Here is a 50,288-nt window from a genome sequence, read left to right as displayed (position 1 = left end):
TGGCGCCTTCGGGGTCGCCGTGATTTCTGATATCTGGGACTCAAAATATATAAAAAAACATTCATCTGAATATACGCAGAACTTTGGAGGCAACTCGCTATGACACAGTCAAATGGTAACGGTAATGGCAACAGACACGGCGCCACCGATGAAAAGGTCGAAATTTCTACCGACCCGATTTCCCCCAACTCTAAAAAAGTTTATGTCGGTGGAACCCTGCACCCGGATATAAAAGTCCCTTTCAGGGAAATTTCACTGTCCAGCTCCAACACGGTCAGCGGTAACGGAAATGGTAATGGCAACGGTCACCACAAACACAATGACGAAAGTTCCATCCTCGTCTACGATACTTCCGGACCTTACACCGACCCGAACGCCAGAATTGATATCCGTGAAGGACTGCCGCAGATCCGCCAGGAATGGATCATGGGCCGGGGAGATGTTGAGTATTACGACGCGCGAACCATTCTGCCGAAAGACGATGGCTACCGCGAAGGCGAAAACCCCAATACAGAACGGTTCCCCAAAACCCGCAAGCAGGTTCTGCGTGCCAAGCCGGGACAAAACGTCTCGCAAATGCATTACGCGAAAAAGGGCATCATCACTCCGGAGATGGAGTTCATCGCCATTCGCGAAAATCAAAAGCGTAAGCAGTGGATCGAAGACGCGGAACGTGAACAACGATTAAAAGGCAACTCCTTCGGCGCAAATCTGCAGGAAGAAATCACTCCAGAATTCGTGCGTGACGAAGTCGCACGGGGCAGGGCCATCATCCCGGCAAACATCAATCATCCGGAAGCCGAGCCGATGATCATCGGACGAAACTTTCTCGTCAAGATCAACGCCAACATCGGCAACTCGGCGGTCACCTCCTCCATCGAAGAGGAAGTTGAAAAGATGGTCTGGGCCGCGCGTTGCGGGGCCGACAATGTGATGGACCTCTCGACTGGAAAAAACATCCACACCACGCGTGAATGGATCTTGCGCAACTCTCCGGTTCCCATCGGCACCGTGCCCATCTACCAGGCACTGGAAAAAGTCGACGGCAAGATCGAAGACCTGAACTGGGAAATTTATAAAGACACCCTGATCGAACAATGTGAACAGGGCGTTTCTTATTTCACCATTCACGCGGGAGTGCTTCTGCGCTATGTGCCGATGACAGCCAAACGCGTGACCGGCATCGTCTCACGCGGCGGCGCGATCATGGCAAAATGGTGTCTCACTTATCATAAAGAAAATTTCCTCTACACACACTTTGAGGAAATCTGCGAAATCATGAAAGCCTACGACGTTTCCTTTTCACTGGGCGATGGATTGCGTCCCGGTTCCACCGCCGACGCCAACGACGAAGCCCAGTACGCGGAGCTGGAAACCCTCGGTGAACTGACCAAGATCGCCTGGAAGCACGAAGTGCAAACCATGATCGAAGGTCCCGGTCACGTGCCCATGCACATGATCAAAGAGAATATGGAAAAACAGTTGAAAGAGTGTGGCGAAGCTCCGTTCTACACCTTAGGTCCATTGACCACAGACATCGCACCGGGATACGACCACATCACCAGCGGCATCGGCGCGGCAATGATCGGCTGGTATGGCACCGCCATGCTCTGCTACGTCACTCCGAAAGAGCATTTGGGACTGCCCAACAGGCAGGATGTTAAAGAAGGCGTTATCACCTACAAGATCGCGGCGCACGCGGCAGACCTGGCAAAAGGCCACCCCGGCGCACGGGTTCGGGATGACGCGCTCAGTAAAGCCCGGTTCGAGTTTAGGTGGGAAGACCAGTTCAACCTCTCGCTCGATCCGGAAAAAGCCCTGGAGTTTCACGACGAAACCCTGCCGAAAGATTCGGCCAAGGTGGCGCATTTCTGTTCCATGTGCGGTCCGCATTTCTGCTCGATGAAAATCACGCAGGATGTTCGGGACTACGCCGAACAAAAAGGCGTGGAGGAAAACCAGGCACTGGAAGAAGGCATGAAAGAAATGTCTGAAAGCTTCGTTGAAAAGGGAAGCGAAATCTACACCAAAGCCGACTGACAAGCGTAACACTTCTAATAGTATTCTTACCGGTTTCCTCTCCTTCAAAAGGGGAGGAAACTTTAGTCCTTACCGCGCCACAAATTCATCAGATCACCTAGGTCATTCCTGAAAAGGTTACCGTTAAAATAGAGAACGCATTTTTCCTCTAAATAAAATAGAACCTGGCGGGCAAACTTTGCTTAAAATCAGCGCCCATCCCCAGCCTGATGGTTGGGGCAGGTTCTGTTCTTATTCAAAATTTTTCAGGGAGAAATAAAATGAAAAAATTTCTGTTCGTTGCAGTGATGGCTTTTCTGATCCAAAACGTGGCTTACGCAGAAGATATGGGAAACAGTGACAAGGTTGAAGAAAGGAAAGGACAAATCATAGAACACATCAACAAAAAACGCGGACTGCTCAACGAGTTTGAAAGCTGTGTCAAATCTGCCGGGTCGCGCGCGGACCTGAAAAACTGCCGGAAACAATATAAAGAAAAAATGGATTCCATGCGTTCCGAAAGAAAAGCAAGAAAAGGTAGATAACTTCCACTCGGCGTGGGGCCAGTGAATAACCTTTTGCTTCCTCTCCCCTGGAGAGACCTTTGCGTAAGGGGTCATTTTAGTTAAATATGTTTGAAATGCAGAACACCAGACTATTTGCCAGGTAAATTGCTTTAACCTTTTCGGTTTTTATTGCTGTTTGCTTTGCGACTCACTACGTTTTTCAAGCTTTTTCCTTGTTATGCACATGCTCTCTTAAGTTTTTGCCAGAACCAGAGTTCGTTTTATATTCATCGCCATACAGGCCAAAGTGACCTGAACTGCCGTCCGTGCCAATCCAATATATCGCGTTCGCCGCAACCGGTAATGGAGTTTGAGTATCCCGAATACATGCTCCACGGGTGCACGTGGTTTAACCAGCTTTTTATTGAACAACATCTGTTCTTGCGTGAGGGGATGGTGTTTGTTGGGTCGGTGCATGATCCCGGGAAATATGCCTCTCTCCTTGAGTCCCCGGCGTCTTGCATGCGTGTCATACGCCTTATCCGCATAAACCGCTTGCTCATCGCCCATGACTAATGCGTCCGCTACATCCGTTTCGTTTACATTTGCCGGAGTCACGACCACACGACGAACCAGGCCCGTTCCTTGATCAACGGACGCATGCATCTTGTAACCCAAACGCGAATCCGCCTTGCGCTTCCACACGGGTCCGGTTTCAGGATCTACCGTTTTCTTCTTCGTTGACGATCCGACAAACGACGCATCGATCAACGTCCCCTGTTTCACTATTCGTCCATCGGACTCGAACTGACTGTTCAGTCTTGACAATAACTCCTCGTAACGATCGCCCAATCTGGAACGAAACCGGCTGATGGTTGAATGATCCGGAACCGGGTCTGACAAACTCAAACCAACGAAACGCCGAAAACTGATACGATCCGACAGGGCTTCTTCTAAACCCGGATCGGAAAGGCTATACCATTGCTGCAACAAAAGGGCTTTGAACAACACCAGAAGAGGGTAAGAAGGACGACCCGTTGGAGAATTGTAAATGCCATCCAGTTCCATGGCGATTCCATCCCAATCTAAAACGTCCTCCACTTCACGTAAAAAGTTCGCCGCACCTCCCGCCAAATCATCCGCAAAACTCAACTGACCCAGTTTCTTCTGCATCACATACCCTCCAACGGTTCTTGAAAAATAACAACCCAGAAATTATAACTCATCCCTAAATGCTAGACTTATACAAAGGTCTCTTGAAGGGAGAGGAATCATTTAGATCAAGGGGTCTACCTGTCCTACCCCTGCGGGGCATGAAGACAATGGTTGGATATATCACAGGGGCACGAAGGATTAGGAAAAATATCACGTCTACCTAGAGGGGCGAGGATTCATTGGTTTGTTAAGGGGTAGGGCGGGGTAAAAAGTTTCATGTCTTCGGCGGTTCGCCCCTTGGCAGGGGAGGCAGATAGCTACGACTCGTTAAGCCGAGATGAATTGTTGTTTGCCTGAGAAAGTGATTGCCATTGGCCCCATTGCTCCCAGTGGCTACACTGGTGGCCTGCCCTCCTTGGCTTCTTGCCAATACTTTTCCAGTTCTTCCAGGGGAGTGTCTTTCAGTTCTTTGCCGCTTTTCGCGACTTGTTCCTCGATGTACTGAAAGCGCTGGATGAATTTGTTGTTGGTGGTGCGAAGGGCTTCTTCCGCGTCGATCTTTTTGAACTTGGCGATATTGACCAGCACGAACAAAATATCCCCCAGTTCTCCTTCAATGTCGGCATATTTTCCTGATAGCACAGCTTCTTTGAACTCGGCGACTTCTTCATCGAGTTTGTCGAAGACTGCGGTGATTTCGTCCCAATCGAACCCATGCTTGGCGGCTTTTTTTTGTAGTTTTTGCGCACGGAGGAGTCCGGGCAGGTGTTTTGGGATTCCATCCAGCACCGATTTGCGGTGGGAATTGTTTTTTTCCTGTTTTTTGATTTCTTCCCATTGATGAACGACCTGATCGGGAGTGTCCAGATTTCCATCTTTAAAAACGTGCGGGTGGCGCCGCACCATTTTTTCACTGATGGACTGCACCACATCGTTGATGTTGAACTCGCCACGGTTTTCAGAAATTTTTGCGTGGAACAGGATTTGATAGAGAAGGTCTCCCAGTTCGTCCTTGATTTCTTCTGGATTGTTTTTATCCAGAGCTTCCAGGGTTTCGTAGACTTCTTCCACTAAATAGGGTTTCAGGCTTTCCCTTGTCTGGACTTTGTCCCAGGGGCAACCGTTTTCGCTCATAAGCGTGTCGACTATTTCAGTCAGTTTTTTGAAATCGGTCATTGCGTCAGGCCAGGAATTTTAAGATGACCGAATCAGCGAGGAAGAGTCCTTTGCGCGACAGGGCCATGTGGTTTTGGTTGATGGTGATCAACCCTTCGTTGAGGAGAGGATCGATCACTTTGCCGTATACTTTATTAAATGATATCTGGAAACGGTTTTCAAAATCTTCAATGGCGATGCCTTTCAGGCGGCGAAGTCCCAGCATAATGGTTTCACCCATGGAGTGCAACGGGGTGAGCGTTTCTGTAGATTCTACTGCAGCACCGTCTTCACGAACTGAACGTATGTAACGCGAAGGCAAAGCGGTGTTTTTAAAACGTTCTCCATTTAAATAAGAAGAAGCGCCGGCACCGAGACCGAGGTATTCTCCATTATCCCAATAATTCAGGTTATGCCGGCATTCGAACCCGGTTCTCGCGTAATTTGAAATTTCATATTGCTGGTAACCTGCCGACTGCAACGTTTCAATCGTTGACTGAAACATTTCCAGTTGAGTTTCTTCAGAAGGCAGGGTGAGAAGTCCACGTTCATGCAATTTGAAGAAAGAGGTAGCCGGCTCAATGGTCAAACCGTAGGCGGAAATATGGTCAGGATTTTTTTCCAGAGCGTTGTGTAGATTTGACATCCACTTTTCCGGCAACTGATCGGGCAGGCCAAACATTAAATCGAGAGAGAGGTTGTTGAATCCAGCCCGTCGTGCCCGGTCTATCGTGGTGTGGATTTCATCGACATTGTGCACACGTTCCAGAAGTTTTAATTCGTCAGTGTCGAAAGACTGCACCCCGATGCTGATCCGGTTGAACCCTGAAGAACGGATCTCGGCCAGATTTTCCTGCTTTATCGTTGCCGGGTTGGCTTCTATGGTGATTTCACAATCCTGACTGAGGTTGAAATGAGTCTTAATGCTGCCGAGAATTTTATCAAGATGTTCCGGGGGAAGAAGGGTGGGGGTGCCGCCTCCGACAAAAACTGTGGAGATGGTTTTCCCTTCGAGTTGCTGAGCGTAATGGTCGATTTCTGACATCAGTGCTGAAACGTAAACTTCTTCCTCTTCCCTGTTTTCAGGGTGGGAATTGAAATCGCAGTAGCCGCATTTATGCAGGCAATAAGGAATGTGGAGGTAGATTCCTGGATTGGACATGGTATTATTAAATAAGTTTGAAACCCTATTGAACCGATTTTAGCTTACAGCGTGGAACTTTTGCGAACTTTATTGATATACATTCCTTCCCTGACCGACCGATAACCATGGCAGATTCTTTCAAGTCGGGATACGCCAGCATTGTCGGCAGGCCTAATGTGGGTAAGTCTACACTTTTGAACCGCTTGATGTCTCAAAAGGTAGCGGTGACTTCTAACCGCCCCCAGACGACCCGGAACAAGATCACTGGAGTTTTGCATCTTTCGGGTGCCCAGATCATCTTAGTAGATACACCGGGGATCCATCAATCCGACCGGACTTTGAATGAAATGATGGTGCGGGCCAGTGTCAGCACTTATTCGGATGTGGATTTGATTCTGGTTATGCTCTCCGCGGATTCCGGGTTTTGTGTCGAAGATGAGTTTGTTCTCAACACAATGCGGGAGGTGCAGACTAAAAAGATTCTGGTGATTAATAAAATTGATCTGGTGAACAAACCCAGGCTTCTATCGTTAATCGATGAGATGAGTCGAAAGAAGCTCTTTGAGGAGATCATACCCGTATCGGCACTTAAGGAAGACGGGCTGGATCAGTTAAAAAGCCTGATAGTAAACTATTTGCCTGAAGGGCCGGAATACTTTCCGAAAGGTATGGTGACCGATTGTCCCGAGACCTTCCTTTTTGGTGAGATCATTCGTGAGAAAATTTTAAAGCTCACCCGGTTTGAGGTGCCGCATTCGGTAGCGGTTGTGGTCGAAGACATGTATGAACAGGAAAATGGCGTGATCCAGATTGACGCAACGATTTATGCGGAGAAGGATTCCCAGAAAAAAATCCTAATAGGAGAGAAGGGAAACATGTTAAAAAGCATTGGACGCCAGGCACGTCAGGAAATCGAAAAGCGTCTGGGTGCGAAGGTTTTTTTAAATCTATTTATAAAAGTCAAGACAAACTGGAGAGACCAGAAGCGGACTATCAAGGAGTTTGGTTATACTCATGATTCATTTTAAAACAGATGAAGAAATAAATACCATGAAGGAAACCTGCCAGCTTGCAGCAGAAGTCCTCCTGATGATAGAGCCTTATGTAAAACCCGGAGTGACCACCGAAAGGCTGGATCAAATCTGTCACGACTATATTGTGTCTCACGGGGCGGTTCCTTCACCCCTTAACTATCGAGGATTTCCTAAAAGTATTTGTTCATCCGTCAATGAAGAGATTTGTCACGGCATTCCCTCAAGTCGAAAATTAAGAAATGGAGATATTATCAACCTGGATATCACCACTTACTTTAAGGGATTTCATGGAGATACCAGCCGTACTTTTTTTGTCGGTTCACCCCGCAAACAAGCGGCAAAGCTGGTGGAAGTCTGCAAGGAGTCGCTTCAGAAAGGCATTGAGTGCGTCAAGCCCGGTGGACGCCTGGGAGACATTGGTGCGACGATCCAGCAATTTGCCGAAGGCCACGGCTATTCAGTGGTGAGAGAATTTTGTGGGCACGGTATTGGAAATAATTTTCATGAAGAACCGCAGATTTTGCATTATGGAAATTTTGGCGAAGGTCTGGAGATTAAAAAAGGGATGGTGTTCACCATTGAACCCATGATTAATATGGGTAAGCCGGAGTTGAAGATTCTTTCTGACAAATGGACTGCTGTAACTCAGGATGGCAACCTCTCCGCGCAGTTCGAACACACCATTTGTGTGACCGATACCGGAGCGGAAGTCATGACTCGCCTCGATGGCCGGACTGCGTTTTAGGAAACAGCTTTTTTCGCATTTTTTCCAAAAAAATTCTTCCCTTTTTTTGATAGCCTTTATCAATTTATCAAGAGTCAGTAATAGATGTTTATGCTGATGGACCTGTGTTGACGGGTAAAACCCTTTACTCGTGATTATTTTTTTTCAAGAGAAAAAAACTAATTGATATGGATTTTCATTTTTAATTTATCCTGTAACTCATTGCAAATAAAAGAGTTGACTTGTTTTTTTAGTTTGGTATTTTTGAATAAGTAGGAGCGATTTTTAACGATGGTTAATTCGGAGAAAAACAATGAAAGGTGATAAGGCGGTAATCAATGCTTTAAATGATGTGCTGATGGCGGAACTGACAGCGATCAATATTTATTATATCCATTACAAAATGCAGGAAGACTGGGGTTATGAAAAAGTTGCGCAACACTCCAGAGAAGAATCTATGGGAGAAATGAAACACGCGGACCAGATGATCGAACGGATTCTTTTTTTGGATGGTGTGCCAAATATGCAGAAGTACGAAAAGGTTCTTGTTGGAAATAGTGTTGAGGAACAATTGAAGAACCAATATAAAATTGAGCTTGCCCATGTAACCCGCCTTCGCAAGCATATCAAAACCTGTTTTGATAAATCTGATTTTGGTTCGAAAGAAATTCTAGACCGTATTCTCGAAGAAACTGAAGAAAGTGTCGACTGGTTGGAAACCCAGTTCAACCGCATCAAGGATATTGGGATTAAAAATTATATGATGGAAAACATGAGCAAGGATAATAATTAAAGATAGATTAAAACCCTTTGTTGTAAGGCAAAAAATTCCTGATTCAACCTGTAAGGGCTGAGTCAGGATTTTTTTATGGAGAAATAAGTTATTTATTTCTGCAATCTTTGCAAACACCAAATAAATCCATTTTGTGACTCATTAATATAAAATTATAACGCTCGCAAATTTCCATTTGATACCTTTCAATAAGAGGGTGTTCGAACTCTATGGTTGTTTCGCATTGAGTGCAAATCAGATGGTCATGATGACCAACATTTAATATTAGCTCGTAGGTTTTTTTTCCGCTCTTGAAAGAATGACTTTCTACCAACCCACAGTCGACCAAAAGTTTTAAAGTCCGGTATAAGGTTGATATTCCTATAGATGGGTAGCGTTCTTGGATTTTTTCATGCAGGAGTTCGATAGATATATGCTTTTCACAAGATAATAAAACCTCTAATATTTTCTTTCTTTGCGGAGTCCAGTTAAGCTGTTGTTGATGAAGGAAGTCCTTAAAAATATCTAATTCGTTAAACATTACCTAAACTTTGATAAAGATTATCATTTTCAATTTATGGTGAAAAATTTATGATAAAATAAAAAAAAAAGCAAGTATTATGATTAAATATATAATAAATTATTGATAATAAACGACTTATATTTTTTCCAGAAATACCCTTTAGTTGTTGACAGTTTTGTCGTTATGAAGTATATTGATAACAGTTATCAATTAGCGGTGTCATTCGATGCGTAAAATAGATTTAGAAATATGTAATGGTCCATGTTGTGAAGCATGGTCATCTGATCGTATTGCTTTAGAGTTGCGTGAGATAAGCGATGCTTTTAACATTTGTCGCGTTCCTTGTATGAACGAATGTGGCGGGGGTGTTTCTATTCGTTCTGTTTCAAAATCGAGACCCGTGAATGTAAAAAATGTTGATGAGGCTTTATTTGTATTGGATATTAAAGAAAAAGAGGCTTTTTTTTACTAGGCTGAAGAAAAAAAATTTGCCTTTTTTTAAATTGAGAATGGTTATCAATAATTAAATAACAGCTTTTATTTTCAAGCTTTAATTAGGAGGCTTTCTAATGAGCGTGGCGATTGTTGGTGGATTAGATCGGTTACGTAGATCTTATGAAAAAGGGTGCCGGGATATGGGATATCGAGGAAAAGTTTTCAGTAAAAGAATTCCCAAACTGGCCAACAGAATGTCGGGGGTTAGTGGAATTGTTATTTTTACCGGAACAGTTGCCCACCCCATGGTTGAAGAAGCCACCCGCGTTGCCCGGGAGTTTGGAATTCCTCTTGAGCGCAGTCATTCAAGCAGTGTTTCAGCTTTGAAGCGTTGCCTGGAAGGCTTTTCCGGAAGTGAGGTGGGCGCATGAATATTTCTTCTATGAAAGTTTTAATGTTCCACGCGGATAAAGAAGAGAGAGAAAAACTGGCTATCATGCTGACTCGTTTCGATCATTGCGTCGCTTTTTCTGATGGAACCGATTTGAAAGATATAAATTTCGAAGATTATGATTTGTTTATTGTTGATGAATATCTGTCGGATGGTTCTGGGTTGGTTCTCCTGCAGCATCTTCCTGAAAAAGTACGAACGAAAACAATTTTTCTGGCTAGTGGTAAAGAAAAAGTAACGGAACTTTGCCAGGAATCTTCAGGCATCTATGATTGCATGAAAAAACCCGTCAAGCCTATGGAGCTGGCAGTAGTGGCTTGCGACTTTTTTGTCACGGAATACTTAAATGAAAAAACTCTTTCCCCATTAAGTTGTTGAGGATGTTTATCTGTTCCAGTTAAAACTGGAACCCGGGCAGGTGAAATGGGGGTTGCGTCCCGTTTCGCCTGCCCAATGATTTCACCCTCCTGAATAAAAGCATCTCCTTTCCCTGTAACCGGGTTATACTTACCTGTGTTATTTCTTTTCAATTAATCTTGAGCTATGAGAAAACTTATTTTCCTTATTGCTTTGCTGGCTTCTGCATGCGCTTCTTCTCCTTTCAGCGATTCAAACCCTTTTCAACATACCGAGCTTCTTCTCGATGCAGAGCAAACACTTGACGGAGTGATCGGTGAAGCGGGTATTCCGCAAGTTCTATTAGAAAACACCAAGGCAATCGTTGTGTTTCCAAACCTGGTGAAGGCGGCTGCAATTGCCGGTGCACGTGTTGGAAGAGGGGTGGTGGTAGTTCGTTCGCCTAAAACCGGGAAATGGAATCCACCGGCTTTTATCAAATCGCGGCAGGCAAGTTGGGGAATCCAGGCGGGAATCCAGAAAGCAGAGTTGGTGCTTTTAGTTGTGACGAACAAGGGGCTCAGGCAGTTGTTCAAAAGGAAATACAGTTTGACAGAGGGACCACAAATTGCTGTTGGTCCGGTGGGCAAAACTTTAGACCTGGATCTGGACAAGCTGCTCAGCGAAAATGATATGTTGGCGTATTCTCGTATCAAGGGATTGTTTGCAGGCCTTTCCTTTGAAGGGACAGAAATTTTTTCGGACAAACACGCCAATTACGAATATTACCAGCAAGCGGTATCAAACCGCAGCCTGCTTAGCGGGCAAGAAGGAATCAAGGTTCCTGAGTCTGGGCAGGCTTTTTTAAAAAGGATGAACCGGCTGGCAGGACCAAAAGATAATAGGAAATAAGTCTCAAACTATTTTCAGGTATTAAGCGAAGAATGGTGGGTTTTTATTGCCTGCCACTTTATAAAAGGAGTTCAATTGCTTCGACGACCCTTTGCAGTCCTTTCCCATCGATAGAGTTTTTACCCGCCCGGCTCATTTTTTCCAGAACCCCAGCGTTCAATTGCAATATTTCCGGCAGTTGATTTTCGTCCCATGAGTCGGCCATGCCGAGGTTGATGGCAGCACCCTGTTTTTCTGCACGGTCTGCCTTTGCTGACTGATGTGTTACCTGGTTGATGATAAAGGCAGGAGTGCCGACCGCCATCGCTTCATGCAGAGTGACCCCTCCAGCACAGAATACCGCGTCATGATTAAAAAGGGTTTGGGCCATTTCTGATGTGGACTCATGCAGTTGTATTTTTTCATCATTATTTGCCAAATTTTTAAGGCTGGCGATGTTTTTGTTCCCGGGGCCTGCGATGACTGTTATCGAAAGGCTGGGCCTGATCGATACCAGTTTTCTGATAATTATTTGAGTTAGAGAATGTGGGTCGGTCCCTCCGAAGGTTATCAAAACCGATTCCATCGGATTGTTAAACTCACGCGTTTTAGAATGGTAAGTCTCAAACTCTTCTGCCATAACGGAATAGTTGTGGCCAAAAAGTGCGTTTAGTCCTTCTGTCTTTTCATATTCAATATTGCAGTCGATAAGGAGATCAACGTGGTTACGCCCTTCACCCAGATCTTCAAAGCTGACCACAATTTTATTTTGTTTCCTGATCGTTTTTATAAAGTCTGATGTAGTGTCCTGGGTATCCAGGATTATGAGGTCGGAGCTTATTTTTTCTGTATCGTTTGCCTTTATATGGGTGAGACCGCGATCATCAAGCCAATCTTCAGCGGGTGGGTAGTCGGGTATAAAGAAGGTGACTTCGTTTCCTCGTCCACGCAATTTTTTTGCGATATGAGATTGGCGGACCAAATGGCCCATGCCCTTGGTGTATGAAACTTTGCAGATGATTGCGATTTTTGCCATAAGAAACTGTTGATAGCTGGTGCAACGCTTGCAAGTATATACATTATGAAAGTGGCCCCTGGACTCAAGCCAATCTTTAGTTTGCCGGGCAGGGTTATTGTATATTGTTTCCAGCCATAGGTTGATTGATCTTTTCTAAAATTTCACGGTCGCTGAAAACCACATCCACTTTTTCCCTTTGCCTCGCCTTGAGGATTATGGGCAGCCTTTTGAGTGCCATATAAAAGGCAATCCAGAACCTGCTCTTAAGGCGAAAAAGGTCACGGATCAAAAAAACAGGGATATAAAACAGGAATTGATTCGTCATGGAGCGATCAAGAATATTCTTCCAGACAAAAAGATAATTGTTGCGCGCTGAGATCAACCCAATCTGTCTTTTCTTTTCCTGTCTTGTGATGGTTGATTGCACTTTATGGTAGGCGATGGATTTGGGTTCATATAAAACCTTCCATCCCCTTTTCAGGGCACGGTATGAAAGGTCAATCTCTTCATAATATAGAGGGTGGTAAACAGGGTCGAATCCGCCAAGCTTTAAATAGCCTTCCCGGTCTACCATGAAGGCTCCTCCACAGGCAAACAGGGTTTGACTGTTATCATCCGGTTCCTTTTCGTAAAGATAAAAATGTCCATTACTAAAATAACCCCCACGGTTGCCATATAGAAATGTGGTTCCGTCAAAAGCGTAAAATTTTCCGCTGACAGAAAATGTGTCTTTGCCATCCTCAAAATGTTCTGCAAGATGGTACAAAGCATCTTCATCCAGCTTTATGTCATTATTCATAGGCATGATGAGGCGCGAACGGGACAAACTGGCACCAAAATTGTTGGCTCCATGGAACCCGTAATTGACGGGTGTTTTTTCTGCTCTTACGGCTGGGAATTCCCGGGCCAGAACCTCCAGGCTATCGTCGGAACTGCAATCATCCACCACCATGACTTCATAAGACCGTTTTTTGTCATAGGCAACGGCTTTGAGTACACTGGGCAGGCACTCCCGTAACAGTTCTCTACCGTTCCAGTTGGTGATGATAAGGGTGATATCGGGAATAGTCATGAAAGCATCTTATGCAAAGTTTCCAATATTTCTATTTCCCCGTTCAAGGGGACTTTATCCTTAACGGTCAAGCTGAGGGCTGTCTTGATGCTTCTGTCCCAGTTAGCTCGATAAAAATCTTCATCTTCTATAATAACCCCTGTTTGGGTTTTTGATAAATATTCACGAATTGCCATAAACTCATAAAAATCGTGACGTTCACAGGTGATAACCGGTTTATGGCTGGTAAAAGCTGAGCCGATTGTTGAATAGCCTCCTTTGGTGCACACCACATCTACACTGGCAATAAGGTCAGGAAAAGTGAACCGGTCATCCAGCCTATACAGGTTTGATGGCGGATTCTTAATTGGATCACGAGTCAGAAACAGGCATTCCTTATTTTGCGCAAGTTTTTCCCACTTTACGGAATCGGTGCCCAATAAACCCAGGTAAATGAAGACCAGGGTTTTATCTTCAAATGAAATCTCTAGATGTTGTTCAAGTTCTTTGCGTCTGCTCTGACCATTCTGTGCCAGGAATCCCACTTCTTTACTTTCTCTGTTTGCCGGTGGTGGTAAATGGCATTGAGGAAGGATCTGCAAATCAGCGCAATTATAATCTTCTGCCAGAGTTTCTAGTAACTCTTTATGCTTGTCCGCTCCGGGCAGGTGGCAGTAAATATCATGCCAGGTGAAGTTTCCTATCAGGATTGAGGGGATGCCAAGTTTGTGGGCAGCTTTCAATGGCATGCTGGCTACGTCAGAGAGAACTATATCTACCTGATTTTCCTGGAGCCATTTTTTTTCTGCGTCGACCCATGAGTGGTTTTGAAAATCTACTAAGCATTTGAATGTTTCCTCGGCATCTACTTCAAGGGAGTCTGAATGACAGCACCCTGTATCCACGGGCTGTGACAAGTAGCGAAAGGGTTTTTTAAATCCCAGGGAGAATAAAGACTCTGGAACTTTCGATTTTATATGGATGTCAAAGTCGTTGGATAACTGGTTGAGCACAGGTATGGACCGGGCGTAATGTCCGTAACCATGACTGCTGATATAGTAGGCTAGTTTCTTGATGGGGCCACTCCAGTGGCCGGGCCAGGCCCGGTAATGATAGACGTTGAAGTCTGCTGGCGAGCAACGTGTTGTGATAGCTCAAAAAACCGTTGCTTCCCCTGTTGTGGGAGCTATTTCTCTTTTGCCGGTTTGTAATCGAATTGGCAAATAGTACCTAATTGAGCAAAGAGGTTGCTCAATTTCAAATCAACATAGTCCTGCCGGGCTTCCCATGGGATTTTGTCAAACCCGCAGGCTGTCTCGATATAGTCTGTTCTTCCGAATCGAATGAAAAAAGCGGCAAACCAGCATTTCTTCATTTTAAAAACCCAGTTTTTTTCATCGGCTTTTTTATGTTCCAGCAGAAAATGTTTCCAGACATGAGTTTCATCAATTTCAGGCTGGTGATTCTCGATAAAAGTTTTAAAAGGGTTGTCAGACGCTTTCTCTTTCTCAATCATTTTATCGCGCTGGGGTTTTTTCCATGCGGCTAAAGCAGAGACGATTGCCTCCCGTGCTTTATCCATTCTAATATTCGCATCATCCAGTACGTTGTGCGCGTTATAGATAAAGGCGGCTACAGTGGTGAGGTATTGCTCTTCCTCGTCCAGTTCATCACCCTTTTCATATTCCCATATATCTATAAACCTTTTGCGGATGAGATCTTTATCAACTTCTGCACCTTCTACTTCCAGGTGCTCGAGAATGGGGTCAATACGTTGTCCTGTTTTTTCCGGGTTACTGCTTGTTTCTGTTTTTTCATTCATAATGATTTTTAGGGAAATACCCGTCGGGTTTGAGTTCTGGATAATTAATTAAATTTGCCAATTAGTTTTCTAAACTATCATAATCGGGTTTGAAGTGGCAAGTGACTTGATGTTATAAGGCGGGATTGGTTAATTCCAGAATTCAGGTGAAAAGGACCGGTTTTATGGGTAAAGAAAACTTTGATGTGGTGGTCATTGGTTCGGGGGTTATCGGCCATAGTATTGCCTTTCGAATCAAGCAGGACGCTCCAGAGCTGAAAATTGCTGTTTTGGGGGACCCGGTCAACTCACTTCAGGCATCTCGTGCTGCAGCGGGAATGCTGGCCCCATTTTGTGAGTGTGACAAGGCGGATCGGTTTTTCGGGTTTTGCCGGGATTCCCTGGATATGTTTCCAGAGTTTCTTTCAGAGCTTGTTTCAGTCAGTGAAGTTCCTGTCCTTTTTTCGTCAGCGGGTTCCTTGATGCCCTCATCCAATTACATCGAAACCTGGGAAGAGCGAAAAGGGTTTTTTGACCGCGAAAACATTCCGCATGAAATATGGGATGTGGAAAAAGTTCGTCAGGAAGCGCCTTTTTTATCGGAAGAATGTGGTGAAGTGATGTGGGTGGGCGAAGGGCAGGTTAATAACAGGCAGATGCACGACTCACTCATGCAGGCCTCCAGAAAACTGGGGACCCATGTTCTTGAGGCAAATGTTTCTGGTTTTATTCGAAACGGTTCGACCATTTCATCAGTGGCGACAGATTCCGGTAATATTAAGGGTGATAGGTTTGTTCTGGCATCAGGGAGCTGGTCTTCCCAGCTAGCCAGGGTGCTGGAGGTGTCGATTCCTTTGAAACCGATCAAAGGTCAAATGTGCAGGGTGCAGTTGGACGATAACTTTATGAATTATACAATACACGGAATGATGACTTATATCGCACCCTGGAGGGAGGGTAATGGGCTGGTGATTGGCTCGACCATGGAAGATAGAGGGTTTGACCCCTCGATAGAAGATGAAGTGATCGACCGATTGATAGAAAATGCCTCTAGAATCCTTCCTGATCTCAAGACGGCACCCTTGATCGAATCTTGGACAGGCTTGCGTCCCGCTGCTGAAGACCTGATGCCTATAATGGGAAGAAGCTCGAAGTATGAGAACCTGTTTTATTCTTCCGGTCATTATCGCAACGGAATATTATTGACTCCAAATCAGGCGAAATATATGTCTGGAGTAATCAGAGAAACCATAGATGATGAAATCCCTGAGTTTTCTCCCACCCGATACAATCTGTGAAGAGGCTGTTTTATGAACGATGCAATTAATTCAGACCTTGTTCGCGACTTTCATCGGGTATGGCACCCATGCACTCAGCATAAGGACTATGAAACCACTCCGCCCATACTGGTTGACAGGGCAGAGGGCATCTATCTTTATGACAAGGAAGGAAAGAGGTATTTGGATGTTATCTCTTCTTGGTGGGTGAACCTGTTCGGCCATAATAACCCCAGGCTCAATACTGCTTTAACCCGACAGTTGGAAAAAATGGCACATGTGATGTTTGCGGGTATAACCCATCAGCCCGCCATTGATCTTGCAGATTCTCTTGTGAATCTTTCTCCCACCGGACTTGAGAAGGTATTCTTCTCCGATAACGGTTCCACGGCGGTAGAGGTGGCTTTAAAAATGAGTCTGCAATATTGGCAGGAGAAAGGGGAGCCGCAAAAGGTCAGGTTCGCTTACCTCAAAGGCGGATATCATGGTGAAACCCTGGGTGCTCTATCTGTATGCGGGCTGGATATTTTCAGGACAAAGTTTGAAAAGGTTCTTGCAGGACAGTTGCCAGTAAAGGGCCCGGACTGCTTTCGCTGTCCTTATGGGTTGCAAAGGCAAAGTTGTAATGCTGAATGTTTTGAGCCGATGGAAAAAGCTTTGAATGAAAACTTTAATACTCTTGCCGGGGTAATCATAGAGCCTTTGGTGCAGGGTGCTGCGGGTATGATGATGTATCCACCGGTTTATCTGAAAAAACTGCAAACGCTCTGTGAGACATTGGGAATCCATTTGATCTTTGATGAAATCGCTGTTGCTTTCGGGCGTACAGGTTCTCTTTTTGTTTGCGGGGAACACGATCTTAATCCGACTTTTTTATGTCTGTCTAAAGGAATCACTTCTGGCTATCTTCCTTTATCGGCGACGCTGACCACTGAAGAAATTTATTCGGCATTTTACGGTGAGCATCGAGATTTAAAACTATTCATCCACAGTCATAGTTATTCGGCGAACCCTCTTGCCTGCGCTGTGGCCAATGAAACATTGAATATGCTTACGGAAAACAATTTTCTTGCTACGCTTAAACCCAAAATCTCAGCCATTAAAGAATGTGGAAAACAGTTTGAGGGAATAGCGGGAGAATTCAGGCAGACTGGAATGATCGCTGCTGTGGAACTGGTCAATAAGAATAATGAAAGATTTCCCTTTGAAGAACGTGTGGGTTACAAGGTGTATCTGGAAGGATTAAAGCGAGGACTCTTCTTACGTCCATTAGGAGATGTGGTCTACTTCATCCCGCCTTTGATCATCAACGAGGAAGAGATAGAGTATATGTTGAACACGGCTCATGAATGCATTCATGCGGTTGTTGGATAGATGCTTGTTAAATTTGATTGGAGTAAAACATGTATGAGGTTACTGTTAAAACAGGTTTTTCCGCTGCTCATCAACTCAGGCTTTATGATGGCAAATACGAAAACCTGCACGGTCATAACTGGTCGGCCCAGGTTACAGTTGAAGCTGACGAACTGGATACAATGGGAGTCGGTATCGATTTTGTGAAATTAAAACAGATGGTAGAAGAGATACTGGGCAAACTGGACTATCAAAACATCAATGAAATACCCCCCTTTGATGAACTTAATCCCTCTGCTGAAAATATTGCCCACTGGTTGTTCCATGAACTCAAGGAACAGGTCAATTCTCAAACCACGCGTGTGAAACGGGTTGAGATCTGTGAAATGGAAGGGTGTGGAGCCAGCTACTTTGAATCCTAAAATAGCCCTGCCAGGCAATTTCCCTCTCTTGCGGCCGTAAGATTCAGCCCCTTTAGGCTCCTTCTTTTGTCGTCGTTCTCCCCGCCTAATAATAAGTCATTTAAAATCAATATCTTGGTGGTTCTGTTGACAGGGTTTTCCCCTTCATTCCGGACTATGTAAACTATTGTAAAATAAGGTTTAGTTATTTTTAGAGACAATGTTGGAATAAAATTTTTTAGAAAAAAGTTGACAAAAGCTATTGATTTATTTATAGTTATTTCATTCTTTTTAAATTCTTTGGAGTTTTCGGTCGCATTTGCGGGGGTTTGATTTTTTTTAACCAACTCAAAATCCTCTCAGAGAGTTATTCGTGTCTGACCAGACTGAAGATTCCGTTCATATTGCCGATGGGTTAGTGGAGAAAGTTTCCTTTTGGAAATTGTTTTTACGCAACCATTTTTTTAGGGGGATCGGATCATGAAAGACCCGGTAGCCGACTTTTGGGGAAATATTGAAAACGCTTTGGATCAGGGAGGATTTCAGTACATTCTCGAGGATCTGGTACAAAAGGTTCGGAAGGGATTGGATGATTCTTCCATTACAGCCCAGTCTATCGACAGACAAGATTCCTATTCGGATATAGCTGCTATAGCACAAAAAGACGGGTTGGAAGACTTTGCCCTGGCCCTTCGTTTTGCTAACGAATAAAAATTAAGCACCATACACCAATTCGGGATACGTCCAGAGTCCCGTTTGTTTGACCTCAGGTTCATTTGAAAGCCCCTGTTCCAGTCAGGAGGAATGGGGGTTTTCTATTGTTTGATAACTCTTCTTTCCTTAAATAGAATCAGTATAATACCTGCAGGGCTTTTGTCTGAATTGATCAGTTACTGTTTTCGGCGGCTAGCGGGATGAATATATGGTTCATTTAATAGAAGATTTAGCCGTATTATTGCTGGTTTCCCTTCCGATCAACCTGTTTTTCCACAAAATCAAACTGCCCTCTGTCATGGGCTACCTCATTGCAGGGATCTTGATAGGCCCTTATGGTTTGAAGCTGATCTCCGATGTCGCATCTGTAAAAGAACTGGCTGAAATTGGGGTCATCCTTCTTCTTTTTGTAATAGGGTTGGAATTTTCTCTTGGACGTCTGCTGAAAAACCTGACTTCGGTTCTAGGTGTTGGGGGTCTGCAACTGGGATTGACAACTGTTTTTGTCTGGTTTGTTTTTATGGAAATGGGATTCCAGCAAAACCAGAGCATAGCTTTTGGCTTGATAGTTGCGTTGAGCAGTACTGCGATTGTCCTGAAAATGATCACTGATCGTGCAGAGATCGATACTTTGCATGGAAAGATATGTATCGGTACCCTTCTATTTCAGGATTTATGCGTGGTCCCCATCATGTTGCTTTTTCCCCTTCTTGCACAGTCAGAAGTCAATTCTGGTGCGGACTTTACAATAGCCATGGTTAAGTCATTGGCCGCTGTGGTTGCAATATTTTTTCTTTCCCGGCTGATTGTTCCCAAGGCGTTGATTTGGATAGCACGGGTCGGCAATAAGGAACATCTTACACTGTCAGTATTATTTATCATTCTGGCTACAGGCTGGGTTTCACAGAAAATGGGCTTGACCCTGGCGATGGGTGCTTTGATAGCTGGCATGATTATCTCCGAGTCCGAGTACAACCACCAGATCATTCTAGATGTTCTTCCTCTAAGGGATTACTTCAGTAGTATCTTCTTTATTTCAGTCGGTATGCTTCTTCAAACGCAGGTTCTGATGGATTCAATCTGGCTCTGCCTGGAATTTTTTGTTCTGCTGGTACTTGCTAAAGGAGGGCTGGCTTTTCTGTCCTGTTTACTGGTCAGGGTGCCTGTGCGGATTTCTTTTGTGGTTGGGATGAGGTTGGCGCAGGTGGGGGAGTTCTCTTTAATCCTTTCAGCTATGGCGATGGATCAGGGGTTGTTTGATCCTCATCATTATCAGTTACTGCTCCTTGTTTCGATTCTTTCAATGCTTTTTGCTCCTTTGTTGATACAGGCATCTTCGGTGTTTTCCATGAAATTGTTTTCCCAATGGAAATCTGCAGAAAACGATTCGAGTCCAAAACCTGTGTCTGAACTTAAAGATCATGTCATCATAGTGGGATATGGACTCGGAGGCAGGACACTTGCCCAGGTGCTTCTTGAAACGCAGACTCCTTTTATGGTTTTGGATCTGAACGGGGAGCAGGTTAAACGGGCTTTAACAGAGGGTATCACCACCCATTATGGTGATTGTACTCATGAGGAAACTTTGAACCGGGCTGGGTTGCAGGACGCAAGGATGATCGTTTTTTCAATCCCGGATTATACGGTAACAGAAAGATCCGTGCGCCTTGCCAGAAAGATTAATCCTGAAGTCAAGATAATGGTTCGAACCCGATTAACGGAACAGGTTGAGGAACTTAAAACTGCCGGAGCGGATGAAGTGATTCCGGAAGAATTTGAAACTTCCATAGAAATTTTTTCGCGGGTCCTCAAGGACTACCGCATTCCAAATAATATTATTGAACAACAGGTGGAATTGATCAGGTTGGAAGGTTATAGCATGTTCAGAGGCTTGTCATTAAATTCCGAGAGCCTGAAAAAATTTTCCACATACCTTACAGCTACCCTTACAGAGTCCTATTTAGTTTTGCAGGAAAGCTGGGCACGTGAGAGAATGCTGGGTGATATAAATATTACCGATCGAACGGGAGCTGTGGTCATTGCGGTAGTTAGAAATAACAAGGCTCACCCTAATCCCGATTCTGAGTTTACCGTGATGTCTGGAGACACTCTTATCCTTTTTGGAAGCCACTTGCAACTGGACCGGGCTATTGCTTATTTGAAGTCTGGTCAGGATTCCGGTTAAAAATTCTTCAGCCCATACAATCATTTTGATGAATCAAGTTATCACCAAGGCAGTTATCTTAGCAGCGGGAATGGGTTTGCGGCTGAAAGAAATCGGCGAGCATATGCCAAAGGGATTTATCCGGCTTGGAGAAACTCCTATTATTGAGCATTCCTTGAGAGCTTTGATTGCCAATGGAATTCAGGAAATATTGATCGTTACGGGTCATAAAGCTGAGTATTATGAAAATCTAAAGGAGACATATCCAGAAGTAATAACGGTTAAAAATGACAAGTATTCCGAGACTGGAACCATGTATTCACTCGGGTGTGCTAAGGAATTTGTTGATAGAGATTTTATTTTGTTGGAATCCGACTTGATATATGACCCGGATGCAATAGCAGAAATTATTCGCACTCCTCACAAAGACTGCCTTTTATTATCGGGAAAAACGAATGCAGGAGATGAGGTATATGTGGATGCGGTCGAAAATCGTGTGACAGGTATTTCAAAAGAACGGGATAATATTAAAAACCTGGTTGGAGAGTATGTTGGCATTGCTAAAATTTCTCAACAATTGTATGGCAAGCTCGTGGAATGTGCGGGATCAAACCAAACACTTAGTTATGATATGGGTTGTATGGTAGAGGTTGCTGATGAACATAAAATATCGTTTTTGATGATTGAAGATCTTCAATGGGCTGAGATCGACAACCTCTCTCAAATGAATCGGTCTCAGAAAGTTTGGAAGAGAATAAAGGCCAAGTGACTATAATTTCCAGTGAAATCTTATAGCTTTGTCCTGTTCAATAAATGTGGCCCACTGGCTAATTCTTAAAATTTAGTTTGTCATGTGTTTTATGCATGTTGTTATATCTCAGGAACTGGTGGCGATGTTTGAGAGCTGGGGTTGTGATAAGTATTATGACTTATGACTGCAAGACTAAGTTGAAAATAAGCAGTTTTTACTTAATGCCATAAAAATATATTATCTTTCTCCTTCCAAACATCCTGTCTGTTACCTTCTGCTCTCATCCTTTCTGGATTTGCTCCTATCCCGTTGTAGATTGATTTTTTAAATAATCTATGTGCATATAATCTCGGCTCGTTGGTCATTACCTAAAGGAATAGGATGAGGATCTCCAGCAACGAATGCGGGGTTAGACTCGCATTGGTTACAACAAGTACCAGAAGTAGGGTCAAAAGTTGGATTAGGATCGCATTGACCACCACCATGGGTAAATTAAGGAGATCTCTGTAGCAAAGAGGATTATAAAATTTACTTCGTGGTTGGTTGATTAGTGGATTCGAACTATTTGTTATTATTTGATTTGGGAATTGTAACGTTTAACAGAGTACCTTTATCAGTTAATGCATCGACTTTAAACTGACCATTCCATTGAAGAACACGTTCACGTATCCCTAATAACCCTAAAGAACCTGAATCACTGACTTTCAAATTATCTATCCCAATACCGTCGTCTTGGATAGAAAGGATATAATCACTTCCATTTTCAAAAAATTCAATTTTAACGTTACTTGCCTGAGCGTGGCGTGAAATATTTGTAAGTCCCTCCTGTAAAATCCGGAATAAATCTGTGGACAAGTCAGGATGTAGCTGGGTTTTATCAGGTTGAATATTTAACTTACATTTTACATTAGTATTCTCCGAAAACTTCTCAGACTGAAATTTAATAGCCTCAGGAAAGCCCATCACATCAAGCGCCTGCGGCCTAAGTTCTGTTGAGACCTTACGTATGGTTTCAAACGAATCATTCAGAAGTAATTTAATGGATTTGAATTTTTCATGAACCGAAGGCTCAGAGAAACCAGTGCGAATTCTTTTTTCTAGCCAAGACAGGTCAAGCTTTATTGCAGTTAATGTCTGTCCCAGGTCATCATGGATTTCTCTTGATATTTTTATTTTTTCATTTTCAACAGCACTTTGTAGTTTATTGTGCAAACTCCTCAACTCCTCGCGTGATTTTTTAAGGGTAATTTCAGATTCTTTCAGTTTACTTGTTCTCGATGCCACTAATTCCTCAAGGTGGTTACGGTAAACTTCTAATTCCTTCTCAGCATTTTTCTTCTCTGTAATATCCTGTCCAACACCTACTACACCAACAATTTGACCCTGTGGATTCCTTCTGGTAGTAGCGTTGAGAAGGACCACGACCCTTTCACCACCTTTAGTAAAAAGGGGGACCTCGTAGTTTGAAGTCTCATTACCTTTCAGAGCCTCATTTAAAACTTCCTGTACTGACTCCTTAAACTCTTCAGTTATTCTCGTTTCAACCAGGTTGTGCCCCATAACCTCATCCTTAGTAAACCCGGTTATCTGTTCTACCTTTTGATTCCACTCATTAACATTGCCATTTGTATCAACTCCAAATATAGGAGCATTTGCAGTATCAATAAGCTGTGTAAGCTCCTTACTGATACTCTCCATTTCCGATCTAGACTGGTCCAACTCTGTAATATCCATGATCGCACCCGTCATAACGAGCGGTATGCCGTCCTTGTCCCAAACTGTCTCGCCACGATCATCCCATAATCTAACAACACCATCTTTTCTTATAATTCGGTATATTTCATGCCATTTCACATGTTCTTTATGATGTTTGCTTAGGTTGTCCATTACTCGTTTGCGATCGTCGGGATGTATAATTTCTTCAAAGGCTTCAATAGTTCTTGGAAATTCGTTTTGCTCATAGCCAAGAGTTGTGTCGATATCTCCAAACCATTTATGCTCTCCGTTAATAATGTCCCACTGCCAAGAGATGTCATACGACAATCCTGCAAGGACTCTAAGCCTATCTTCACTCTCGATTAACATTTTTTCCGCTATCATTTTCTGCTTAAAATATTTCCAAAAAAGCAGTAATACGGAAACCCAAATGACTAAAAGACTAACTATAAGGATTTGAGAATAATAGCGGAAAGTTTGCTTATATTTTAAAACCTTTTCTTTTGTTTCAAGCTTAGCACCTTCTAAAAACCTGCTAATACCATTCGAATAAATTTTTTTATATTTCGCATAATCACTACTTAACAAGATGCTTTTTGCATTTTGAGGATTGCCTCGACTTACCTCTAAAAACGCATTACGTTCTAAAGACACCAACACATCATTGGAATCTTTTGTTTCTGATATAAATCGTTGCAGGTTGGTTTTTGAGGACAAGGCTGTGGCTTTATCAATAGCAATTTTCAATTCAGGCTCGTAGATGTTATAACGATCTTTCCATTGTATTTCTCCCGTCAAGATATAAGAGCGGGCGGACATAGTTAGCACTTCATCTAAATAAAGAATCCTATCGCTCAATTTATTAATTGAAGCGTGTATTGCTAAAGAATTCTTTTCTTTAATATAAAGTTCCCATCCGATATTAAAAAAATAAATTATTAGAGACACAGTGAGAAGCATTGTTGTTGCTAGAAGTAACAATGGCTTTTTAAGTTTTAACTTTGATTGATGCATAAGCAGATATAGATAGTTTTATCTGAAGTTAGAGCCCAATTCTTTAGCTTGAGTTGTAGTATATCTTATATGCGGTAGGATAATCCCTATTATTGCTTAATTAGCAGGCTTAGGTTACTTAAATTATTGAGATCCAAGGAAGGGATGACTTAAAGTTTCATCCAACGAGCTTGTGGTATCGGCCACCAACCCCGGAAATAATAAAGATTATACATACTAGTATGACTTACAAGAACTAAATCTTCAATCTGGTATATAGAGTGGGGTCTGATTGAAAATTTAGGGAAACCAGATGGGAGGTTATTGATTTACCCAAATTTATACTCTGTGTCTGAGATCCATATAATGGGTATAGGTAAAACTGTATCTTGGCTTAAAAATGTGGTTTCAATTTGATCCTGGGTGAGATTTTTTGCATTTGTGAGGTTTGCTCCTGAAATGTCAGCATGATTTAGATAAGCGTTTTCAAAATTAACATCAGTAAGATTGGATCCGGACAGGTCTGCGGCAATTAGATCCGAATTTGTGAAATTGGCACCCGAAAGATTGGCGTTGGATAGAAAAACTCCTGTCATATTTGTATCACTGAGATTGGCATTTATAAATTGTGCATTTTTTAAATCTGCACCTTCAATATCTGACTCACGTAGGTTGGCATGGGAAAAGTTGGCCGAACTTAAATTTGCTTCGACCAAATTAGCCTGAGTCAGTATAGTATTCATAAAGTTCGCATTCAGACCGCGAGAACGGTAAAGAAGAGTTCTATGCATATGAGCTCCCTCAAAGTTTGCGGAGCTGAAATCGGCTTCACAGAGGTCAGCTTCGCATAGGTCCGAATTTTTTAAGCAAGCTTCGATAAGAACCCCAGTACTTAGATCTGCTTTTTTTAAATCAGCTCCCGTAAAGTCTTTATTTCGCAGGCTTTTTTTTGAGTTTTCTGCTTTAGATTTTTCGGTGTTCATAAAAAAATTAAAAGATATAAAGAGTATATGAGTTCTAGGCTAATTGCAGAGATATGTTTCGTCAAGGGGTTAATCTTCATAAACTATGATGTTAGTTATTAAAGTCCATGATAGTCTGATTGTTAAAATCTTTTTTTAATAAGCTAGATAATATCTGGGAATGGTTTTAACAAAACCCTTATTAAATAAGAATCGATCCTGAAGCGTAATAATTTATTTGCTGTGCATATAGGTTGAGAAAATTTGTTGGGGATCAATTTAAATATGCAAAAAAATATCTTTTTTCCTGCTAGTTATATGTTTTTTAAAAGGATAAATATTGGGTGGTTATTCTAATTCAAAATAAAAATTTTAGAGCCAAAGAATATGAACTGCTTAATTTAGGTTTTGCTTACCGAAATATCTTAATTATACAAGTGCAAATAAGGAAATTTTTTAATCAATATTTGAGGGGTGTATGGAATTCTTAAAAAAGAGAAAGTCAATAATAGTGATTTTAGTTTTTCTGCTGTGCGTGAATACCAATCCATCTTTTGCTAAAAATGAAAAAGAGAGAGACATTGAAAAATTGCTTAAGGTGTCCGGAATTCTTGATCAGTTGACTTATATGCAGGACACCCTCATGAACTCTGTATCATTAATGGTGACTGGAACATTCCCCAATGTTCCTGAGGCTTTTTGGGGGGAATTCAATCAATTGATTGGAAAAAAGGAAATGGATGATCTGGTGCAACGGGTGATACCGGTTTATGACAAACATATGTCCCACGATACGATAAAAAAGCTTATCACCATGTTCGAGACACCTTTCTGGAATGACTGGAAAAAAAAGATGCCTCTGATCAGCCGGGAAGCGGGTGTCATAGGCAGTGAGTGGGGCAGGGAACTTACTCAGTCTAAGGCATTCAATATGAGATTAGATGGTTTGATTGAGAAACACGAACTGAAAAAGTTGAACCCTCCTAAGGATAAAGAATAGACTTTTATTATCTTTTTTGTCGAGTATTCAGTCTCAATGAATTAAGAGGTTTTCTCTTTAACAGTATAGGTCTTGTTTTTGCTGAACTTTCTATATTTAATTTTTATTGTGTGTATAAGCAACTCTAAACCCATTAATATGATGTCGATGATCTGGTAAAGCACGATATCGGGTATGTGACTTTATATGACTGATCAGGTTTGCCTGCGATCCTCCTCGCTTGACTTTTAAGCGTCCAGTTTCAGGGCCTTTTGGATTTTGAACTGGGCTGTGTTGAAAATAATCTTTGGAAAACCAGTCCTCAACCCATTCCCACACATTCCCCAACATATCATAGAGTCCAAAAGGGTTTGGTTTTTTCAACCCCACCGGGTGAGTTTTATAATTAGAGGTTCCAAAATACCACACATAACTATTATCAATTTTATCCCCCCAGTAAAATTGAGATTTGGTTCCGCCTCTTGCCGCATATTCCCATTCTGCTTCAGTTGGCAGGCGGTATTTGTTGGTATTTTCAGCTTTGTTTAGTTCTTTGATAAAACTTTTGGCATCATTCCATGAGACTCTCTCTACAGGTCGAGAGTCTCCAGAAAATTTTGAATAATTATTTGGCATGAATTTCATCCATTGGGCCTGCGTGACTTCAAATATACCTAAATAAAACTCATCCACACATACCTTATGAACGGGAGATTGAAAACGGAAACCATCTTCAGTACCCATACTGAAGCAACCGCTATGAATTTGAATGAATTTCATGCCGGTGGAAGGAGAGATCGATTGCTTCTGCGTGGTGTTACTTTCTTGGGCAAAGATGGGTGTAGCCATAATTAACAAAGAAAAAAAAATAATTAACGACAGTTCTCCAATGTATTTAGGTTGTGATTTCATAAAATGTAACATGTAGAGTAAGTTGAAAGTTATTTTATATAGGCGAAACACTTATAATATAATAAGTTATCGCCTATTATTTAAAGGGTTTTTTGCCGATATTGGGTGTCTGCTACTTACCGCTATACTCTTGATCAACTTTATTTTTATGCGAGAGGTAAGTTATGCGCACCACTATTTTTTGTTTGTTGCTAACATTTGGAGTTTTTGTGAGCTTAGGACAGGCAAAACCCCAAGCGATATCACTAGAGCTATCGAGGCAAGTGCCTATGAAGATTTATCAAAACTCTAATATAGCAGTGCGCAATACCTTTCAAACAAATTTATATGATTTGACAGTAACTAAACCACCCTTTCTCAAAGAGATAGTTTCTGTTTCAAAGTTTTTGCCAGGACAATCCTTTGACATTGCTTTTTCAAAATTAGGATCTTACGAGATTTGTTTCTCGAAAGAAAATAATAAGGCCCGTACTTGTCTGCGATTGAATGTTGTAAAGCGGTTAGCTGCTTGAATTAAACTCCTGTCTAGCGAGCAATCCTCCAAATAGAATCCACAAAGTATTTTTTAACGTCAAATAAGTTCTCAACAACTTCAAATCCATTTTCAAGAGCCAGACTTTCCACTTCCTCAAGTGTGTATTTAAGAGACTGCTCGGTTTTCATCGCCTCCCAGGCTCTAAAATGAAATTCTTTATCTAACTCTTTAATATAAACATTTTGATTTCGTGTGCTGTATAGGTAGCTTTCAACTGTACGTGTTATTGGATTGTATTGCCCTTGTTGCACAAAGTGGTCTTTATTGAAGTTTGCCTTAAGTCGCTGATTGATGCGGTCCAGCATGTGTAGATTAAACTCTTCAAACAACTCATTATTGTAGGCAGAGTATAGTATTTTGGGGTCTTTCATAAGATCAAACCCGATTAGTAAAAAATCTTTTTGCCCCATTGATTTTTTCAAGTTGTTGAGAAATGAACGTGAATTGTGTGGATCCATATTGTTTAAGGTAACTCCCAGAAACAGGATCAGGTTTTGATTTGATTCGCTTTTCGTGATAGATCTTAATCCTTCGAAATAATCACCGGCTAGTCCAGTAACCTTCAGATTTGAGTTGGCGTGTTTCTTTTTTAGAATGTGAACAAGGTTGTTGATGGCACCTTTAGAAATGTCTATAGGAAAGTAGTGAAAGTTTAGTTTGCTTAGTAAAAAATGCTCAATGAGAATTTGGGTTTTGCATCCGTCTCCAGAGCCCAGTTCAATCAGGTTGAAACAATCATTATGTATAAGTTTCGCGATATTAGTTTTATGATTGTTTATAATTTCAAACTCACAAGCGGCAGGAAGGTAGCCTGCGAGCTCTGTTATTTTTTTAAAAATTGCACTTCCTGTTTCATCAAAAATCAACCATGATGGCAGACACTTGTTATCCAGTGATAAGCCTTTATCTACCGTGGCAGCAAACTGTTGCTCAGGGGAAAATGTATCTGGCGCGGAACTTAGAATTTTTGTTTCAAACAATTAAGATTTCTCCTTCACATTGTCTGGTGCGTTTGACCTTGTTATGTGTGTTTGTTATATTACTTATCTCTATACCCTTTTACATCTTTTTTATTGCTTAAGAAATCACTGTGGTTCGACTCTTGCCATGGCTAAGGTGTGAATTGGTTTTTCGTTATGGCACAAACAAAACCTAACTCTAACCTTGTATTTTCAACCCTATGAGACTTTATTCTCAAGAAGAATTTGTAACCCTTGAATATTCACATCAGGAATTGGAGGATGAATTTGTAGATTTATTGGAGTTAGGTAATCTGGATCTGTATTTTTCCCAAAACCCGAATAGGGCTGAAAACTTAAAGTTTAAAGTAAAAGCTCTTTTTTCAGATGCATTCACTGAAAACGAAGGTTGTTCCCAGGCGCACTTGTTTTTGCAACGGATCTTATACCGCATAAACAGATTGAAGTTCTTTTGGTATGACCCATTGGATAATTACTCAAACGAGGACTCGGTATTTCTGTTTACTTTGCGTAAGGAAATTGAAGATGCATGGCAGAATTGGGAAGATGATAATTCCACCAGAATAGATCGTGTAAACCTTATTGATGTTTTAAGAACACGTGTTAAAGAAGACTTGCAGCCCAATCTTTCTCCGGACGGTCTATATATCCGTGATGAAATCTCTGAATCTGGATATAAACTTTTTCTGGCAATTGCCTCTCTTGATGGTCTGGTGGAGGCAAGCCAACTTTCACGAATGTTGGGGGGAGTCGGGAACGAGGTCCAGACAATGTTGGCCAGAATTTTATGGGAAGAATATGGAAGCGGAAAACTCTCTAGAAAGCACTCTACTCATTTTGCGACCATGTTAGAAGAGTGTGATATGGATTCCAGGCCGGAAATATATTTTGATTGTGTTCCCTGGGAAGTATTGGCAAATATTAACCATAGTTTTTTTCTATCAGAGAGAAAAAAGAACTTCTTACGATATATTGGCGGTTTATTATACACAGAAGTTTCTGTGCCTGCTGCATTCCAAAACATTAAAATGGCGGGTCACCGTTTAAATTTAGGTGATAAAAGAACCAGCTATTGGGATCTTCATATTAGAGAGGATATCCGCCATGGGCAGTGGATGCTTGAAGATGTTGCACTGCCATTGATTGAGAAATATCCTGAAAACGGGTGGGATATGGTTAAGGGATATGACCAGCAAAAGTATATCAGTTCTCGCGCTACTTCATCGATTGTCGAGTCCATTCGACATTTTGAAATTTCCTAAATATCTCTTTTGCTAATTATGGCTCGATAAAGTCTTTACTCTTGAGTTTCAGTGCGTTAAGACAGTTATTAAGAGTTTGTCGGTCTATTTCCTTGTGTAGAAAAATGAAGAACCAGTAAAAAGATAAAGTCAGGATTGTGCATATACTTTTATAATATTTGGTTTGTAATATAAATAAATGATTACACGGCATAAAGGTGTAAACATATTTCTTTGTATGTTTATTCTGGGTGGATTTATTTTTAGCTGATCTAAGCTTATAAAACGGTGACTGGCTGATTTTGCGGGATACTAAGATATATCTTCAAAACTGCAGGAGAAAGTCATCGTCTATTTCTTCTTCGAGATAATCTGGTAATCGGGTAGATTTATCTGTAAGAGCTAAGCTTATCTGGGTCGCTGTCAAGCCTGTCGCAGAGGTGAGGTTGGCTCCCTTAAGGTTGGTTTGATTGAACAAAGTATCTTCATTAAATTGTGCACCTTCCAAATTGGCATTCTCAAGATCAGTATTCTGAAGGTCTGACTCCAGCATACCGGCCCCAGATAGATTGCAGTTTTTCATCTGGGTATTACGTAGACAGGCCTCTTGCAATTTGGCCTTACTCATGTCTGCTCCTTCCAGATTAGCTCCTGATAAGTTTGAAAACTGGAGTTTGCACTCTTTAAGGTTACTGTTGCTAAGATTTATATTTTGTAATTTGGCACCTCTTAAATCTGCCTGGGTTAAATCTGGTTGTAATTCCGGGTTTTTGGTTCTCCATTCATTCCAGCTACTGATACCGTTTTTAATAAGTTGGAAGTGCTCTTCGTTTGCCATGTTCTATCTTTTGGTTGGATTGTTAATATTAAATAGATAAAATAACAATGTACTTGTTTAACGAATGGAAATTCGGTCAGATAAAAATACCTGGTAATTTCCTGTTCAGCTTGGTCAACATTAGGTGGTTTTGAGCATTTAATTCAGTTAACTCTATAATTTTCAATAGGGTTTAATGGTTGGTCTGCTTTTTGAACCAGATACTACATAAAAAATTCCATGTAGACCATCCATCCAATCATTGAAAGAATCAGTATGGCATAACCAGTATGGACCCAAATCGTGAAAATAGGGTTTTCTCTTCGCTTTTCTGGTTTTTCTTTTTCTTTCATGCTTTCCTCAAATTGATCCGAAATAATAATACTATGGAAACTAAAATAAACCCATTATCAATGCTGTTTTTTTTACATCTGAAATAGAAATGAAGAAGTTATTGGTAGTCCCTATTATTTTCATTTTGTCTCAGATTGCTTGTCCTGTTTTAGCCGATGACTTTCAGGATGGCTTGGATGCTGCCTCTAGAGGAGATTACAAAACCGCCTTTAATAAATGGGAACCTCTGGCTAAAAGAGGTAGTGCTCTGGCTCAATTTAATCTTGGGCTGATGTATGACAAGGGTGAAGGGGTCAAGCGTAATTATAAAAAAGCATCTAAGTGGTACAAACTTGCCGCAAAACAAAACATTGCTTCGGCACAGTATAATCTGGGGATACTTTATAGTAAAGGAAAAGGGGTTCGGCAGAGTTTTAAAAAAGCTCTGATGTTTTATACTCGGGCTGCCAAACAGGGAAATGCTTCAGCACAATTTAACGTGGGTCTGATGTATGACATTGGCGAAGGTGTGACTCCTGACTATAAAAGGGCTATCAAATGGTATCGTTTGGCAGCTCAGCAAAACAATGCCCAGGCTCAATTCAACCTTGGTCAACTATACGAGTCTGGAGAGCGAGTCACTCAGAACTATAAAAGAGCTGTTAAATGGTACAGACTTGCGGCAGATAATGGCAACCGGTTGGCGCAGTTTAGGCTTGGCTATCTGCATGAGAAGGGGAAAGGTGTTGCGAAAAAACCTAAGGAAACAGTGAAATGGTACAAGCTTGCCGCAGATCAAGGTCATGAAACCGCTCAGTTCAACCTGGGTTTTATGTATAGTCGAGGTATAGGAGTGGAGCAGAACTATGGTGAAGCTGTCAAATGGTACAGGTTTGCTGCGGAACAGGGTAATGTTCTGGCTCAATATAACCTTGGGGTGCTTTACAGTGAAGGAAGAGGCACACGACAAAGTTATTCCAAAGCTGCCAATTGGTTCCGGATAGCCGCAAAAAAAGGCGATGCTGAGGCCCAGTACCGCCTGGGAATGATGTATGAAGAAGGGGACGGTGTTGAAAAAGATATGGAAAAAGCAGTAAAGCTGTATCGGTTTGCGGCAGACCAGGGTCATGCAAGGGCCCAGGGTAATTTGGGTTGGATGTATGTAAATGGAAACGGGGTTGAGGAAGATCTGGATGAGGCGGCAAAATGGTATCGCCGGTCTGAGCAGACCCGTAAAGCACAAAAAGAGAAAAATCCTCTCTCTTCTCTCCGCTAGATAATTTTTTCATCCTTTCTATGATGTTTTTATTCTCTAATCCTATCTATTCTATTCTTATTTCTATAATTCACCCGTCGGAAAACAATAACAACCAGAAATTATGAATACTTTTTTAGCTGACTTTGCAAGTTTGATGTGGGGGCCATGGCTTTTGTTCTTGTTGCTGGGAACAGGTTGTTGGTTGAGCATTCGACTTAAGGGCATCCAGGTACGCCATCTTTTCTATTCTCTTAGACTTACCTTTTCCCGAGAAGGTGGAGGAGAGGGAGATATCTCTCATTTTGGTGCACTCATGACAGCCCTTGCCGCAACTGTGGGAACAGGAAACATTGCCGGAGTGAGTGTGGCTGTAGCATTGGGTGGGCCTGGTGCCATTTTCTGGATGTGGTTAACGGGATTAGTTGGTATGGCCACAAAATATTGTGAAGGATTTTTAGCCGTCAAGTTCAGGCAGGTAAACCATAAAGGAGAAATTTCCGGTGGGCCTATGTATTATCTGGAACATGGCCTGGGGCAAAAATGGCTGGGAATGTGCTTTGCCTTCTTTGGAGCTATGGCCGCATTCGGAATTGGAAATATGGTGCAAGCCAATACAACTGTCCACGCTTTAAATGGTTCTATGGGGGTTAGTAGTATTCTTGTTGGCGGTGTAATGATGTTGCTTACCGGAATGGTGGTTCTGGGAGGCATTAAACGCATCGCAGAAGTTGCTTCTTTTCTTGTACCTATAATGGTCGCGATCTATTTTCTCGGTGCTTTAATAGTTATTCTAAATAATTTGGACCAGTTAGGAACAGGTATAGTGATGATCTTTCAAGATGCTTTTACAGGAACGGCTGCGACAGGTGGCTTTGCGGGTGCGTCTTTGGCAAATACCATTCGATATGGAGTTGCACGAGGGTTGTTTTCCAATGAATCAGGTATGGGAAGTGCCCCCATCGCGGCGGCTGCAGCTAAAACCAATCATCCCTCCAAGCAGGCCTTGGTGTCCATGTCGGGAACATTTATTGATACTTTGATCGTCTGTTCGTTAACAGCACTGACTTTAAGCTCCACAGGTGCCTGGGTTTCAGGGGAGACGGGGGTTGCTTTAACACTGCAAGCATTTTCAGCAGGCCTGCCAGGATTATGGGGGAAAATTATCGTCACCATTGGCACGGTGACTTTTGCTTTTTCTACTATACTAGCTTGGGAATATTATGGGGAAAAATGCTTTGAATATCTATTTGGTGAAACATACATTCATTATTACCGATATGCCTGGGTAATATTTGTATTTGTAGGAGCCCAGGTAAAACTGGATATGGTATGGAACTTTTCCGATGCGATGAATGCTCTGATGGCAGTTCCAAACCTTATTGGGCTTATCCTTTTAAGTGGTCAGCTTGTCAAAGGTACACAATCTTTTGAAAAAGAAATCAGGGAAGGGTCAATCCATAAATATGATTAGCACAATGAACTATTGTTGCGTCAACATTTTTATTTTTTAGATATTGTTCACCATAAACTTCAAGCACGGTTTTGATACTTTGTCTTCTTAGCTTTTTTTCAAAACTGAACTTATTTGCAGGCAGGTCTCCAGCCTGAGGTTCGGTTGAGCCTTTAATTTGAATTGTACCTTACATAATTTTCTTGTTAATTTTGTAGGACTTTGGAATGTCTCGGATGAGAAGGTTTTTAAGGATAGTTCGGACAAGGATTTTGTAGGATTCCTTTGCATAGCCAAAAGAATTTAACTCCTGCGACTATGAAAAAAATATTTACTATTTGTTCTTTCTGGCATCGACCTCCGCGGCATGAGCTTTTGCACGTTTCAGCATGGCCGCTCTTTCTTCAGAAGTGAAATCCCGCCTTGGTGTTGGCCCTGGAACACCACCTCCAGATGGTTTAGTTGGAGCGGTTTGGGTTGGTTGTGGTGTTGGTGGGGGAGTTTCATCTTCATTAACAGTTGTTTCTTCTGCAGTTGCTTCTACTTCTTCTTCCTGAATACTTTCCTCTATAATAGGTTCTTCTTCAACCGAAATCTCTATAACTTCTTCTGGAGTCGGGTTTTCCAGTTCTTCTTTTTCTCGTCTGCGTTCAAGGATTTCCATGGCACGAAGAAACGAGTCTTCATTATTAGTCATTTGGGCTTTTGAACCACCACTATCACGATTGTTTACATTGAAATGAAAACTTCCTTCACCCATTACCATTTCTCCCAGCTTGATTAGTTTAAAGTTTGGTCAATATCTTATAAGAAAGTTTCACGAAGTTCATGTTTATTTTTTATAAAGATGCCAATTCTATCCCAATATCCATTTGTTTTACTGACCCGTTTTGTCCATTGCCAGAATATCAAAGCTATTGCCCGTTGGCTCCACGCCCCCTCTGGAGAGAGTGGCAATTTTCATTAGTTTGTTAAGTCGAGTTAATTGTTGCTGGTATATCAAGGCAATTGCTCGTTAGCCTCACGCCCACTGGTTAGCAAAAGTCTTCTGGTGATAAAAATTTCATACCAAGAGCATTTGCTACTTCAGGGTGGGTCACAGAACCAAGACAGATATTCAGTCCGGCTCTAAGAGCTTGGTCATCTTTTAAAGCTTGCCTGTACCCTTTTTCTGCCAGATCCAGGGCGTATGGAAAAGTGGCATTAGTGAGAGCGAAAGTCGATGTTCTTGCCAGGGCACCAGGCATATTGGCGACACAATAATGAACCACTCCCTCAACCTCAAAAATAGGATCGCTATGGGTTGTCGGGTGTGAAGTTTCCAGAATTCCCCCCTGGTCAATGCCTACATCGACCACGACTGCACCTTTTTGCATTGGTTTTAACATTTCGTGTGTGATAAGTCGTGGTGCTTTTGCACCGGGAATAAGTACGGCACCAATCACGAGGTCAGCTGTGCGTAGTGACTCAAGTAAATTAAACCTGTTAGACATCAGTGTTCTAAGCCGGCTTCCGTGAATATCATCGAGATAGCGTAAACGTTGAAGGTTGATATCCAGTAGAGTGACCTGCGCGCCTGTTCCGATAGCCATCTTTGCTGCGTTAGCCCCAACAATACCTCCGCCTATAATCACCACATGGCCTGGGTCTACACCTGGGACACCTCCCAGCAGGATGCCGCGTCCACCATTTTCACGCTCAAGATATTTTGCACCTTCATGCACTGCCATGCGTCCAGCTACCTCGCTCATGGGAATGAGAAGTGGTAGAGAACCGTCTGCCAGTTGCACAGTTTCATAGGCTATTCCAACCACTTTTCTATCCAGGAGAGCCTGGGTCAATTCGGGGGCCGGTGCCAAATGAAGATAGGTGTATAGTATTTGTCCTTCACGTAATAAGGGATATTCTTCAGGAAGGGGTTCTTTTACTTTTACAATCATTTCTGACTGGGCAAATATGTCCTGCCGTGAAACGATCTTTGCTCCTTGATCTAAATAGTCCTGATTGGTGATTCCGCTACCCTCGCCAGCCTTGTCCTCCAGCAATACCTTATGCCCACGGATTACCAGATCGTGAACGCCAGCGGGGGTCATTGATACGCGATATTCATCTGTTTTAATTTCTTTGGGAATTCCAACGATCATTTTTAACCTCCTCCGCTTGGTATTGGTTCAATGAGAAAAGCATATTCAATGTATTCAGCGTTATATTTATATTATATAAGAGAAGCCAAACCGGTGTTTGATCTTTTATATGAAATCCTTTAAAGTACACGATCATTATCCAATTTTAAGAGGAGGGATATCTGTTGCAAGAGGCTGTGAAGTCAAAGTTTGAGCAAGCCATTCTGGCAAATTTGACTCCGGATGGGAAATTACTGGATCTGGAGGATAAAAATATTGGTCCAGATGAGTTGCGCCTTCTTTCTGATGCGGAAGACCTGTCTTCAGTCGAGCAACTATTCCTCAGCCAGAACCAGCTTTGTGGAGAGTCCATTGAAATTCTAAGCCAGGTGAAAGGATTCACCGGTCTTGTTTCTCTATACCTCAATCACAATATTATTGGTGATGAGGAAGCCGAATTTCTGGCAAATGGTGAACTGTTGAAGAACCTGAAATGTTTGATGCTGGAAGCTAACAATATTGGACCAAAAGGGGCTGAAGCCTTGGCGAGTTCACCAAACCTTGAGTATCTTGAGGTTTTATTTCTGGACTCAAATCCTATAGGCCCTCAAGGGGCAAGTGCTGTGGCGTGTTCTAAAAATCTACCTGGATTGCAGGCTCTGCATCTCGATAGTACTGGAATTGGTGATGAAGGTACTATGGCCATTGCCGAAAGTCCCAATTTGACTCATTTAAAAAAGTTATACCTGTGCTCGAATAAGATGGGAGACGCGGGTGCAATTGCCCTTGCAAAATCTGCAAGCCTGAAAAACTTGAACGTTTTGAGTATCTGGCGTAACGAAATTAGAGACGAGGGTGGTAAGGCGATTGCCGAGTCGCAAACTTTTATGAATCTGGATAGGCTTTATATGAGTCTAAACCTTATAGAACGCCCTGTGCGCAAGATCATTCGCGGATCAGAGCTGGCAAAACGTTTAACCACTCTGGTTATGGACTGAGCCATGACGGAACAAAAAAACAGTTATAAATTCACCTACAGCAGGTTCTTCAATATATTCTTTCATATCGGGGTGGTATTCAATGTCATCCTGGTAATTTGGATGATTCTGGTATTCACCGAAGTAATTTAACCCTCTGGCGAGGGTGGCAACTTGATAATTTTGAAGAGTCCTCTCAATCCAGGAATATTGTTTTTACCCTGAAATTCATTTGTATTTATCTCCCCATTGGAGTGGGTTAGCGGATGGCCAGGTACCATTTGGTCAGAGTATGCGGTGGGAATCCGAGCCTGAACAGGATTGCGATCAGGATATTTCTAGCGGTAGTGAAGGCGATTCCTTCCTTGACCCAACGTCTTGGGGATGTATGAGTTTTTTCATTCAGTATGATCACAGAACCTTTTTTTCTCAGACGAAGGTAGAAATCCAGATCCTCACAAATCGGAAGGGGGGAGAAGCCATTCATTTTACTGAAAACTTCTTTGCGAACGAAGAATCCCTGGTCACCATAAGCAAGGCCAAAATATTTTGCGCGGATATTGGCTAACAAGGTGATTAAATTTATCGACCATTTTTTGGAATCGATACAAAGTGTGAAGGCGCCTCCAATCCATTTAGTATTTTCCATGCATTCTATCATTTTCCGGTAACTTTCAGTTTCAAGCCGATTGTCCGCGTGTAAGAAAAGTAAGAGGTCTCCAGTTGCTTTTTCTGCGCCGTAATTCATTTGCAAAGAACGACTTGCGGGACCTGATACGACGAGATGAGTGAACTTTTTGGCTATTTGACTGGTGGAATCTGTGCTTCCCCCATCACTTACAATCAATTCATGAGGAGAAAGTTGTTGGATTTGTGTCAGAGTGTTCTCAAGAACCAATTCTTCGTTGAGGGTGGGGACGATGATTGATACCTTCAAATCCATAAATCTCCTTAGCAGGGAGAGTGTTTTTTCTTTTCAGGGGAAGTTAATCATAATTCAAGCGTGATTTCAAACCTGCCGGCCAATAGAAGAAGAAAAATATAGCCTGAAGGCAAGTTTTTTATCCTTTTATGTTATCTGGCTAAAAAATATTATAGAATATAAAGACCATTTAGAAGAATTACTATTTAAGGATAGTCCTTCGCTTGTCGGAGGTAGATCAATATGCTAGCCCATTTTATAGACTCAAGAACGTTTCAATGTGGGTATTTCAAGGATAGAAAATCCTTTTTTGAGGAATATCTGCTTGAAGATGTTTCAGAGATAGAGTTTGAATATCTACTCGCCCATGGAATGCGTCACTTCGGAGATTATTTTTTCCGCCCAAAGTGTCAGGACTGCTACCAATGTATCCCTATACGCGTGCGGACGGAAAATTTTAAAATGTCCCGGAATCAAAAACGAGCCTTGGTTTCCTGTAAGGACGTTGAAGTAAAGATTGGTGATCCAGAATATACCCATGAGAAGTTTGAACTTTATCTCCAGCATAAGGAAAGGTTTTTTTCTCTTCAGGATGATGTGGAAGATGAGCAAAACTTCAGGCTGTCTTTTTATGTTAATACCCCCTTTGGAATTGAATTTGAATACTATTATGATGGAAAGCTGATTGGAGTTGCTTTAGGTGATAAAACTTCCCAGTCCTTTTCCGCCATTTATACTTTTTATAAGGTTCCTGACAAAAAAATGAGCCTTGGAACTTTCAGCGTATTGAAGCAAATGGATTTTGCGCTTGAAAACCGAATCAAATATTTTTACCTTGGCTATTATATAGCCGACAATACTTCCCTGGTCTATAAGGCAAGTTTTAAACCCAATGAGGTATATTTGGACCGGGAGTGGAGGCCCTTCCGCAACTCTGAAGGTGATTTTCTTATTCCCCAGGATAAACTGCAATGGAAAAACTCTGACCAATTGGTAAAAGCCGCATCTCATTTAGAATTTACAGAATCACAACTCAAATTGTAAGAAATAGCTATGGGAAAGAAAAAAAATAAATCATCTGTGAGTAAAAAACGTATTTCGCTTGTTGCGTTAAGTCTTGCGGTGTGTCTGATCGTTGGCGGTGTTTATGTGGGGATCAATGCAAATCAGAAGGTTCCACCAGTAGCCCCGGCAACAGGTGTTTTGATTGAAACTCGCCCAATTATGTCTGATGCTTTGTTCACGGGTCGAGTGGCAAAGGCATATCGAATAGCTGCAGAAATCCCCAAAGTAATTGATAGCCTTTTTTGCTATTGCTATTGCAAAAAAAATCATGGGCACAAGACCCTGTTAACTTGCTATACAAATAGACATGGTTCTAAATGTGATATCTGTTTGGGAGAAGTATTTTACGCTTATGAGTTGTATAACCAGGGAAAAACTCTGGATGAAATTGTAATTGCCGTAGACAAAAAGTTTTATCGACCCTATCGCAGGACTTAAAACCAGTTATGGAAAACATCGCTCAAGAAAAACCCATCAGTACATATATTCCGTACACTTTTCTGGTTGCGGCTCTTTTGTCAGTATTTGTGATGTCGATCAATAAGGTCGAACTGAAACCCTATGAAACGGAATACCCGGCTGAGGCGTTTTTGTCTCCTGATTTTGAACTGCCTTCATTGGCAGGGGGTAAGGTCAAACTATCTGACTATCGGGGTAAAGTTGTGTTCATCAACTTTTGGGCTACTTGGTGCGGCACCTGCGAAGTGGAAATGCCATCTATGGAAAAGCTTTACCGGAAATATAAAGACTTTGGATTCGAGATGCTGACTATCAGTGTTGATACTGACCAGAGCCTGATTGAACCTTTCATGAAAAAATTTAATTTAACGTTTCCAGTATTGCTTGACCCTGAAAGCGATGTTGCGAAGAAAGTTTATAAAACTACAGGTGTGCCTGAAACTTTTATTGTGAATCGCGAGGGACTCATTGTGCATAAAGCAATAGGGCCGAGAGACTGGGCCAGTGATGAAATGCTGGATTCTTTCGCTCAAATAGTATTGGGGGGGTGATCATGAACATTTTCCGTTTTTCGTTAGCGGCTTTTCTGATAACCCTTTTATTGTTTCCCGTCTCAAAAGCTTTTGCCCATGGTGGAGGGCATAAAGCTGAAGAAAAAAAAATAGAAGAGCCGATGGTCACTGACTCGATGTACTCGGTGCAGGATCAGGAAGACGATGCGCTATCTGATTCGGACAATAATTTAGACAATTTATTCTCGCCTACAGACCTTTTTACACAAGATGAACTGGTCGAACCGACTCCGATTGAAGATGAAAAAATGGAGGGAAGTCATAATGAGCATAAGATGCCTCAAGTTCAGCTTGCTCATCATGAGAGGGTTTCTTCCTCAAGCAAGGGATACGGTGCCGCAGTTGGTATAACCCTGTTGTCAGGAATAGCTTTTGCCGGCCTGACATTTATGCGACCAGGGGAATAACCTCATGGCTAACGGGTTTTCAAAGTTATTACGAGACCGGTTAGGCCTTCAACTCCTTGAATATGAAATTCCGGAACATGCCAATTCCATAAAATATTCTCTGGGTGGTATGACTCTGTCATCTTTTATGGTTTTGGTTGTCAGTGGAATTTTGCTGGCACAGTTCTTTGTTCCCGATCCTGAACGCGCCAATCAGAGTATTCATTATCTGGTTGACCAGATATATCTGGGTTGGTTCCTGAGAGGCATCCATTTCTGGGCGGCTGAAGTATTGACCGTGACCATGATTCTGCATGCTGTACGCGTTTTTTTTACAGCATCTTATAAAAACCCCCGTGAAATAAACTGGTTGATAGGTATAGGCTTAATGCTGCTGATGGTTACGCTGCTATTTACCGGTACGGTGATCAAATGGGATCAGGAAGCCTATGAAGCCCTGGCGCATTTTCTATGGGTTGCTGAACAGATAGGTATACTGGGACTGCCCTTGACCGAAGCCTTTGCTCCAGGCGTTCCTTTGCTAAACCGGATTTATATGGCTCATATATCATTACTCCCGATAATCACTGTGTTGCTGTTGGGGTTACACCTTTTTTACGTTAAATACCATAAGCTATCGCCTCTGCCTGAATCACGGGAAAAAAGTAAAGACATGCCCTTTACACGTCACATCGCATATCTGCAAAGAGCGGGTGCCGGAGTGTTTCTTTTGATTTGCCTTTTGGCGCTCACTATTGCTCCGCCTTTGGGAGAAGAGCCGGTATTAGGCCTGGAAGTTACCAAGCCACCCTGGCAGTTTGTATGGATCTTTGCCTTGGAAAACCTGTGGGTCCCTTCTTTGATAGTTGCGCCTCCTTTAATCATCTTGTTTTTGGTTGCCATTCCCTTGGTAGATCAAAATAAGGAACGGTATTGGAAAAAACGGCCTGTGGCTATGGCGGTTCTGGTCGGGTTCATCCTGCTTTTTACCTGCCTTATTGTCTGGGGAAAAATAACAACCATGACCCACTCCATGTAGTGGCGAATAGCTAATGGAAAGAGGTCACCCGGAGATTCCTGCGATGACAGTTGGCAGGGGAGACCCAGGTTGTGATATATCATGCAAATACAAATTGAGATTTTGACAAAAAAAGACTGCTGTCTATGTGACGATGCGAAGGAAATAGTGGAGCGGGTTATACCTGATTACCCGGTGACACTGACTCTAAAGGATATTGAGTCCGACGCTGCTTTATATGAAACTTATAAGGAACGAATTCCGGTGGTGCGTATCAATGGTGAGGATAGCTTTGTTTACAAGACACACGAAACCACTTTACGTAAAAAGCTGGATAAACTTATGGAGTTGTAAAAATGGTAGAAAAAGTTGCTTTAACTGAGCAAGAACTGGAAGAAAAGTTAAGTGAGATGGCGCCAGGTTGGAAAACAGACAAGAATGATAAAGGGGTGCCCTATATTGAAAGGGTGACCCATGCCTCAACGTTTATGGATGGAATCGCTTTTGTGAATAAGGTTGCTCAGGCGGCAGAAGATAACAATCACCATCCAGACATCATTATTAACTACAAACGCATTTCTGTTCGTTACTGGACCCATTCAGCGAGTGGTGTTACTTTAGCCGATGTGCAGATGGCAGAGAAAATAGATCCGCTTTTTTAAACAACTTGGGGTTTTTAGTTCTGGTTTTGCCTTTCAGGAAGCGTGATAGTAAATATAGTTCCGTGGGGTTGGTTGTTTTGAACGCTAATTTCTCCGTTGTGTTTCTTGACAGCTTTTTCGCAAATAGCCAGGCCGATTCCGCTTCCCTCAAATGCGCTTCTGCCATGAAGCCTTTCAAAAGGCTTGAATATTTTTCCGAAATAGGCTTCCTGAATTCCAATACCATTGTCTGAAACCGCTTGCGTAACTTTTGAATATTCAAGAAGGTCATGGATGAAGTTTGACTTTCTCCATGCGGCTTTCTTCATTCTCCTCAAATAATCTTTGGATCGTTGTTTAAAGTATCTTGTTTTTCACAGGTATGGGGATTTTGGGTGGGTTGGTTTCTGAAAAGTTAATGGCTCTTCTTGCATGATGATCAGGTAGGATCAGGCGGCCCAGACAAACATCCTGATTTAGGGATTATTTAGTCGACGAGAAGATATCAGACCAGCTTTTATTCTCTTGGTTAAAGGGGCTTTCATACCTATGAGAATTACTCAACCAACTTCTTCCCTCAAGATATCATCGAGAGTCTGGCGGCTTCGGGTTTGAACGCACTGGTCCCCATCTACCATAACTTCAGGGATTAGGGGCTGGGAATTATAGTTCGATGACATAACGTGACCGTATGCTCCAGCTCCACCTATGACAATGCAGTCGCGTGGATTCGGCAAGGGTAACTTGCGAGCAACGGGTTCTTCGTCTTTTTGTGTCAAAACATCTCCTGATTCACAAACCGGACCTGCAACAATAAGATCCTGCTCAGGCCCCAGGTTATCACCATCAAACCAGATCGGATGAAACGATCCATAGGCCATGGGACGAAGAAGGTGGCAAAACCCTACATTGGTGAGAACATAGTCAATTCGTTTGCCTTCTTCATCAAAGGTATGATTGAGAGAGCGCACTTCTCCAATCAGGGTGCCACAGCCTGCGACAAATCTTCTTCCGGGTTCGATTTCACAGATAATGTCTCTTCCAAAATGATCTTTTAACAGTTTTGCTCGTTCTTCGAGTATGGTTTTGTATCCGGTGATATCTTCCTGTTGCAGATCGGGGTTATATTGATAGGGCAAACCCCCGCCAAAGTTGACGGTTTCAACCTCTTCAAACTGTTTGGCAAACTCCACCAGCTTTCCTGTTATACGCTTGAGATGTTCCATATCACCACCCGAACCAATGTGCATGTGCACCCCTGAAATAGTCAGTCCATACTCATTGGCGATGCGCTTCACTTCGTCTAAGTTCTGGTACCAGATTCCGTGTTTGCTGTATGGGCCGCCGGTGTTGGTTTTTTTTGAATGGCCAGCGCCTTCTCCGGGATTGATCCTGATTGAGATTTTAGAGGAACCTGTTCCTTTTAATTTCAGGGCCTTGCCATACTCCTCGACCATTCCCAATGTGCCGCAATTGCAATAAATATTATTTTCGAGGCAAAAAGTTACATCGTCATCGTTAAAAAATACATCGCTGGTGAAACAGATGTCATCAGTGAGGAAACCAGTGCGCAGTGCACGTTGCACTTCGAAAACACTTACTGCGTCAATCTTGACCCCATTGTCGAGCATTTCTTTAAGAATGCGTGAATTGGAATTGGCTTTCATGGCATAACGGGTAACAGGGGCCAACTGCTTGATCTCAGAAATTGCCTGGCGAAGGGTTGCAAGGCTATATACATAAACGGGTGTGCCAAATTCTTTTGCAATGTCCCGTATTTCTACATTTTCTATTTTCATGAATCTTTTTATCTCCGGACTGGTGGTTTAATAATCTGGTTTCGGTTTTATAACACAGTTTACATGCTCAAAAAATCTCTTTGTTTTCAATTGACATTTCCTCATGATGGAGTAATTTAAATTATCCGCAATAATTGAAAAATTTATCAGGAATTAGCTCTGCAATGACTAAATGGACGATTGATGAAGCCCGCGAACATTACAATATTTATGGTTGGGGCGGTGGATATTTTGACATCAACCCACAGGGAAATATTATTGTTCGCTCTGATAGAAAAAGCGCACATCATATTGACCTCAAGAAACTGGTCGATGATATTCAGTCCAAGGGGTATTCACTGCCAGTCTTGATAAGGTTTTCAGATATTCTCAGGGCAAGTATTACCAACCTTGCGAACTCGTTTCAGCAAGCTATTGATGAATATGAGTATGGAGGGAAATATCACGGGGTCTATCCGATCAAGGTCAATCAGCAAAGGCAGGTGGTGGAAGAGATTGTTAAGTTTGGGCAGCCTTTCAACATAGGGCTGGAAGCCGGATCCAAACCGGAGTTGCACGCCATACTCGCTATCCTTGATAACCCGGAAGCCTTGCTTGTCTGTAATGGTTATAAAGATGAATCATTCATTCGCCTGGCATTAATGAGCCAGAAACTGGGTAAAAAGGTTTTCATAGTTGTTGAAAAGCTTAACGAATTAGAGTTGATTGAGAGAGTGGCTGATGAACTGGGGGTTCAACCAAATATCGGACTACGTATCAAACTAGTTAGTTCGGGGCAGGGCAGATGGTCCTCGTCTACTGGAGAGTATTCCAAGTTTGGCCTGAACAATATGGAGTTGATGGAAGCGCTGGAAATCGCTAAACGTAAAAATATTCTCGATTGTATCAAGCTGATCCATTTTCACCTGGGAAGTCAAATCACTAATATTCGCAGGATCAAGGACAGCCTGAAAGAAGTAGGCAGGAATTATTCTGAGCTTATGAAATTTGGCTGCAATATCCAATACATAGATGTCGGAGGGGGATTGGGTATAGATTATGATGGATCGAGATCAACATTTGCTTCCAGTACAAATTATACTGTTCAGGAATATGCCAACGATGTGGTTTATCACATTTTGGAAATTTGCGATGCGGAAAAGCTGCCTCACCCCAATATAATTTCTGAATCAGGTAGAGCCATGACGGCTCATCACTCAATTCTTGTTGTCAATGTGCTGGACGTGACAAGTTTCCCTGAATGGAATGGTCAGATTAAAATCACTGAAGACGCACCTGAGGTGGTTAAAGAGATATTTGATGTGCTCGACTCCACATCCAACAAAAACCTTGTTGAATCCTGGCACAATGCCGTTCACTTGAAAGACGCAGCACAAAACCAGTTTTTGCTCGGTTTGATATCTCTGAAAGATAGGGCTATTGCCGATCGTATTTACTGGGGCATTTGCCGAAAAATTGAAAAGCTGAGTTCCCGGCTGAAGTTTTTGCCAGAAGATATCCGTAATCTTAAAACCAAACTATGTGATAAATATTTTTGTAATTTTTCTGTTTTTCAATCTGTGCCTGACTCCTGGGCGATTGACCAGGTTTTCCCTGTAGTTCCCCTGCAACGTTTGAATGAGGAACCAAACCGAGATGCAACGCTGGAAGACATCACTTGTGATTCGGATGGCAGGATTGACAGCTTTATAGGCACTAACCGGGGCACAGAAAGTACGTTGCGAGTGCATTCCCTGAAACCTGGAGAAACCTATTCACTTTGTATTTTTCTTACAGGTGCTTATCAGGAAATCCTGGGAGATTTGCATAACCTGTTCGGCGACACCAATACCGTGCATGTTTCTCTTAGAGATGATGGCTCGCTGAACTACGAACAGATTATTGAAGGAGAAGATGTAACAGGTGTTCTCGACTACGTTCAGTTCAGTGCGGATGAACTGGCAGGTCGTATAGATGGCTTCCTGATCGGATGCGTGCAGCGCGGTGTGGTCACACAACAGGAGGCTGATGACTTTCTTAACCTTTATAAGGAGGGACTGAACGGTTATACGTATCTTGTGAAGCCGGATGTTAATGAGAAAGACTAGTTTTCTTCTTCCTCTGTTATTGGTGTTCCATAATAACTTTCTATCTGTTTGGTGCGTTCGCTCGTGGTCGGATGAGTGGAAAAATAGCTGGCCTCATCAGACTTGCCTCCAGAGTCTCTTCGTAAAACTTTAAACACTTCGATCAAATGATGAGGTGGAATATTGGCTTTCACCAAATAACTGACAGCAAGTTTATCAGCTTCAAGTTCCTGTTGCCGAGAGAACCCGCCAACCACAGCCGGTTTGACCACATACTCGGCATAGCCTAAACCTGGAACAAATACATTTGCCACTGAAAAGGCAATGGATGTCAGAATTGAGACTCCCATATTTGTATAATAATGACCTGCTTTTAAATGACCTATTTCATGCGCCGCGACAGCTATTCTTTGTTCCTGCGTCAGCTGTTGTAAAAGATCATCGGTGATATGAATATCTTTGCCAGTCGTCACCCAGGCGTTTGAAAAGTCTGTGTAATGAACCACAGGATTGTATTCTTCATCAGGAAAGTTGGCGAGTGCTACTTTGTCCACTGCTGTTTTCCATAAATAGAGGTCACGGGCACAACCGACACAGTCTTTGTCCGGAGTAGTCTGGCATCCTGCCAGAATTGAACAGGTCACAAGCAGTAGAAATAATTGCTTCATGAAACTGAGGTGTTAAAAAAGAAAAGATTTATTTAACCGCGTACGGACTGGAATACATCTATCATTTCTTGATGAACCCGCCCATTGGTAGCCAGTATTTCTTCATCGTAAATTGTCACAGGGGAACCGTCAAACTTCGAAATGGTTCCACCGGCTTCCGTTACGATCAATGCTCCAGCGGCAACATCCCAGGGACTGAGTTTGATTTCCCAAAATCCTTCAAAGCGGCCCATTGCTGTATACACCAGATCCATTGCGGCAGAGCCAGGTCTTCTCACTGCCTGGCACAACTTCATGAAACGACAAAAATGATTTAAATTATCATCCAGAGAATTTACCACCTTGGGGTGAAAACCTGTAACGAGAAGACTTTCTTTTAATGTCGGGATTGTGGAAACCTTGACAGGTTTATTATTTAGGGTGGCTCCTTTACCTCGCTCTGCAACAAACAACTCATCGAGACAGGGGTTATACACAACACCTACTTCCACTTTACCTTCATGTTCCAAACCTATCGAAACACAATAGCATGGATAACCGTGAGAAAAGTTCAGCGTTCCGTCAATCGGGTCAATGATCCATTTGCTGGTTGAGGAATTGCCCTGGTCATTACCTGATTCTTCAGCGAGAATATCATGATCGGGGAACGTTTGCTTGATTCTATCGATGATTGTTTTTTCACACAGGAGATCGATTTCAGTGACGGGATCATGAAAGTCTTTATAAGTTACTTCCCCAATGGAATCCTTGCGATCTTTTAAGATCTTTCCGGCGGCCAAAGCCGCTTCAACGGCTACTTGAATCGCTTCGCTCATTCCAGCCACCCGCCGCCGACTACGCAATCATCCTGATAGAAAACAGCAGACTGGCCTGGAGCAATGGAAATCTGCGGATCGTCAAATTCAATCTTTGCACGCAAATTTTCAAGCGGTGTTACCGTTGCGGCCACTCCCTGATGACGATAGCGGATTTGCACATCGGCTTTAAAAGGTTTGTCAAAGTCCAGGCTCCATTTAACCTGGCTCACCGTGCAGTCAGGTTGGGCCAGCTCCTGTTTGGTGCCAACAGTGATGCGGTTATTCACAGGGTCAATATGTGTGACAAAATGCGGTTCTTTCAGACCACCCAGGTTAAGCCCTTTTCTCTGCCCAATGGTAAAAGACGGATAGCCGGGATGTTTGCCCAGAACTTCACCGGCAGTGTTGACAATCTCTCCTTCCTGCAGGGATCTTCCATTTAACTGTTTGGCGATGAACCGGGGATAATCATTGTCAGGAATGAAACATATTTCATGCGACTCGGCTTTCTCGGCCACGTTTAATCCCAGTTCCCGGGCGCGTTCGCGTACTTCCTGTTTATCCATTTCGCCCAGAGGAAACTCTAAACGAGCCAGTTGCTCCTGGGACAGGTTGAATAGAAAATAGCTCTGGTCTTTAAAGCGGTCCCGGCCACGACGCACCATCAGCTTTCCTGAAGGGTGTTTGACAATAGAGGCGTAATGCCCGGTGGCAATGCGTCGGATTCCAAACGACTCTGCTTTATGGAGTAATTCTTCAAATTTCAGTTTCTGGTTACAAAGCGTACAGGGGATCGGCGTCCTCGCCTGCATGTATTCAGAAATGAAATAGTCCACCACCTCTTCCTTGAACCTTTTTTCCATGTTAAGGATGTAAAAAGGGATGCCTATCCTTTCTGCCACACGTCTTGCATCGGCCATGTCATCAAGGGAACAGCAGGTGCCGAACCGGTTGTCCGAGTTGGAATAGTTCCACAACTGCAGGGAAACCCCAACGACTTCAAGCCCACGTTCTTTCATGATCCCGGCGGCTACGGAGCTGTCCACTCCACCGCTCATGGCCACAACAATTTTTCCAGTATCTGTCATAACTAAAGGGAGTCGTCTAAATGATAAAAAGAAAGGCAGGAATCGCCCAAACGCCGATCTTTATAAACCACAAGTTTATCATAGTTTTTTCTTAAAACCGTTTTATGGAAATGTTCCACAACGACTATAGAGCTTTTAACAATAACTTCAGGTAGTTCCAGCAAGGTTTCTTCGTACAGATTATCATCGAAGGGCGGGTCAACATAAACCAGGTCGAAGCCCAGTTTCTGTTCCTTTACAGTTTTTAACCCTGCAAGGGCTGGGGACTTCAACAAATCCCAGCAAGTAGAGTTTGCTGTCATTTTGCATTTTTCAAGATTTTGCAGAATGATGCTTTGGGCCTCCCTGTTGGGTTCCACGAACACAACTTTTTCAGCTCCCCGGCTGAGTGCTTCAATACCCATGCTACCGCTGCCGGCGAAGAGGTCGAGAAAGCTCATACCATTGAGACCGGGGCCGACCTGATTAAAAAATGATTCCTTGACCCGGTCGAGGGTAGGGCGGATATCAGCAGAACCCAGGCTGACAAGTTTAGTGCCTTTGGCTGTGCCTGAAATCACTCGCATATAATAGGGTTCCTTTTATTCGATCTATGTTCAGTCAGAAGCAATAATGCTTTAAATTGGGCTTATTTTTTACCAACCTTAATATCATTGTTTACGGATTATACGGCTGGTGGAACGTCCTTGACAGTTATTGCATCTAAAACTATTATAAACAAGGTTCCCAGGGAATTAGTGTTCGGGTATCGTCTAACGGTAGGACGTCAGATTCTGGTTCTGAATGTTGGGGTTCGAATCCCTGTACCCGAGCCATCCCCTGACATTCGCCATTAGGCATGGAGCCAATTGGGAATAACACTAATTACCTTAAATTACAATAATTTGTCTGACTGACTTTTGATATCTGCCTCCCCAGCTAGAGGGAGAACTTTTTTATTGAGGAATTATGAATATTTATCGCAATCCATTTATTGTCGCCCTTTGGGCACCTATCTATCAACTAGTGGCGACCATAGCAATCACCAACGATTTTTTGATGATGGCGATTTTTATCTTGGGCACCTTGGGTCTTCTTGGTGCTTATGTGGCCGAGTTCCCAATATTATCGACACTATATATGAATGAAGTGGTCCATAAAACAGCGGTTTCTTCTTTAATGGGCATGCTTATGGGATTCGTTCTTTTTCTGGCTTTTGGAACAGGAGGCAATGAAGGCACTGACGGGGGCACAATTTCGGCTGGCGGTAAGTTCATGCTGACATGGGGTATCTTAACCTTGCCAGCATATCCCATGATGGTATTCCTGATTTTTGGAGTGAACAAACGCGATCTTGAAGCGGAAGACGTGATACGAAAAGAGAAGAAGAAAAAACGGTCAGGTCCGCCGATCATGGAAAAAGATGGGTTCTAAAGACCTCGCTTCAGGAATAAATATCTTCGATCAATTAATCAATACACGCCAGATTCAATTTGGCCCCATCGTCTAGCGGTTAGGACGCCGGCCTCTCACGCCGGAAACAGGGGTTCGATTCCCCTTGGGGCTACTCTCCTAATCTCTCCTAAGTATTTATACCTAAAAGGCTTACCTGATTTTCCTCATTTATTCATTTTGAGAATGGGCAGGATTTAACGTGGAAAAAACGTGGAAACTTTGTCTGGAGCATCAGCCAGACTTAAAACAAGCACACGATAGGACGGTATCGTTTGATGCGCTAATCCAGATTACTTATTGTGCGTAACAAGAAGATAATTTCAACATTTTAATAAATTATTTCGGGTCAGAGCATTGGCAACTTGCTCTTAAAAATATCTAACCTGAGCGGGCAGGTGGTTGCCAACCCGCAGACGTCGCGC

Annotated in this window: 53 protein-coding genes and 2 tRNA genes; 33 read left to right on the top strand and 22 right to left on the bottom strand. The window is 42.6% G+C overall.

The features are described from left to right. The 3 genes from F3741_00275 to F3741_00265 form a co-directional block, all read left to right on the top strand. On the top strand, positions 1–103 hold a 103-nt coding region (locus tag F3741_00275; protein ID MZG29239.1), incomplete at its 5' end, for a thiamine-phosphate phosphorylase. A gap of 59 nt (positions 104–162) precedes the next feature. Next, a complete protein-coding gene (thiC, locus tag F3741_00270) occupies positions 163–2,040 on the top strand; it encodes a phosphomethylpyrimidine synthase ThiC (protein ID MZG29238.1) in 1,878 nt (625 codons plus the stop codon). Positions 2,041–2,300: 260 nt separating this feature from the next. Further along, the gene (locus F3741_00265) at positions 2,301–2,564 is read left to right on the top strand and encodes a hypothetical protein (GenBank protein MZG29237.1); all 264 of its coding nucleotides are present in this window, start codon (positions 2,301–2,303) and stop codon (positions 2,562–2,564) included. Between the two features lie 213 nt (positions 2,565–2,777). Here F3741_00265 and F3741_00260 read toward each other — a convergent pair whose 3' ends face one another. The 3 genes from F3741_00260 to hemW form a co-directional block, all read right to left on the bottom strand. Then, on the bottom strand, positions 2,778–3,701 hold the full coding sequence (locus F3741_00260; GenBank protein MZG29236.1) for an IS5 family transposase: 924 nt from the start codon (positions 3,699–3,701) through the stop codon (positions 2,778–2,780). A gap of 372 nt (positions 3,702–4,073) precedes the next feature. Next, the gene (gene mazG / locus F3741_00255; protein MZG29235.1) at positions 4,074–4,856 is read right to left on the bottom strand and encodes a nucleoside triphosphate pyrophosphohydrolase; all 783 of its coding nucleotides are present in this window, start codon (positions 4,854–4,856) and stop codon (positions 4,074–4,076) included. A 4-nt stretch (positions 4,857–4,860) separates the two neighbouring features. Then, positions 4,861–5,997, bottom strand: coding sequence for a radical SAM family heme chaperone HemW (gene hemW, locus F3741_00250; protein MZG29234.1), 1,137 nt, complete (start codon positions 5,995–5,997; stop codon positions 4,861–4,863). Between the two features lie 107 nt (positions 5,998–6,104). Between hemW and F3741_00245 the strand changes: the two genes are divergently transcribed. From F3741_00245 to bfr, 3 genes are all read left to right on the top strand, one after another. Next, entirely contained in the window at positions 6,105–7,007 is a 903-nt protein-coding gene (locus F3741_00245; protein ID MZG29233.1) for a GTPase Era, read from the top strand. Then, entirely contained in the window at positions 6,994–7,758 is a 765-nt protein-coding gene (map, locus tag F3741_00240; GenBank protein ID MZG29232.1) for a type I methionyl aminopeptidase, read from the top strand. The genes F3741_00245 and map overlap by 14 nt, the downstream gene beginning before the upstream one ends. 292 nt (positions 7,759–8,050) lie before the next feature. Next, positions 8,051–8,530 (top strand): bacterioferritin, encoded by a 480-nt coding sequence (gene bfr, locus F3741_00235; protein ID MZG29231.1) that lies wholly within the window; start codon positions 8,051–8,053, stop codon positions 8,528–8,530. A gap of 88 nt (positions 8,531–8,618) precedes the next feature. Here bfr and F3741_00230 read toward each other — a convergent pair whose 3' ends face one another. Further along, the gene (locus F3741_00230) at positions 8,619–9,050 is read right to left on the bottom strand and encodes a transcriptional repressor (GenBank protein MZG29230.1); all 432 of its coding nucleotides are present in this window, start codon (positions 9,048–9,050) and stop codon (positions 8,619–8,621) included. Between the two features lie 208 nt (positions 9,051–9,258). Between F3741_00230 and F3741_00225 the strand changes: the two genes are divergently transcribed. From F3741_00225 to F3741_00210, 4 genes are all read left to right on the top strand, one after another. Beyond that, on the top strand, positions 9,259–9,504 hold the full coding sequence (locus F3741_00225) for a hypothetical protein (protein ID MZG29229.1): 246 nt from the start codon (positions 9,259–9,261) through the stop codon (positions 9,502–9,504). Positions 9,505–9,601: 97 nt separating this feature from the next. After that, positions 9,602–9,898, top strand: coding sequence for a DUF2325 domain-containing protein (locus F3741_00220; GenBank protein ID MZG29228.1), 297 nt, complete (start codon positions 9,602–9,604; stop codon positions 9,896–9,898). Then, positions 9,895–10,296 carry a response regulator gene (locus F3741_00215; GenBank protein MZG29227.1) on the top strand — a complete coding sequence of 134 codons (402 nt, stop codon included), beginning with the start codon at positions 9,895–9,897 and terminating at the stop codon, positions 10,294–10,296. Before F3741_00220 ends, F3741_00215 begins: the two co-directional genes overlap by 4 nt. A 165-nt stretch (positions 10,297–10,461) precedes the next feature. Further along, positions 10,462–11,166: a lipid-binding SYLF domain-containing protein gene (locus F3741_00210; GenBank protein ID MZG29226.1), complete on the top strand. Its 705-nt coding sequence runs from the start codon at positions 10,462–10,464 to the stop codon at positions 11,164–11,166. A 58-nt stretch (positions 11,167–11,224) separates the two neighbouring features. Here the strand turns inward: F3741_00210 and F3741_00205 are convergent, their stop codons facing one another. From F3741_00205 to F3741_00190, 4 genes are all read right to left on the bottom strand, one after another. Beyond that, positions 11,225–12,181, bottom strand: a complete 957-nt coding sequence (locus tag F3741_00205; protein ID MZG29225.1) for a hypothetical protein — start codon at positions 12,179–12,181, stop codon at positions 11,225–11,227. Positions 12,182–12,275: 94 nt separating this feature from the next. After that, positions 12,276–13,235, bottom strand: a complete 960-nt coding sequence (locus tag F3741_00200; GenBank protein ID MZG29224.1) for a glycosyltransferase — start codon at positions 13,233–13,235, stop codon at positions 12,276–12,278. Next, positions 13,232–14,227, bottom strand: coding sequence for a hypothetical protein (locus F3741_00195; GenBank protein MZG29223.1), 996 nt, complete (start codon positions 14,225–14,227; stop codon positions 13,232–13,234). The genes F3741_00200 and F3741_00195 overlap by 4 nt, the downstream gene beginning before the upstream one ends. A gap of 173 nt (positions 14,228–14,400) precedes the next feature. Further along, complete coding sequence (locus F3741_00190; GenBank protein ID MZG29222.1) at positions 14,401–15,036, bottom strand: hypothetical protein; 636 nt, start codon at positions 15,034–15,036, stop codon at positions 14,401–14,403. 164 nt (positions 15,037–15,200) lie between these two features. Here F3741_00190 and thiO point away from each other — a divergent pair, with 164 nt between their 5' ends. From thiO to F3741_00160, 6 genes are all read left to right on the top strand, one after another. Beyond that, positions 15,201–16,313, top strand: a complete 1,113-nt coding sequence (gene thiO, locus F3741_00185; GenBank protein MZG29221.1) for a glycine oxidase ThiO — start codon at positions 15,201–15,203, stop codon at positions 16,311–16,313. 12 nt (positions 16,314–16,325) lie between these two features. Then, complete coding sequence (bioA, locus tag F3741_00180) at positions 16,326–17,666, top strand: adenosylmethionine--8-amino-7-oxononanoate transaminase (protein MZG29220.1); 1,341 nt, start codon at positions 16,326–16,328, stop codon at positions 17,664–17,666. A 29-nt stretch (positions 17,667–17,695) separates the two neighbouring features. Continuing rightward, positions 17,696–18,067 carry a 6-carboxytetrahydropterin synthase gene (locus F3741_00175; protein ID MZG29219.1) on the top strand — a complete coding sequence of 124 codons (372 nt, stop codon included), beginning with the start codon at positions 17,696–17,698 and terminating at the stop codon, positions 18,065–18,067. A gap of 459 nt (positions 18,068–18,526) precedes the next feature. Beyond that, the gene (locus F3741_00170; GenBank protein MZG29218.1) at positions 18,527–18,757 is read left to right on the top strand and encodes a hypothetical protein; all 231 of its coding nucleotides are present in this window, start codon (positions 18,527–18,529) and stop codon (positions 18,755–18,757) included. 211 nt (positions 18,758–18,968) lie between these two features. Next, entirely contained in the window at positions 18,969–20,945 is a 1,977-nt protein-coding gene (locus F3741_00165) for a potassium transporter Kef (protein MZG29217.1), read from the top strand. A 28-nt stretch (positions 20,946–20,973) separates the two neighbouring features. Beyond that, on the top strand, positions 20,974–21,693 hold the full coding sequence (locus F3741_00160) for a phosphocholine cytidylyltransferase family protein (GenBank protein MZG29216.1): 720 nt from the start codon (positions 20,974–20,976) through the stop codon (positions 21,691–21,693). 543 nt (positions 21,694–22,236) lie between these two features. On the opposite strand, the gene F3741_00155 is transcribed toward F3741_00160, so the two are convergent. Continuing rightward, positions 22,237–24,405, bottom strand: a complete 2,169-nt coding sequence (locus F3741_00155; protein ID MZG29215.1) for a PAS domain S-box protein — start codon at positions 24,403–24,405, stop codon at positions 22,237–22,239. A 308-nt stretch (positions 24,406–24,713) separates the two neighbouring features. Further along, a complete protein-coding gene (locus tag F3741_00150; GenBank protein MZG29214.1) occupies positions 24,714–25,367 on the bottom strand; it encodes a pentapeptide repeat-containing protein in 654 nt (217 codons plus the stop codon). 457 nt (positions 25,368–25,824) lie between these two features. Here F3741_00150 and F3741_00145 point away from each other — a divergent pair, with 457 nt between their 5' ends. Further along, complete coding sequence (locus F3741_00145) at positions 25,825–26,346, top strand: DUF2059 domain-containing protein (GenBank protein MZG29213.1); 522 nt, start codon at positions 25,825–25,827, stop codon at positions 26,344–26,346. A 96-nt stretch (positions 26,347–26,442) separates the two neighbouring features. Here the strand turns inward: F3741_00145 and F3741_00140 are convergent, their stop codons facing one another. Further along, on the bottom strand, positions 26,443–27,249 hold the full coding sequence (locus F3741_00140) for a formylglycine-generating enzyme family protein (protein ID MZG29212.1): 807 nt from the start codon (positions 27,247–27,249) through the stop codon (positions 26,443–26,445). Positions 27,250–27,401: 152 nt separating this feature from the next. On the opposite strand from F3741_00140, the gene F3741_00135 reads away from it, so the two are divergent. Beyond that, positions 27,402–27,749 (top strand): hypothetical protein, encoded by a 348-nt coding sequence (locus tag F3741_00135; protein MZG29211.1) that lies wholly within the window; start codon positions 27,402–27,404, stop codon positions 27,747–27,749. Positions 27,750–27,762: 13 nt separating this feature from the next. Here F3741_00135 and F3741_00130 read toward each other — a convergent pair whose 3' ends face one another. Next, the gene (locus F3741_00130; protein ID MZG29210.1) at positions 27,763–28,752 is read right to left on the bottom strand and encodes an L-histidine N(alpha)-methyltransferase; all 990 of its coding nucleotides are present in this window, start codon (positions 28,750–28,752) and stop codon (positions 27,763–27,765) included. 200 nt (positions 28,753–28,952) lie between these two features. Here F3741_00130 and F3741_00125 point away from each other — a divergent pair, with 200 nt between their 5' ends. Continuing rightward, positions 28,953–30,014: an iron-containing redox enzyme family protein gene (locus F3741_00125; protein MZG29209.1), complete on the top strand. Its 1,062-nt coding sequence runs from the start codon at positions 28,953–28,955 to the stop codon at positions 30,012–30,014. A gap of 304 nt (positions 30,015–30,318) precedes the next feature. Here F3741_00125 and F3741_00120 read toward each other — a convergent pair whose 3' ends face one another. Continuing rightward, positions 30,319–30,831, bottom strand: coding sequence for a pentapeptide repeat-containing protein (locus F3741_00120; GenBank protein MZG29208.1), 513 nt, complete (start codon positions 30,829–30,831; stop codon positions 30,319–30,321). A 421-nt stretch (positions 30,832–31,252) separates the two neighbouring features. Here F3741_00120 and F3741_00115 point away from each other — a divergent pair, with 421 nt between their 5' ends. After that, positions 31,253–32,419, top strand: a complete 1,167-nt coding sequence (locus F3741_00115; GenBank protein ID MZG29207.1) for an SEL1-like repeat protein — start codon at positions 31,253–31,255, stop codon at positions 32,417–32,419. A gap of 103 nt (positions 32,420–32,522) precedes the next feature. Further along, a complete protein-coding gene (locus F3741_00110; GenBank protein MZG29206.1) occupies positions 32,523–33,872 on the top strand; it encodes a sodium:alanine symporter family protein in 1,350 nt (449 codons plus the stop codon). A gap of 313 nt (positions 33,873–34,185) precedes the next feature. Here F3741_00110 and F3741_00105 read toward each other — a convergent pair whose 3' ends face one another. Together F3741_00105 and ald are read right to left on the bottom strand one after the other, a co-directional pair. Continuing rightward, positions 34,186–34,617, bottom strand: coding sequence for a hypothetical protein (locus tag F3741_00105; protein MZG29205.1), 432 nt, complete (start codon positions 34,615–34,617; stop codon positions 34,186–34,188). 268 nt (positions 34,618–34,885) lie between these two features. Continuing rightward, the gene (gene ald, locus F3741_00100; protein MZG29204.1) at positions 34,886–35,995 is read right to left on the bottom strand and encodes an alanine dehydrogenase; all 1,110 of its coding nucleotides are present in this window, start codon (positions 35,993–35,995) and stop codon (positions 34,886–34,888) included. A gap of 164 nt (positions 35,996–36,159) precedes the next feature. On the opposite strand from ald, the gene F3741_00095 reads away from it, so the two are divergent. Beyond that, positions 36,160–36,972 carry a hypothetical protein gene (locus F3741_00095; protein MZG29203.1) on the top strand — a complete coding sequence of 271 codons (813 nt, stop codon included), beginning with the start codon at positions 36,160–36,162 and terminating at the stop codon, positions 36,970–36,972. A 238-nt stretch (positions 36,973–37,210) separates the two neighbouring features. Here F3741_00095 and F3741_00090 read toward each other — a convergent pair whose 3' ends face one another. Continuing rightward, on the bottom strand, positions 37,211–37,894 hold the full coding sequence (locus F3741_00090; GenBank protein ID MZG29202.1) for a glycosyltransferase: 684 nt from the start codon (positions 37,892–37,894) through the stop codon (positions 37,211–37,213). Positions 37,895–38,116: 222 nt separating this feature from the next. Between F3741_00090 and F3741_00085 the strand changes: the two genes are divergently transcribed. From F3741_00085 to F3741_00055, 7 genes are all read left to right on the top strand, one after another. Then, on the top strand, positions 38,117–38,917 hold the full coding sequence (locus F3741_00085; protein ID MZG29201.1) for an arginyltransferase: 801 nt from the start codon (positions 38,117–38,119) through the stop codon (positions 38,915–38,917). Positions 38,918–38,926: 9 nt separating this feature from the next. Further along, positions 38,927–39,376 (top strand): hypothetical protein, encoded by a 450-nt coding sequence (locus tag F3741_00080; GenBank protein ID MZG29200.1) that lies wholly within the window; start codon positions 38,927–38,929, stop codon positions 39,374–39,376. Positions 39,377–39,384: 8 nt separating this feature from the next. Beyond that, positions 39,385–39,948, top strand: coding sequence for a TlpA family protein disulfide reductase (locus F3741_00075; protein MZG29199.1), 564 nt, complete (start codon positions 39,385–39,387; stop codon positions 39,946–39,948). A 2-nt stretch (positions 39,949–39,950) separates the two neighbouring features. Further along, entirely contained in the window at positions 39,951–40,376 is a 426-nt protein-coding gene (locus F3741_00070) for a hypothetical protein (protein MZG29198.1), read from the top strand. Positions 40,377–40,380: 4 nt separating this feature from the next. Beyond that, the gene (locus F3741_00065) at positions 40,381–41,394 is read left to right on the top strand and encodes a cytochrome bc complex cytochrome b subunit (GenBank protein ID MZG29197.1); all 1,014 of its coding nucleotides are present in this window, start codon (positions 40,381–40,383) and stop codon (positions 41,392–41,394) included. An 81-nt stretch (positions 41,395–41,475) separates the two neighbouring features. Beyond that, positions 41,476–41,727, top strand: a complete 252-nt coding sequence (locus F3741_00060) for a glutaredoxin family protein (protein ID MZG29196.1) — start codon at positions 41,476–41,478, stop codon at positions 41,725–41,727. A gap of 2 nt (positions 41,728–41,729) precedes the next feature. Continuing rightward, a complete protein-coding gene (locus tag F3741_00055; protein MZG29195.1) occupies positions 41,730–42,035 on the top strand; it encodes a 4a-hydroxytetrahydrobiopterin dehydratase in 306 nt (101 codons plus the stop codon). A gap of 14 nt (positions 42,036–42,049) precedes the next feature. Here F3741_00055 and F3741_00050 read toward each other — a convergent pair whose 3' ends face one another. Beyond that, entirely contained in the window at positions 42,050–42,343 is a 294-nt protein-coding gene (locus tag F3741_00050) for a hypothetical protein (GenBank protein ID MZG29194.1), read from the bottom strand. A gap of 231 nt (positions 42,344–42,574) precedes the next feature. After that, on the bottom strand, positions 42,575–43,813 hold the full coding sequence (locus F3741_00045; GenBank protein MZG29193.1) for a diaminopimelate decarboxylase: 1,239 nt from the start codon (positions 43,811–43,813) through the stop codon (positions 42,575–42,577). Positions 43,814–43,977: 164 nt separating this feature from the next. Here F3741_00045 and speA point away from each other — a divergent pair, with 164 nt between their 5' ends. After that, positions 43,978–45,900 carry a biosynthetic arginine decarboxylase gene (gene speA / locus F3741_00040; protein ID MZG29192.1) on the top strand — a complete coding sequence of 641 codons (1,923 nt, stop codon included), beginning with the start codon at positions 43,978–43,980 and terminating at the stop codon, positions 45,898–45,900. Here the strand turns inward: speA and F3741_00035 are convergent. Genes F3741_00035 through rsmD form a run of 4 tightly spaced genes read right to left on the bottom strand, consistent with a single transcriptional unit; the run spans position 45,897 to position 48,998 of the window. Further along, positions 45,897–46,547 carry a M48 family metalloprotease gene (locus F3741_00035; GenBank protein ID MZG29191.1) on the bottom strand — a complete coding sequence of 217 codons (651 nt, stop codon included), beginning with the start codon at positions 46,545–46,547 and terminating at the stop codon, positions 45,897–45,899. The genes speA and F3741_00035 overlap by 4 nt on opposite strands. A 32-nt stretch (positions 46,548–46,579) precedes the next feature. Continuing rightward, entirely contained in the window at positions 46,580–47,362 is a 783-nt protein-coding gene (locus F3741_00030) for an inositol monophosphatase (protein MZG29190.1), read from the bottom strand. After that, positions 47,359–48,432 carry a tRNA 2-thiouridine(34) synthase MnmA gene (mnmA, locus tag F3741_00025; protein ID MZG29189.1) on the bottom strand — a complete coding sequence of 358 codons (1,074 nt, stop codon included), beginning with the start codon at positions 48,430–48,432 and terminating at the stop codon, positions 47,359–47,361. The genes F3741_00030 and mnmA overlap by 4 nt, the downstream gene beginning before the upstream one ends. Before the next feature lie 2 nt (positions 48,433–48,434). Continuing rightward, positions 48,435–48,998: a 16S rRNA (guanine(966)-N(2))-methyltransferase RsmD gene (gene rsmD / locus F3741_00020; GenBank protein MZG29188.1), complete on the bottom strand. Its 564-nt coding sequence runs from the start codon at positions 48,996–48,998 to the stop codon at positions 48,435–48,437. Between the two features lie 175 nt (positions 48,999–49,173). Here rsmD and F3741_00015 point away from each other — a divergent pair. The 3 genes from F3741_00015 (at position 49,174) to F3741_00005 (ending at position 49,978) form a co-directional block, all read left to right on the top strand. After that, positions 49,174–49,247 (top strand) — tRNA-Gln (locus F3741_00015). 133 nt (positions 49,248–49,380) lie between these two features. After that, positions 49,381–49,845 (top strand): hypothetical protein, encoded by a 465-nt coding sequence (locus F3741_00010; protein MZG29187.1) that lies wholly within the window; start codon positions 49,381–49,383, stop codon positions 49,843–49,845. Positions 49,846–49,906: 61 nt separating this feature from the next. Continuing rightward, positions 49,907–49,978, top strand: a tRNA-Glu gene (locus tag F3741_00005). Positions 49,979–50,288: the final 310 nt, after the last annotated feature.

It is taken from the genome of Nitrospinota bacterium, from assembly GCA_009873635.1.
Classification (GTDB): Bacteria; Nitrospinota; Nitrospinia; order Nitrospinales; family VA-1; genus LS-NOB.
This window is presented reverse-complemented; position numbering and strand designations above follow the sequence as displayed.

Bases quoted from the DNA above. Each gene is read 5' to 3' on its own strand.
- F3741_00170 (MZG29218.1), top strand. From the start codon at position 18,527: ATGAAAGACCCGGTAGCCGACTTTTGGGGAAATATTGAAAACGCTTTG.
- F3741_00140 (MZG29212.1), bottom strand. From the start codon at position 27,249: ATGTTACATTTTATGAAATCACAACCTAAATACATTGGAGAACTGTCG.
- mazG (MZG29235.1), bottom strand. From the start codon at position 4,856: ATGACCGATTTCAAAAAACTGACTGAAATAGTCGACACGCTTATGAGC.
- F3741_00245 (MZG29233.1), top strand. From the start codon at position 6,105: ATGGCAGATTCTTTCAAGTCGGGATACGCCAGCATTGTCGGCAGGCCT.
- F3741_00220 (MZG29228.1), top strand. From the start codon at position 9,602: ATGAGCGTGGCGATTGTTGGTGGATTAGATCGGTTACGTAGATCTTAT.
- F3741_00120 (MZG29208.1), bottom strand. From the start codon at position 30,831: ATGGCAAACGAAGAGCACTTCCAACTTATTAAAAACGGTATCAGTAGC.
- map (MZG29232.1), top strand. From the start codon at position 6,994: ATGATTCATTTTAAAACAGATGAAGAAATAAATACCATGAAGGAAACC.
- F3741_00125 (MZG29209.1), top strand. From the start codon at position 28,953: ATGAGACTTTATTCTCAAGAAGAATTTGTAACCCTTGAATATTCACAT.
- F3741_00165 (MZG29217.1), top strand. From the start codon at position 18,969: ATGGTTCATTTAATAGAAGATTTAGCCGTATTATTGCTGGTTTCCCTT.
- F3741_00190 (MZG29222.1), bottom strand. From the start codon at position 15,036: ATGAATGAAAAAACAGAAACAAGCAGTAACCCGGAAAAAACAGGACAA.
- F3741_00225 (MZG29229.1), top strand. From the start codon at position 9,259: ATGCGTAAAATAGATTTAGAAATATGTAATGGTCCATGTTGTGAAGCA.
- bfr (MZG29231.1), top strand. From the start codon at position 8,051: ATGAAAGGTGATAAGGCGGTAATCAATGCTTTAAATGATGTGCTGATG.
- F3741_00265 (MZG29237.1), top strand. From the start codon at position 2,301: ATGAAAAAATTTCTGTTCGTTGCAGTGATGGCTTTTCTGATCCAAAAC.
- F3741_00075 (MZG29199.1), top strand. From the start codon at position 39,385: ATGGAAAACATCGCTCAAGAAAAACCCATCAGTACATATATTCCGTAC.
- F3741_00215 (MZG29227.1), top strand. From the start codon at position 9,895: ATGAATATTTCTTCTATGAAAGTTTTAATGTTCCACGCGGATAAAGAA.
- thiO (MZG29221.1), top strand. From the start codon at position 15,201: ATGGGTAAAGAAAACTTTGATGTGGTGGTCATTGGTTCGGGGGTTATC.
- F3741_00160 (MZG29216.1), top strand. From the start codon at position 20,974: ATGAATCAAGTTATCACCAAGGCAGTTATCTTAGCAGCGGGAATGGGT.
- F3741_00210 (MZG29226.1), top strand. From the start codon at position 10,462: ATGAGAAAACTTATTTTCCTTATTGCTTTGCTGGCTTCTGCATGCGCT.
- F3741_00050 (MZG29194.1), bottom strand. From the start codon at position 42,343: ATGAAGAAAGCCGCATGGAGAAAGTCAAACTTCATCCATGACCTTCTT.
- F3741_00030 (MZG29190.1), bottom strand. From the start codon at position 47,362: ATGAGCGAAGCGATTCAAGTAGCCGTTGAAGCGGCTTTGGCCGCCGGA.
- hemW (MZG29234.1), bottom strand. From the start codon at position 5,997: ATGTCCAATCCAGGAATCTACCTCCACATTCCTTATTGCCTGCATAAA.
- F3741_00115 (MZG29207.1), top strand. From the start codon at position 31,253: ATGAAGAAGTTATTGGTAGTCCCTATTATTTTCATTTTGTCTCAGATT.
- F3741_00090 (MZG29202.1), bottom strand. From the start codon at position 37,894: ATGGATTTGAAGGTATCAATCATCGTCCCCACCCTCAACGAAGAATTG.
- F3741_00135 (MZG29211.1), top strand. From the start codon at position 27,402: ATGCGCACCACTATTTTTTGTTTGTTGCTAACATTTGGAGTTTTTGTG.
- F3741_00200 (MZG29224.1), bottom strand. From the start codon at position 13,235: ATGACTATTCCCGATATCACCCTTATCATCACCAACTGGAACGGTAGA.
- rsmD (MZG29188.1), bottom strand. From the start codon at position 48,998: ATGCGAGTGATTTCAGGCACAGCCAAAGGCACTAAACTTGTCAGCCTG.
- F3741_00145 (MZG29213.1), top strand. From the start codon at position 25,825: ATGGAATTCTTAAAAAAGAGAAAGTCAATAATAGTGATTTTAGTTTTT.
- F3741_00155 (MZG29215.1), bottom strand. From the start codon at position 24,405: ATGCATCAATCAAAGTTAAAACTTAAAAAGCCATTGTTACTTCTAGCA.
- F3741_00065 (MZG29197.1), top strand. From the start codon at position 40,381: ATGGCTAACGGGTTTTCAAAGTTATTACGAGACCGGTTAGGCCTTCAA.
- ald (MZG29204.1), bottom strand. From the start codon at position 35,995: ATGATCGTTGGAATTCCCAAAGAAATTAAAACAGATGAATATCGCGTA.
- F3741_00205 (MZG29225.1), bottom strand. From the start codon at position 12,181: ATGGCAAAAATCGCAATCATCTGCAAAGTTTCATACACCAAGGGCATG.
- F3741_00070 (MZG29198.1), top strand. From the start codon at position 39,951: ATGAACATTTTCCGTTTTTCGTTAGCGGCTTTTCTGATAACCCTTTTA.
- F3741_00055 (MZG29195.1), top strand. From the start codon at position 41,730: ATGGTAGAAAAAGTTGCTTTAACTGAGCAAGAACTGGAAGAAAAGTTA.
- F3741_00150 (MZG29214.1), bottom strand. From the start codon at position 25,367: ATGAACACCGAAAAATCTAAAGCAGAAAACTCAAAAAAAAGCCTGCGA.
- F3741_00110 (MZG29206.1), top strand. From the start codon at position 32,523: ATGAATACTTTTTTAGCTGACTTTGCAAGTTTGATGTGGGGGCCATGG.
- speA (MZG29192.1), top strand. From the start codon at position 43,978: ATGACTAAATGGACGATTGATGAAGCCCGCGAACATTACAATATTTAT.
- F3741_00080 (MZG29200.1), top strand. From the start codon at position 38,927: ATGGGAAAGAAAAAAAATAAATCATCTGTGAGTAAAAAACGTATTTCG.
- F3741_00010 (MZG29187.1), top strand. From the start codon at position 49,381: ATGAATATTTATCGCAATCCATTTATTGTCGCCCTTTGGGCACCTATC.
- F3741_00035 (MZG29191.1), bottom strand. From the start codon at position 46,547: ATGAAGCAATTATTTCTACTGCTTGTGACCTGTTCAATTCTGGCAGGA.
- F3741_00230 (MZG29230.1), bottom strand. From the start codon at position 9,050: ATGTTTAACGAATTAGATATTTTTAAGGACTTCCTTCATCAACAACAG.
- F3741_00060 (MZG29196.1), top strand. From the start codon at position 41,476: ATGCAAATACAAATTGAGATTTTGACAAAAAAAGACTGCTGTCTATGT.
- F3741_00175 (MZG29219.1), top strand. From the start codon at position 17,696: ATGTATGAGGTTACTGTTAAAACAGGTTTTTCCGCTGCTCATCAACTC.
- F3741_00045 (MZG29193.1), bottom strand. From the start codon at position 43,813: ATGAAAATAGAAAATGTAGAAATACGGGACATTGCAAAAGAATTTGGC.
- mnmA (MZG29189.1), bottom strand. From the start codon at position 48,432: ATGACAGATACTGGAAAAATTGTTGTGGCCATGAGCGGTGGAGTGGAC.
- F3741_00085 (MZG29201.1), top strand. From the start codon at position 38,117: ATGCTAGCCCATTTTATAGACTCAAGAACGTTTCAATGTGGGTATTTC.
- F3741_00105 (MZG29205.1), bottom strand. From the start codon at position 34,617: ATGGTAATGGGTGAAGGAAGTTTTCATTTCAATGTAAACAATCGTGAT.
- bioA (MZG29220.1), top strand. From the start codon at position 16,326: ATGAACGATGCAATTAATTCAGACCTTGTTCGCGACTTTCATCGGGTA.